Annotated in this window: 61 protein-coding genes, 1 pseudogene and 1 riboswitch (1 of these 63 running past the window's edge); of the genes and pseudogenes, 32 read left to right on the top strand and 30 right to left on the bottom strand. The window is 40.6% G+C overall.

Going from position 1 to position 57,671, the window contains the following annotated elements; genetic code table 11:
* Window positions 1–33: the 3' end of an exodeoxyribonuclease III gene (gene xthA, locus PR833_RS14570; protein ID WP_004920298.1), read on the top strand. The gene continues 783 nt to the left of window position 1, outside the view; the window shows 33 of its 816 coding nt (coding positions 784–816); the start codon falls outside the window, past its left edge; its stop codon occupies window positions 31–33.
* Window positions 34–114: 81 nt separating this feature from the next.
* Here xthA and PR833_RS14565 read toward each other — a convergent pair whose 3' ends face one another.
* Genes PR833_RS14565 through PR833_RS14555 form a run of 3 tightly spaced genes read right to left on the bottom strand, consistent with a single transcriptional unit; the run spans window position 115 to window position 3,660 of the window.
* Complete coding sequence (locus tag PR833_RS14565) at window positions 115–2,046, bottom strand: DNA topoisomerase III (protein WP_272526271.1); 1,932 nt, start codon at window positions 2,044–2,046, stop codon at window positions 115–117.
* A 3-nt stretch (window positions 2,047–2,049) separates the two neighbouring features.
* A complete protein-coding gene (selD, locus tag PR833_RS14560; RefSeq protein WP_272526270.1) occupies window positions 2,050–3,090 on the bottom strand; it encodes a selenide, water dikinase SelD in 1,041 nt (346 codons plus the stop codon).
* An 18-nt stretch (window positions 3,091–3,108) separates the two neighbouring features.
* Window positions 3,109–3,660, bottom strand: coding sequence for an NAD(P)H nitroreductase (locus PR833_RS14555; protein ID WP_014656072.1), 552 nt, complete (start codon window positions 3,658–3,660; stop codon window positions 3,109–3,111).
* 321 nt (window positions 3,661–3,981) lie between these two features.
* On the opposite strand from PR833_RS14555, the gene sppA reads away from it, so the two are divergent.
* The 3 genes from sppA to pncA all read left to right on the top strand — a co-directional run bounded on the left by sppA (window position 3,982) and on the right by pncA (window position 7,706).
* Window positions 3,982–5,850: a signal peptide peptidase SppA gene (sppA, locus tag PR833_RS14550; RefSeq protein WP_036940414.1), complete on the top strand. Its 1,869-nt coding sequence runs from the start codon at window positions 3,982–3,984 to the stop codon at window positions 5,848–5,850.
* A 193-nt stretch (window positions 5,851–6,043) separates the two neighbouring features.
* Window positions 6,044–7,063: an asparaginase gene (gene ansA, locus PR833_RS14545; RefSeq protein WP_272526269.1), complete on the top strand. Its 1,020-nt coding sequence runs from the start codon at window positions 6,044–6,046 to the stop codon at window positions 7,061–7,063.
* On the top strand, window positions 7,050–7,706 hold the full coding sequence (gene pncA, locus PR833_RS14540; RefSeq protein WP_014656074.1) for a bifunctional nicotinamidase/pyrazinamidase: 657 nt from the start codon (window positions 7,050–7,052) through the stop codon (window positions 7,704–7,706). The genes ansA and pncA overlap by 14 nt, the downstream gene beginning before the upstream one ends.
* A gap of 231 nt (window positions 7,707–7,937) precedes the next feature.
* Here the strand turns inward: pncA and PR833_RS14535 are convergent, their stop codons facing one another.
* Together PR833_RS14535 and msrB are read right to left on the bottom strand one after the other, a co-directional pair.
* Window positions 7,938–8,243 (bottom strand): YeaC family protein, encoded by a 306-nt coding sequence (locus PR833_RS14535; protein ID WP_004920326.1) that lies wholly within the window; start codon window positions 8,241–8,243, stop codon window positions 7,938–7,940.
* 115 nt (window positions 8,244–8,358) lie between these two features.
* Window positions 8,359–8,772, bottom strand: a complete 414-nt coding sequence (msrB, locus tag PR833_RS14530) for a peptide-methionine (R)-S-oxide reductase MsrB (RefSeq protein WP_004920330.1) — start codon at window positions 8,770–8,772, stop codon at window positions 8,359–8,361.
* 355 nt (window positions 8,773–9,127) lie between these two features.
* On the opposite strand from msrB, the gene gapA reads away from it, so the two are divergent.
* The 3 genes from gapA to PR833_RS14515 all read left to right on the top strand — a co-directional run bounded on the left by gapA (window position 9,128) and on the right by PR833_RS14515 (window position 11,999).
* Entirely contained in the window at window positions 9,128–10,123 is a 996-nt protein-coding gene (gapA, locus tag PR833_RS14525) for a glyceraldehyde-3-phosphate dehydrogenase (RefSeq protein WP_004920333.1), read from the top strand.
* Between the two features lie 172 nt (window positions 10,124–10,295).
* On the top strand, window positions 10,296–11,177 hold the full coding sequence (locus tag PR833_RS14520; RefSeq protein WP_004920336.1) for a D-hexose-6-phosphate mutarotase: 882 nt from the start codon (window positions 10,296–10,298) through the stop codon (window positions 11,175–11,177).
* Window positions 11,178–11,381: 204 nt separating this feature from the next.
* A complete protein-coding gene (locus PR833_RS14515; RefSeq protein WP_272526268.1) occupies window positions 11,382–11,999 on the top strand; it encodes a tetratricopeptide repeat protein in 618 nt (205 codons plus the stop codon).
* Window positions 12,000–12,134: 135 nt separating this feature from the next.
* On the opposite strand, the gene PR833_RS14510 is transcribed toward PR833_RS14515, so the two are convergent.
* The 4 genes from PR833_RS14510 to fadR form a co-directional block, all read right to left on the bottom strand.
* Window positions 12,135–12,887 (bottom strand): MipA/OmpV family protein, encoded by a 753-nt coding sequence (locus tag PR833_RS14510; RefSeq protein ID WP_004920345.1) that lies wholly within the window; start codon window positions 12,885–12,887, stop codon window positions 12,135–12,137.
* 136 nt (window positions 12,888–13,023) lie between these two features.
* Entirely contained in the window at window positions 13,024–14,094 is a 1,071-nt protein-coding gene (gene alr / locus PR833_RS14505; RefSeq protein WP_004920349.1) for an alanine racemase, read from the bottom strand.
* A 47-nt stretch (window positions 14,095–14,141) separates the two neighbouring features.
* Window positions 14,142–15,443, bottom strand: coding sequence for a D-amino acid dehydrogenase (locus PR833_RS14500; RefSeq protein ID WP_004920353.1), 1,302 nt, complete (start codon window positions 15,441–15,443; stop codon window positions 14,142–14,144).
* A gap of 1,120 nt (window positions 15,444–16,563) precedes the next feature.
* Entirely contained in the window at window positions 16,564–17,280 is a 717-nt protein-coding gene (fadR, locus tag PR833_RS14495; RefSeq protein ID WP_004920358.1) for a fatty acid metabolism transcriptional regulator FadR, read from the bottom strand.
* A 221-nt stretch (window positions 17,281–17,501) separates the two neighbouring features.
* Between fadR and nhaB the strand changes: the two genes are divergently transcribed.
* Window positions 17,502–19,049: a sodium/proton antiporter NhaB gene (nhaB, locus tag PR833_RS14490; RefSeq protein WP_004920360.1), complete on the top strand. Its 1,548-nt coding sequence runs from the start codon at window positions 17,502–17,504 to the stop codon at window positions 19,047–19,049.
* Between the two features lie 239 nt (window positions 19,050–19,288).
* Complete coding sequence (gene dsbB / locus PR833_RS14485; RefSeq protein WP_036940423.1) at window positions 19,289–19,810, top strand: disulfide bond formation protein DsbB; 522 nt, start codon at window positions 19,289–19,291, stop codon at window positions 19,808–19,810.
* A 372-nt stretch (window positions 19,811–20,182) separates the two neighbouring features.
* On the opposite strand, the gene PR833_RS14480 is transcribed toward dsbB, so the two are convergent.
* The 3 genes from PR833_RS14480 to PR833_RS14470 form a co-directional block, all read right to left on the bottom strand.
* Window positions 20,183–20,491: a DUF333 domain-containing protein gene (locus PR833_RS14480; RefSeq protein ID WP_014656080.1), complete on the bottom strand. Its 309-nt coding sequence runs from the start codon at window positions 20,489–20,491 to the stop codon at window positions 20,183–20,185.
* Window positions 20,492–20,527: 36 nt separating this feature from the next.
* Window positions 20,528–20,860, bottom strand: a complete 333-nt coding sequence (locus PR833_RS14475; RefSeq protein ID WP_004920375.1) for an SMR family transporter — start codon at window positions 20,858–20,860, stop codon at window positions 20,528–20,530.
* 144 nt (window positions 20,861–21,004) lie between these two features.
* Complete coding sequence (locus PR833_RS14470) at window positions 21,005–22,168, bottom strand: sugar transporter (protein WP_230494553.1); 1,164 nt, start codon at window positions 22,166–22,168, stop codon at window positions 21,005–21,007.
* Between PR833_RS14470 and PR833_RS14465 the strand changes: the two genes are divergently transcribed.
* Window positions 22,080–22,301 (top strand): hypothetical protein, encoded by a 222-nt coding sequence (locus tag PR833_RS14465; protein ID WP_223854892.1) that lies wholly within the window; start codon window positions 22,080–22,082, stop codon window positions 22,299–22,301. The two genes, PR833_RS14470 and PR833_RS14465, sit on opposite strands and share 89 nt — an antisense overlap.
* Before the next feature lie 100 nt (window positions 22,302–22,401).
* On the opposite strand, the gene PR833_RS14460 is transcribed toward PR833_RS14465, so the two are convergent.
* The gene (locus tag PR833_RS14460) at window positions 22,402–23,259 is read right to left on the bottom strand and encodes an NAD(P)H-hydrate dehydratase (RefSeq protein ID WP_004920381.1); all 858 of its coding nucleotides are present in this window, start codon (window positions 23,257–23,259) and stop codon (window positions 22,402–22,404) included.
* A gap of 143 nt (window positions 23,260–23,402) precedes the next feature.
* Here PR833_RS14460 and PR833_RS14455 point away from each other — a divergent pair, with 143 nt between their 5' ends.
* Entirely contained in the window at window positions 23,403–23,624 is a 222-nt protein-coding gene (locus PR833_RS14455) for a DUF2594 family protein (protein WP_014656083.1), read from the top strand.
* A 6-nt stretch (window positions 23,625–23,630) separates the two neighbouring features.
* On the opposite strand, the gene PR833_RS14450 is transcribed toward PR833_RS14455, so the two are convergent.
* The 6 genes from PR833_RS14450 to PR833_RS14425 form a co-directional block, all read right to left on the bottom strand.
* Window positions 23,631–23,753, bottom strand: a complete 123-nt coding sequence (locus tag PR833_RS14450) for a hypothetical protein (protein ID WP_004920387.1) — start codon at window positions 23,751–23,753, stop codon at window positions 23,631–23,633.
* A gap of 48 nt (window positions 23,754–23,801) precedes the next feature.
* Entirely contained in the window at window positions 23,802–24,083 is a 282-nt protein-coding gene (locus PR833_RS14445; RefSeq protein WP_004920390.1) for a hypothetical protein, read from the bottom strand.
* A 229-nt stretch (window positions 24,084–24,312) separates the two neighbouring features.
* A complete protein-coding gene (htpX, locus tag PR833_RS14440) occupies window positions 24,313–25,194 on the bottom strand; it encodes a protease HtpX (protein WP_004920393.1) in 882 nt (293 codons plus the stop codon).
* A gap of 177 nt (window positions 25,195–25,371) precedes the next feature.
* Window positions 25,372–27,414, bottom strand: a complete 2,043-nt coding sequence (prc, locus tag PR833_RS14435) for a carboxy terminal-processing peptidase (protein WP_004920397.1) — start codon at window positions 27,412–27,414, stop codon at window positions 25,372–25,374.
* A gap of 19 nt (window positions 27,415–27,433) precedes the next feature.
* Window positions 27,434–28,126, bottom strand: a complete 693-nt coding sequence (proQ, locus tag PR833_RS14430; protein ID WP_004920399.1) for an RNA chaperone ProQ — start codon at window positions 28,124–28,126, stop codon at window positions 27,434–27,436.
* 111 nt (window positions 28,127–28,237) lie between these two features.
* The gene (locus PR833_RS14425) at window positions 28,238–28,720 is read right to left on the bottom strand and encodes a GAF domain-containing protein (protein ID WP_004920404.1); all 483 of its coding nucleotides are present in this window, start codon (window positions 28,718–28,720) and stop codon (window positions 28,238–28,240) included.
* Window positions 28,721–28,856: 136 nt separating this feature from the next.
* On the opposite strand from PR833_RS14425, the gene yebS reads away from it, so the two are divergent.
* From yebS to PR833_RS14410, 3 genes are all read left to right on the top strand, one after another.
* A complete protein-coding gene (gene yebS, locus PR833_RS14420; RefSeq protein WP_014656085.1) occupies window positions 28,857–30,083 on the top strand; it encodes a membrane integrity lipid transport subunit YebS in 1,227 nt (408 codons plus the stop codon).
* The gene (locus PR833_RS14415; RefSeq protein WP_052038369.1) at window positions 30,058–32,397 is read left to right on the top strand and encodes an MlaD family protein; all 2,340 of its coding nucleotides are present in this window, start codon (window positions 30,058–30,060) and stop codon (window positions 32,395–32,397) included. Before yebS ends, PR833_RS14415 begins: the two co-directional genes overlap by 26 nt.
* Window positions 32,398–32,544: 147 nt before the next feature.
* Window positions 32,545–32,778 (top strand): DUF1480 family protein, encoded by a 234-nt coding sequence (locus PR833_RS14410; RefSeq protein ID WP_004920410.1) that lies wholly within the window; start codon window positions 32,545–32,547, stop codon window positions 32,776–32,778.
* 372 nt (window positions 32,779–33,150) lie between these two features.
* On the opposite strand, the gene PR833_RS14405 is transcribed toward PR833_RS14410, so the two are convergent.
* From PR833_RS14405 to ftnA, 4 genes are all read right to left on the bottom strand, one after another.
* Window positions 33,151–33,498 (bottom strand): DUF2511 domain-containing protein, encoded by a 348-nt coding sequence (locus tag PR833_RS14405; RefSeq protein ID WP_040133206.1) that lies wholly within the window; start codon window positions 33,496–33,498, stop codon window positions 33,151–33,153.
* 41 nt (window positions 33,499–33,539) lie between these two features.
* A complete protein-coding gene (gene copD, locus PR833_RS14400) occupies window positions 33,540–34,436 on the bottom strand; it encodes a copper homeostasis membrane protein CopD (protein ID WP_004920413.1) in 897 nt (298 codons plus the stop codon).
* Between the two features lie 2 nt (window positions 34,437–34,438).
* On the bottom strand, window positions 34,439–34,825 hold the full coding sequence (copC, locus tag PR833_RS14395; protein ID WP_004920415.1) for a copper homeostasis periplasmic binding protein CopC: 387 nt from the start codon (window positions 34,823–34,825) through the stop codon (window positions 34,439–34,441).
* A gap of 190 nt (window positions 34,826–35,015) precedes the next feature.
* The gene (gene ftnA / locus PR833_RS14390; protein WP_004920416.1) at window positions 35,016–35,519 is read right to left on the bottom strand and encodes a non-heme ferritin; all 504 of its coding nucleotides are present in this window, start codon (window positions 35,517–35,519) and stop codon (window positions 35,016–35,018) included.
* Between the two features lie 393 nt (window positions 35,520–35,912).
* Between ftnA and PR833_RS14385 the strand changes: the two genes are divergently transcribed.
* Window positions 35,913–36,143, top strand: coding sequence for a DNA polymerase III subunit theta (locus PR833_RS14385; RefSeq protein ID WP_014656087.1), 231 nt, complete (start codon window positions 35,913–35,915; stop codon window positions 36,141–36,143).
* A gap of 80 nt (window positions 36,144–36,223) precedes the next feature.
* On the opposite strand, the gene yebF is transcribed toward PR833_RS14385, so the two are convergent.
* Together yebF and PR833_RS14375 are read right to left on the bottom strand one after the other, a co-directional pair.
* Entirely contained in the window at window positions 36,224–36,589 is a 366-nt protein-coding gene (yebF, locus tag PR833_RS14380; protein WP_004920419.1) for a protein YebF, read from the bottom strand.
* Window positions 36,590–36,766: 177 nt separating this feature from the next.
* Window positions 36,767–36,952 carry a YoaH family protein gene (locus PR833_RS14375; RefSeq protein WP_004920422.1) on the bottom strand — a complete coding sequence of 62 codons (186 nt, stop codon included), beginning with the start codon at window positions 36,950–36,952 and terminating at the stop codon, window positions 36,767–36,769.
* A 155-nt stretch (window positions 36,953–37,107) separates the two neighbouring features.
* Between PR833_RS14375 and pabB the strand changes: the two genes are divergently transcribed.
* From pabB to mntP, 8 genes are all read left to right on the top strand, one after another.
* Window positions 37,108–38,475: an aminodeoxychorismate synthase component 1 gene (pabB, locus tag PR833_RS14370; RefSeq protein ID WP_104873517.1), complete on the top strand. Its 1,368-nt coding sequence runs from the start codon at window positions 37,108–37,110 to the stop codon at window positions 38,473–38,475.
* On the top strand, window positions 38,468–39,028 hold the full coding sequence (locus PR833_RS14365; RefSeq protein ID WP_104873518.1) for a CoA pyrophosphatase: 561 nt from the start codon (window positions 38,468–38,470) through the stop codon (window positions 39,026–39,028). Before pabB ends, PR833_RS14365 begins: the two co-directional genes overlap by 8 nt.
* Before the next feature lie 173 nt (window positions 39,029–39,201).
* Window positions 39,202–40,566, top strand: coding sequence for an L-serine ammonia-lyase (locus PR833_RS14360; RefSeq protein ID WP_014656089.1), 1,365 nt, complete (start codon window positions 39,202–39,204; stop codon window positions 40,564–40,566).
* A 655-nt stretch (window positions 40,567–41,221) separates the two neighbouring features.
* The gene (gene manX / locus PR833_RS14355; RefSeq protein ID WP_272526266.1) at window positions 41,222–42,193 is read left to right on the top strand and encodes a PTS mannose transporter subunit IIAB; all 972 of its coding nucleotides are present in this window, start codon (window positions 41,222–41,224) and stop codon (window positions 42,191–42,193) included.
* Between the two features lie 87 nt (window positions 42,194–42,280).
* A complete protein-coding gene (locus PR833_RS14350) occupies window positions 42,281–43,081 on the top strand; it encodes a PTS mannose/fructose/sorbose transporter subunit IIC (RefSeq protein ID WP_004920443.1) in 801 nt (266 codons plus the stop codon).
* Between the two features lie 13 nt (window positions 43,082–43,094).
* Entirely contained in the window at window positions 43,095–43,946 is an 852-nt protein-coding gene (locus PR833_RS14345; RefSeq protein ID WP_004920447.1) for a PTS mannose transporter subunit IID, read from the top strand.
* Between the two features lie 90 nt (window positions 43,947–44,036).
* A complete protein-coding gene (locus PR833_RS14340) occupies window positions 44,037–44,495 on the top strand; it encodes a DUF986 family protein (protein WP_004920450.1) in 459 nt (152 codons plus the stop codon).
* A 151-nt stretch (window positions 44,496–44,646) separates the two neighbouring features.
* A riboswitch (yybP-ykoY riboswitch) is annotated at window positions 44,647–44,825 on the top strand.
* A gap of 6 nt (window positions 44,826–44,831) precedes the next feature.
* Entirely contained in the window at window positions 44,832–45,416 is a 585-nt protein-coding gene (mntP, locus tag PR833_RS14335; RefSeq protein ID WP_014656091.1) for a manganese efflux pump MntP, read from the top strand.
* Between the two features lie 45 nt (window positions 45,417–45,461).
* On the opposite strand, the gene rlmA is transcribed toward mntP, so the two are convergent.
* From rlmA to PR833_RS14315, 3 genes and pseudogenes are all read right to left on the bottom strand, one after another.
* Entirely contained in the window at window positions 45,462–46,283 is an 822-nt protein-coding gene (gene rlmA / locus PR833_RS14330) for a 23S rRNA (guanine(745)-N(1))-methyltransferase (RefSeq protein WP_040133482.1), read from the bottom strand.
* Between the two features lie 107 nt (window positions 46,284–46,390).
* Complete coding sequence (locus PR833_RS14325; protein ID WP_004920458.1) at window positions 46,391–46,588, bottom strand: hypothetical protein; 198 nt, start codon at window positions 46,586–46,588, stop codon at window positions 46,391–46,393.
* 586 nt (window positions 46,589–47,174) lie between these two features.
* Window positions 47,175–48,481: pseudogene (locus tag PR833_RS14315) on the bottom strand (serine hydrolase domain-containing protein).
* A gap of 215 nt (window positions 48,482–48,696) precedes the next feature.
* Between PR833_RS14315 and PR833_RS14310 the strand changes: the two are divergent.
* Window positions 48,697–49,167 (top strand): GNAT family N-acetyltransferase, encoded by a 471-nt coding sequence (locus PR833_RS14310; RefSeq protein ID WP_272526262.1) that lies wholly within the window; start codon window positions 48,697–48,699, stop codon window positions 49,165–49,167.
* A 44-nt stretch (window positions 49,168–49,211) separates the two neighbouring features.
* On the opposite strand, the gene PR833_RS14305 is transcribed toward PR833_RS14310, so the two are convergent.
* The gene (locus tag PR833_RS14305; RefSeq protein ID WP_036940444.1) at window positions 49,212–49,949 is read right to left on the bottom strand and encodes a phosphatase; all 738 of its coding nucleotides are present in this window, start codon (window positions 49,947–49,949) and stop codon (window positions 49,212–49,214) included.
* A 207-nt stretch (window positions 49,950–50,156) separates the two neighbouring features.
* Window positions 50,157–51,380 carry an alanine racemase gene (gene alr / locus PR833_RS14300; protein WP_004920471.1) on the bottom strand — a complete coding sequence of 408 codons (1,224 nt, stop codon included), beginning with the start codon at window positions 51,378–51,380 and terminating at the stop codon, window positions 50,157–50,159.
* A gap of 475 nt (window positions 51,381–51,855) precedes the next feature.
* Here alr (PR833_RS14300) and PR833_RS14295 point away from each other — a divergent pair, with 475 nt between their 5' ends.
* From PR833_RS14295 to PR833_RS14260, 8 genes are all read left to right on the top strand, one after another.
* Window positions 51,856–52,410, top strand: coding sequence for a TetR/AcrR family transcriptional regulator (locus PR833_RS14295; protein ID WP_272526260.1), 555 nt, complete (start codon window positions 51,856–51,858; stop codon window positions 52,408–52,410).
* A 95-nt stretch (window positions 52,411–52,505) separates the two neighbouring features.
* On the top strand, window positions 52,506–53,492 hold the full coding sequence (locus PR833_RS14290) for an SDR family NAD(P)-dependent oxidoreductase (protein ID WP_272526258.1): 987 nt from the start codon (window positions 52,506–52,508) through the stop codon (window positions 53,490–53,492).
* Window positions 53,493–53,760: 268 nt separating this feature from the next.
* Window positions 53,761–54,087, top strand: a complete 327-nt coding sequence (locus tag PR833_RS14285) for a helix-turn-helix transcriptional regulator (RefSeq protein WP_272526257.1) — start codon at window positions 53,761–53,763, stop codon at window positions 54,085–54,087.
* The gene (locus tag PR833_RS14280) at window positions 54,081–54,440 is read left to right on the top strand and encodes a HipA N-terminal domain-containing protein (protein WP_036940456.1); all 360 of its coding nucleotides are present in this window, start codon (window positions 54,081–54,083) and stop codon (window positions 54,438–54,440) included. Before PR833_RS14285 ends, PR833_RS14280 begins: the two co-directional genes overlap by 7 nt.
* A gap of 213 nt (window positions 54,441–54,653) precedes the next feature.
* Entirely contained in the window at window positions 54,654–55,397 is a 744-nt protein-coding gene (locus PR833_RS14275; protein ID WP_150375571.1) for a GntR family transcriptional regulator, read from the top strand.
* A 15-nt stretch (window positions 55,398–55,412) separates the two neighbouring features.
* Window positions 55,413–56,258 (top strand): sulfite exporter TauE/SafE family protein, encoded by an 846-nt coding sequence (locus PR833_RS14270; RefSeq protein WP_060561059.1) that lies wholly within the window; start codon window positions 55,413–55,415, stop codon window positions 56,256–56,258.
* A gap of 1 nt (window position 56,259) precedes the next feature.
* A complete protein-coding gene (locus PR833_RS14265) occupies window positions 56,260–56,577 on the top strand; it encodes a DUF1634 domain-containing protein (RefSeq protein WP_004920497.1) in 318 nt (105 codons plus the stop codon).
* 215 nt (window positions 56,578–56,792) lie between these two features.
* On the top strand, window positions 56,793–57,671 hold an 879-nt coding region (locus PR833_RS14260), incomplete at its 3' end, for a hypothetical protein (RefSeq protein WP_272526254.1).

Here is a 57,671-nt window from a genome sequence, read left to right as displayed (position 1 = left end):
GTTTGGGCCGAGTTTGATTTAACCAAAGGCTAACTGCTCTTTTTTGTTCGATAGGGAAGATTTTCCCTATCGACCTCTCCGATAACCATCAAATGACTCACACTCACTAGTAGACTACTCTTGCTCACTTTTTTTCGGTTTTTTCGTCGATTTTGCGGCCTTTTTAGTCGTTTTATTCTTTGTGACAGGCGGTAACTCTCGAAATGCTCGTAAGTTAGTAAACTGACGGGCGTGATGAATAAGCTGCGTTAATGTCGCACTAAGCGGATTCATAAAATCAATATAACGTGTTTGTTTTTCACTGATTTGCGTCAAAATAGATTCCCAATGCGCCGTCATATCTGGCAATGTGGCCATATCAGGCAATACATGAATTAACGCTCTACCCGCTGGGGTTGAGTGAATATAGCGACCTTTTTTATATAAAAACTGACGCTTAAATAGCAGATCAATAATACCTGCTCGCGTCGCTTCAGTACCTAACCCATCAGTTTCACGCAATACCTTTTTTAAGGCTTTATCTTGAACAAAACGCGCAATCCCCGTCATCGCGGATAATAGTGTCGCATCCGTAAAAGGCCTTGGGGGTTGCGTTTGTTTTTCAAGCACTTCGCCTTTTTCACACAGTAACTCATCCCCCTTAGCTACAACCGGTAATGGGCTACCGTCATTTTCAGCATCGCGCTCTTTACTGCCTAATACGACTCGCCAACCCGCTTCCGCTAAAAAACGCGCTTTCGCAATAAACTTGCCCTTTTCAATGTCAAGCTCAATCGTACATTTACGGTAAACGGCATCTGACATAAATTGAATGATATATTGACGGGCGATCAGTTGATAAATATTGGCTTCATGCTCCGTTAGTTTTACTGATACGGCTTTTGCGGTTGGAATAATAGCATGGTGAGCATCCACTTTTTTATCGTCCCAGCAGCGATTTTTTTTATCTAATTCAGGTAATTCAAACTGGGTTAATTCAGGTTGATGTACTGAAATCGCATTCAACACAGAATGACGTCCAGCAAAATGCTCATCCGGTAAATAACGGCTATCTGAACGTGGATACGTGATCAATTTATGAGTTTCGTATAAACGCTGGCAGATATCTAAAACTTCTTGAGCGCTTAGCCCAAACTTTTTAGCAGCTTCAATTTGTAGTGCAGAAAGGGAGAATGGTAATGGCGCAATTTCAGATTCGCGTTTGTCCTGATACTGCGTAACAAAAGCAGGCTTCCCTGTAATACGCGACACCACATGTTCAGCAAGAGGACGATGAAATAAACGCCCTTCTTCATCTTGATAATCAATACAAGATTCACTTGGTTGCCAAGTAGCCACAAAACGTTCATTTTCTGGCGTCACAATATGGGCGCGTACCTCAAAATAATCTTTAGGTACAAAGTTTTCAATATCTTCATCACGGCGAACAACAAGGCCTAATACAGGGGTCTGTACTCTCCCTACTGATAATACGCCTTGATACCCGCCACGTTGCCCCAACAATGTGTAGGCACGCGTCATGTTAATACCGTATAGCCAATCCGCTCTTGCTCTTGCTAATGCCGAAACGCATAAAGGAATAAACTCTCGGTTTTCACGTAACCGTTCGATGGCTCTTTCAACGGCTTGAGGGTTAAGGTCATTGATTAAACAACGTTTGACTTGCTTTCTTTTCTCATCAGAAAGCTTCAAAAAATCTAATACCTCATCCACCAGCAGTTGCCCTTCTCTATCAGGGTCTCCGGCATGAACGACTTCCGTTGCCTGTTTGAGAAGGGAATCAATCGTTTTAAGCTGCTTTGTCACTGCGGAACGTGGTTTTAACAACCACTTTTCAGGAATGATCGGCAGATCTTGCAGATTCCAGCGAGCATACCGAGGCTCATACGCATCTGGCTCAGCTTGTTCCAATAAGTGGCCTATACACCATGTCACTATTTGGTCATCACCGCACTGGATAAAACCATCCCCTCTCTTATGAGGTTTTGGCAACACATCCGCTATTGCCCTAGCGAGGCTGGGCTTTTCCGCAATAAACAAACGCATGAATTAATCTATCACTTCAATTAAAGGTACATTTTCCCGATGGGGTAATAATTTGCCGATAGACTGTAACAAAACACCTTGCTGCTGTGCAATGTCTTTAATTTTAGCGACCTCAGAAGGTTCTACTGCTATCAGTAAACCACCCGATGTTTGTGGATCGCATAATAATTTGCGTTGAGCCTCTGTCATCGGCCCAATAAGGTGCCCATAACTTTCAAAGTTGCGTTGGGTTCCCCCAGGCACACAACCGGCATCGATATAATGTTCAACATTTGCAAGTTTCGGTACTCGGCTAAAGGATATTTCTGCTCGTACCTTTGAGCCTTGACAAATTTCACTCAAATGCCCAAGTAGACCAAAACCCGTCACATCAGTCATTGCAGTCACGCCCGGTAACGGTGCAACAACAGCTCCCAGTTTATTCAACTGACACATTGTTTGTGCCGCAAGATTTTGGTGCTCTTCGGCTAATAACCCTTTTTTCTCTGCGGTCGTTAATACGCCAATGCCCAGCGGCTTAGTCAGAAAAAGTTCACAATCTGCTGTTGCTGCACTATTTTTCTTCACATACTCTGTATTTACCACCCCAGTTACCGCTAAACCAAAAATCGGTTCTGGTGCGTCAATAGAGTGACCACCTGCAAGCGTAATCCCTGCATCGGCACAAGCCGCTCTCCCTCCTTCAATGACTTCTCTTGCCACTTCGGGAGATAGTTTCGCAATAGGCCACCCTAAAATAGCAATTGCCATAATGGGTTTACCGCCCATAGCAAACACATCACTAATCGCATTAGTCGCCGCGATACGACCAAATTCATATGGTGAATCAACAATGGGCATAAAAAAATCTGTCGTACTGATAATCCCTATGCCATTGCCTAAATCATAAACAGCCGCATCATCTTTTGTTTCGTTACCTACAAGCAGATGAGGATCATGAAATTTGGCCTGCTCTGTATGAAGGATTTGTTCCAAAACTTTTGGGGCAATTTTGCAACCACAACCTGCACCATGGCTATACTGTGTTAATCTAATTTTTTCCATTACGCTCGGCCTTATCAATTAAAAGTAAGAAACAAATTCTTGCATATCAGGGATCTGTACTTTTGCAGGTGCTTTCAGTTCAGGCGTACCTAAATATAAAAAGCCCACAATGCGATCTGTCGGTGCACAACCTAATCCTTCACGCACAACCGCATCTTCCGTCCAAGAACCTGAACGCCAAATTCCCCCAAACCCTTGGGCAACCGCCGCCATTTGCATCGCTTGTACCGTACAACCAGCAGCAACAACTTGTTCCCACTCAGGTACTTTAGGGTGTGCTTGAGTCTTCGCGATAACTGTAATAATCAAAGGTGCTCTAAACGGGGCATTACGCGCTTTCTCTTCCACTTCCGGCCCTAAGTTGCCCTCTTTCGCTGCTTTTTCAAGTAATTGGCTAAAGCGATTTAACCCTTCGCCTTGCATCACAATAAAATGCCAAGGCCGTAAAGCACCATGATCAGGAGCACGCATACCTGCCGCTAAAATATTTTGCAATTCATCGCCTTGTGGTGCTGGGGTTGTTAGCCGTGAAGCTGAACGGCGGTTCAATAAAAGGGTTAAAGCATCCATATTCCTCTCCGATTCAGAGTAAACTGATATAATAGTCATTCAAACAAGCAATCATTATTGCGCTGATTAATGATTAAATACCCCAACCAGGGTTAGGTACTCAGCTTAAAAACTTATCATTCATCTTATTCGCTAACGAGTACCATGGTGTTATATTGATTAATTGATTGAATTATATCATTTGTGTATGTTGAAAAATATCATCACGACATTGTACAACGCTCCAAAGCGTATTGTTATGAATAAAAATATTATTCATTTGCAGACAACTGTTTTTATTTCGTTAAGATAACAAGTGCAAATTCGTGTGTCGGAGAAATTATGCGTCAAACATGGAAAATCATCGCCACTGTATTTAAATTCAGTTGGCGAATACTAAATTTTATTCGGGAATTGGTTTTCAACACTATTTTTCTTATATTGTGTTTTTTAGTTATTGGTTCGATAGCGCTATATCAATCCGATTCTAAACCTGACCAGAACTATTTTGGTGCACTTTATGTTGACTTACAGGGTATTGTCGTTGATCAGGTATCAACCCCCGATCCTTTTGGCCGCATGAGTCGTGAGTTATTGGGAACCCCTAACAACCGCATGCAAGAAAACTCACTATTTGACATTGTCGATACCATTCGTAGTGCAGCAACCGATGATCGTATTACTGGCATGGTATTACGTTTAGATAACCTCGTTAGTGCAGATCAGCCTTCCCTAAACTTTATCGGGAAAGCGATTACTGAATTCAAAGAGTCTGGAAAACCTATCTATGCTGTTGGCGATAGTTTTAGTCAGTCTCAATATTATTTAGCCAGTTACGCTGATCATATTTTTCTATCCCCTCAAGGTATGGTGGGGATCCAAGGCTTTTCAACAAACACCCTTTACTACAAATCCTTGTTAGAAAAATTAAAAGTCAGTAGCCATATTTTCCGTGTGGGGACTTATAAATCTGCTGTTGAACCGCTAATGCGAGACAATATGTCACCAGAAGCACGCCAAGCGACTAAACAGTGGCTAGATGCGTTATGGAATAACTATCTTGATACACTAGCCAAAAACCGCCAAACCACTGCGAAAGGTATCTTCCCTGGGGCAGATGTGTTACTTAGTAAGTTACGTGCCTCCGGTGGTGATAACGCAAAATACGCATTAAATCAAAAATTAGTTGATAAGATTTATACGCGTGAGCAAGCAGAAAATGTGCTTAAGAATCAATTTGGCTGGAATAAACAAGAGAAGCATTTCAATTACATCAGTATTTATGATTATTCAGGTAAGCTGACCAGCACAACTAGCTCTGAAACATCAGCCACAGCGGGTAATATTGCCGTTATCATCGTTCAGGGCGCTATCATGGATGGCCCTCAATCTCCGGGTATTGCAAGTGGTGATTTAATTAGCTCACAAATTCGCGAAGCCCGTTTGAACGAAAATATTAAAGCAATCATCTTACGCGTTAATAGCCCTGGAGGTAGCGTAACGGCTTCTGATCTTATCCGCAACGAACTCGCGTCTGCACGTGCTGCGGGTAAACCCGTCGTCGTTTCAATGGGCGGCATGGCTGCATCTGGCGGCTATTGGGTTTCAACCCCTGCGAACTATATTGTGGCAAGCCCGAATACGATTACGGGTTCGATAGGCATCTTTGGCGTAATCAATACCTTTGAAAATGCCTTAGATTCTGTCGGAGTGTATACTGACGGTGTATCAACCACCCCACTTGCCGATATCTCTGCAACCAAAGGAATTAGCCCTGAATTTTCCGATATGATGCAAATTACTATCGAAAATGGTTATAAAACCTTTATAGGTTTAGTCGCGAAGTCACGTAATAAAACGCCAGAAGAAATTGATAAAATCGCCCAAGGCCGTGTTTGGATTGGCAGTGACGCGAAAAAAATTGGCTTAGTCGACCAATTAGGGGATTTCGATGATGCCGTGACTAAAGCGGCTGAATTAGCCAAACTCAATGACGTCTCATTAGATTGGATGCAACCTGAGTTGTCATTTATGGATCAGTTAATTTTAGAACTCAGTAGCACTGCCCAAGCAGTGATGCCTGACGTTCTACAGGTCTTCTTACCAGAAGCTGTTGCTACCGACATTCGTCAACAGGCACAATTCTTCTTAAAAATGAACGATCCTCAAAATCGTTACGCATTCTGTTTAAATTGCGCCGAAATTAACTAACTTCCCTGATCCCCTTTAGCACACCTAAAGGGGATCCCTCTATTTATCTTGCCTCTCCTCTCGCAAATCCCACTTAAACAGTAGATAACAATAATTAAATGAGTCAAAATTGTTATATCTTCATATAAAACAAAGGATAGTAATAGCTGCTTATATTGTTATTCATGCTATTCGTCGAACATTAGGTAACTCAATGCAGAAGAAATCGATTTATGTTGTGTATACTGGCGGAACCATTGGTATGCGCCACTCCCCACAAGGTTATATTCCAGTTTCAGGGCACCTTCAGGCCCAATTAGCTAAAATGCCCGAGTTCCATCGCCCTGAAATGCCTGAATTTACCATCAAAGAGCACCAGCCTTTAATCGACTCCTCTGATATTACGCCAGAAGATTGGCAAATCATTGCCGATGATATCAGTGAAAACTATGCGCTGTATGATGGCTTCGTTATCTTACATGGCACTGACACAATGGCTTATACGGCATCAGCATTATCATTTATGCTAGAGAACCTACGTAAGCCTGTAATTGTGACAGGGTCACAAATTCCCTTAGAGGCATTGCGTTCAGACGGCCAAACTAATCTACTTAATGCCTTATATCTCGCTGCGAATTACCCCATTAATGAGGTCGGTTTGTTCTTTAACAATAAACTGTATCGAGGAAACCGCACCGTAAAATCGCATGCCGATGGTTTCGATGCGTTCACTTCCCCCAACTGTCCACCATTAATGGAAGCAGGTATTCATATTCGTACTTTTAATACCTGCCCAGCCCCAATCGGTGTTGGCCCATTAATCTGCCACCGGATCACACCACAACCGATTGGTGTCGTTATGCTCTATCCCGGACTGACTATTGAAATTGTACGTAACATACTCCAACAACCTGTAAAAGCTCTGATTTTACGCTCCTATGGTGTCGGAAATGCCCCACAACGCCCTGAATTACTGAAAATTCTCCATGATGCTACAAACCGAGGCATTATTGTGGTAAATCTGACACAGTGCATTTCAGGTCGAGTCAATATGGAAGGCTATGCGACAGGACATGCACTTGCCGAGGCAGGCGTTATCAGTGGATTTGATATGACATTTGAAGCTGCATTGAGTAAGTTACATTACTTACTTAGTCAAGAATATACACCGGCACATGTTCGGGAATTAATGCAACATAATCTTAGAGGTGAACTCAGCTATGCCGATGAATAAGCCAAATGAGGATTTAGTTAAATCCGCTTTACTGTTAGTTGATCTACAAAATGATTTTTGTACAGGTGGTGCCCTTGCTGTCGCCGATAGTGAAACGGTAATAAAAACAGCGAATAAGGCGATAGAGCTATGCCAACGACAAAATATTCCGATTATCGCTAGTCAAGACTGGCACCCCGCTAATCACCTGAGCTTTGCTGTTAATTCAGGAACACAAGTTGGTGACATTGGTACGCTTAATGGCATTCCCCAAGTGTGGTGGCCCGTTCATTGCGTTCAAGGGGAAGTTGGCGCTGAGTTTCATCCGGAACTCAACCGAGATGCCATTTGTGAAGTTTTTACGAAGGGTGAAAATCCGCAAGTAGACAGCTACAGTGCTTTTTTCGACAATGATAAAGTAAGCCAGACGCGATTACACGCTTGGTTACAAGAGCAACAAATTACCCAATTATTCATTATGGGGATAGCGACCGATTATTGTGTCAAATTCACGGTACTTGATGCGTTAAAGCTGGGATATAACGTTGATGTACTTACCGATGGTTGCCGAGGCGTAAATTTATCCGCAATGGATAGTGAACTCGCATTAGCCGAGATGTCACAAAAAGGGGCGACCCTACTCACCACCGATTCTCTGCAATAATTAACAACGACGTACCTTGCCCTTTTAAGGCAAGGTATTGGCTAGTCGCTAACACTATTGGTTGTTTGACATAGATTGAATAAAAAGCACACGCGAGTACCTCTCCCCCATATCCATGTTTTATCAACGCTGATTGCGCCATTTTCAACCACGGCGACAAGGCACACTGTTCATTTCGTTTTTCTGTATGCCTAGCGTGTTATTTCGCCTGTCGCCTGCCTCTAATTGCGATTATTCGTCTTTATTTTGTGGCTTCAAGGTTGCCAACATTTCCCCTTGAAACATCGATTTAAGTTCCTGCTTACTTTTCATCGTGATCTGCCCATCCGTACCAATGGTCATATGTTCAGGATCATGATTATGACGAGACTGCCATAACATCACCATCTGTAAGCTATGCTCTTTTTGCTCAGGGGTTAATGCGACACCATCAGGCCATTTTCCTAATTCAACGGCTGTCACCAAACGCTGATAAATTTCAGGGGTCATCACTGATAACAGTTGCTCTAATTGCTCTGGCTCTAAATTTACACTCACTTCACAACTCCTTCAAAGAGACCCAGTCAGTAGTTCATTTGACATATTATCTATTTCAACTTAGCTGAATCGATATTGCTTAATTTAGTTTTCAGCGTCAGCTAGCTTCAGCACCCTATCCACGGGTCTTTTCGCCAGTTTTCTCATCGATAAAACTTAATGATGCTGAATTAATGCAGTAACGTTGCCCCGTTGGTTGTGGACCATCAGGAAACACATGTCCTAAGTGGGCATTACAATTTTGACAACGCACTTCAATCCGATGCATTCCATGGGAGAAATCTTCGATATACTTAATCGCATCTTCAGTCATTGGTTGATAAAAACTCGGCCACCCGCACCCTGCATCAAATTTAGTGTCTGATAGAAAAAGTGGTGTACCACAACACAGGCATTCATACACCCCATCTTTACGATTATGCAATAACACACCAGTGAACGGACGCTCGGTCCCTGCCTGCTGAGTGACATATTGCTGAATATCATTTAGCTCCGAGATATCAATCGGTTGCTTACTTTTATCTGTCATATCAAACCCAAATATTGAAATAACTGAGTGGTATTAAGCTAAGAATACCCCCATTTGGTGCAACAAAAAATTAACAACACGTTTTATAAAGATATTCTAAACTAATTAACATAGTGCTTTGTGTTTTGATTTGTGACGAGTTTCACATATATCACTGATAGCAGGTTTCATTATCCCGCACAATCCCGATAATACGTGCGGATGTATTTGCCTCTAAAGTGGCTGACAAGTAAGCAATTAGTGCGAGTTGTTTTGATTTTTTTCAATAATTGACACGATTCCGCTTGACGGCTGGCAAGGTTTTGGTAACTTTAACTACAACTTAATTCACGAATAAATAGCTGGTGGAAATACTATGACTATCAAAGTAGGTATTAATGGTTTTGGTCGTATTGGCCGTATCGTTTTCCGTGCTGCACAAGAGCGTTCTGATATCGAAATCGTTGCTATCAACGACCTGCTCGATGCAGACTATATGGCATACATGCTGAAATATGACTCTACTCACGGTCGTTTCAACGGTACTGTTGAAGTTAAAGATGGTCACCTAGTTGTAAATGGCAAAAAAATTCGCGTCACTGCAGAGAAAGATCCTGCAAACCTGAAGTGGAACGAAGTTGGTGTTGACGTTGTTGCAGAAGCAACAGGTATCTTCTTAACTGATGAAACTGCACGTAAACACATCCAAGCAGGCGCGAAAAAAGTTGTTCTGACTGGCCCTTCAAAAGACGACACGCCAATGTTCGTTATGGGTGTTAACCATAAGAGCTATGCAGGTCAAGAAATCGTTTCTAACGCTTCTTGTACAACTAACTGCTTGGCACCTCTGGCTAAAGTTATCAATGACAAATTCGGCATTATCGAAGGTCTGATGACGACTGTTCACGCAACAACAGCAACTCAAAAAACTGTTGATGGTCCTTCTCACAAAGACTGGCGTGGTGGTCGTGGTGCTTCTCAAAACATCATCCCATCTTCAACTGGTGCTGCTAAAGCGGTAGGTAAAGTTATTCCTGAGTTGAATGGCAAACTGACTGGTATGTCTTTCCGTGTTCCTACTCCAAACGTTTCAGTTGTTGACTTAACTGTACGTATGGAAAAACCAGCCACTTACGCTCAAATCTGTGACGCTATCAAAGAAGCGGCTGCGGGCGAGCTGAAAGGTGTTCTGGGTTACACTGAAGATGACGTTGTATCAACTGACTTCAACGGTGAAAAACTGACTTCAGTATTCGATGCTAAAGCAGGTATCGCACTGAACGACAACTTTGTAAAACTGGTTTCTTGGTATGACAACGAAACAGGTTATTCAAACAAAGTTCTAGACCTGATCGCTCACATCTCTAAATAAGAGTTATTAGCGTTTTATGGTTAATTTGAGCCGCCTTTAGGCGGCTCTTTTGCTTTTATTCGCTCCTAAATTGTCAGGAGCCCCTCACTTACCTCTTAGAGTGAATGACGGTTTTCCTAAGTTCTGCTAACCTATTTGTATTCACTGTTTCTCTATTCACAGGCAAATAATTATGCACGATAAACTCTTTGCTTTACCGGTGATTAAGCAACTTTCAGCCTACATTAGCCAACGCCAATTGGGTGAATTACCCTTAATTATTGTTTCGCATCCTAAAGTGCGTGGTGCCGTTAGTATTCAAGGTGCACAATTAATCGATTGGCAACCTTGTGGTCAAAAACCGTGCATCTGGCTAAGCAGTGAAAGTGCTTTCAAAGCAGGTACAGCCATTCGTGGGGGTATCCCTATTTGCTGGCCTTGGTTTGGCCCCGCGGGTAGCCCAAGTCATGGTTTCGCCCGCATTTTACCGTGGCAATTTACTGCACATAATGAACATGAAGATGGCGTGATCCTCACCTTCACTCTGACAGATAACGAATATACACGCAAACTATGGCCACATGAGTTTACATTGATATTGCGAATGAAACTCGGTGAGACCTGTGAGTTAGAATTAGAAAGCTATGGTGATTTTGAAACCACAGCCGCAATGCACACTTACCTCAATATTGGTGATATCCAAAAAACCACGGTGTACGGTTTAGGTGGCCACTACTTTGATAAAGTCAGTGACCGTGAAGTTTATGAAGACAAGCCGCTAAAAATTAATAGCCATACCGACAGAATTTACTCTGAGCCAGAGGAATATAGTTTGATCCGTGATGATAGCTGGTCACGAACCATTGAAATACACCATTACCATAACTCTGACGTTGTATGTTGGAACCCATGGGCTGAATTGTCATGTAGCATGCAAGATATGCCAAACAATGGCTACAAACAGATGGTTTGTGTTGAAACGGCGCGCATTAATCAACCGATGAAAAGTGAAAATCAGCACCCCGCTCGCCTTTCTCTCGTTATGATGACACGCGATAATAAGCCACAAGACTGATAGTGACCTCCGCGATGAGGCGGGCTCTTTTCTCGCCTCATCATGCTGTTACGTCACTAAGGATGGCGCAAGCAGCACTTCTTCATATACCTTTTCTCTCCAACGAAATAGTACGTGATATAAAAAACCGTCTACACATTGTAAAGTATCAATAATTAAATTTAAGATAAGTATTGATTTCTATCCCACTAAAAAATGAACTCAATGAATAAGTACACCTTGTTATTATTATTGTCTGCCCCTATTGCCGTCTCTGCCAACTACTGTGACGACTTATATAAAAAATATAGTAATAGTTGGATGAGAGATATGCCAAAACAGGTATGCGAAGATGCGGTTAATGGTGATGCCGAAGCACAATTTAGCGTCGCGTCATGGAACACACGGTATCTAAGGCAACCTAAAGAAACTTATCGCTGGATAAAGATGTCAGCAAAACAAGGTTGTGCTAAATCACAGTATGTTTTAGGACTGCACTATTATGACGGAAAAGTTGTTGATACAGATTGGCTTAAAGCGTTTGCTTGGATTAAAAAAGCGGCTGATAATGGGATTCCCGATGCTCAGGCTATGCTTGGTTTCATGTATCAACATGGTCATGCAATTGGTCAAAATTATACAATAGCTCTAGAGCTGTATCATAAAGCGGCTGCACAACATAACGAAGATGCCTATCTCTATTTAGGCCGAATGTACGAAAATGGCATGGGGGTTACCAAAGATTATGCAAAAGCTTATGAGTATTTTGCAAAAGCCAAGATCGCTCACGTCTTATCCTACCTCCCCGATTATCCTTGCGATATTTATAAAGATCCTGACTAAAATAGCCATCTACCACCAGCAAGTTCGCCATAATCAACCATGTCAGCAACTATTCGTGCCCTGTTCAAATACCAATAAAAAATCCCAAAAGCACAAAGCGCATTTTGGGATTTTTTGTCAAGTCGTGGTTAGCAATTAGAAGGTATAAGTTACCCCACTCCAAACAATTGCAGAAACTGATTTATTAACCATTGGACTATCTTTCACTTCATTTGGCAGACGGTCAATACGCCCCATTGCAAAGGCACTCCAATTATCATTGAACTTATAGTTACCTGATAATTCAACATATGGAGTCCAGCTATCACCCGGACGATAGCGAGCTAAACCACTATTACGCGACTCTTTTGAAGAGACACCATACTCATAGCGGTTTTGATTTTTGCTATCCCACTTGATACCTACACCTGGAACTAACGACCAATTGTCGCCATAGAAACCATAAAGGTAAGCAACTTCTGCACGCAAACCATTACTGATCCCTAACATATCCCCCGACGCAACGGTACGGATTGTTCCCCAATCGGCTTTGTGTTTGTACGTCAAGCCCCCCATTACCGTATCGCGGCGACGATCAAGCTCACGCATATCACGGTCGTCGTTATCTTTCGGTTTGAAGAATTGAGGGTAATAATAAGCATCAAGCGAAAGTTGATCCTCTTGGTCATTCCACAAGTAGTAACCTACTGCTAACGTACGAAAATAGAAGTTTTCACCTTCATAGTTAACAATCGGTACTGGCGTAACATAGTCTTTCGATTTTATACCTTTATAAGGTGTTGATTGCGCCAAAACCGAACCCCCTACAGACCAAGTTCCAGCCATAGCTGCGGAGGATAATAAACCTAATGCGACAGCAAGTGATGTTAATTTGATTGTTTTACGCATATTAACCTGAAATATTAGAAGATTGAACAATAGTGCGCATCATACCTTGATGTGCTCTTTAGCCAAAACACTCCCACGACTGATCACATTTTTAGTTAAATTTATAACCATGTCTAATACTGTTTACACAATCATTCTAATTTTCATATACGACTGGTACTCTTTTCGCCAACGCGCACATCAATTCATAACCAATAGTGCCTGCCGCCTGAGCAACGTCGTCTATCGGTAAGTTTTTACCCCATAGCTCAACGCGATCACCAATCTTAGCAGTTGGACATTCGCTAACATCTATTGTTAGCATATCCATTGAAACAGTTCCTAATAGAGGACAACGCGTTCCATTTAACCAAATGGGGGTGCCTGTTGGCGCATGACGTGGATAGCCATCCGCATAACCACAGGCGACTGTGGCTATCTTCATTGGGTAAGGTGCTGTAAATTTACTGCCATAACCAATAGATTCCCCAGCCGCAATCTCATGTGTTGCAATAATTTGTGATTGCAATGTCATTGTCGCACGTAAATCTTTATCCGCAATGTCTTGCCAACGACCACTTGGTGATGCGCCATATAAGATCACACCAGAGCGAACCCAATCATAATGGGTCTTTGGGTGCCATAACGTCGCCCCTGAATTGGCAATACAGACAGGAAACTGACCATCGATAAACTGTTTAATTATCGCATGAGGTTTATCTGTGCCTGTCGATAAATCCGAATTCGCAAAATGTGTCATTAAGGTGACCGTCTCTACATTTTCCATTGCAGACAATCTATGCACCACTTGAGCATATTCCGGCGGCTCAAAACCTAAGCGATTCATTCCGCTATTTAGTTTGACATACACGGAGATGGGATTTTGAAAGTGCCTATTTTCAATCGCATCCAATTGCCAATAACTGTGCACCGCCGTAGTCAATTGGTATTGATCTATGACTTTTAAATCATCAGGCTGGAAAAAGCCCTCCAATAACAAAATAGGCCCCTTCCAACCTTGTTCACGCAATAAAATGGCTTCATTTAGATCTAAAATCGCGAAGCCATCCGATGCCGCCAGTGCTTTCCACACATGTTTAATACTGTGACCATAAGCGTCTGCCTTCATGACAGACCATATTTTTGCATGCCCAACGTGCTGACGAACTACGGACAAATTATGAGTAAAATTTTGCAGATGAATTACCGCACTGATTGGGCGAGGCATATCTCTTCCTTCTTTTTATACTATCCGAATATTTTTCAGCCAATTGCTCAACGCGCAGGCGATAAATCACCACTATGGGTTAATTTTGTATTAAAGCCATCAATATATCTAAATACCGATAAATCGTCGGATGCAATGTCAGGCTTATTCCCTGAAATCAGATCAGCTAATAACTTACCTGAACCACATGCCATCGTCCAACCTAGCGTTCCATGTCCCGTATTTAAATATAAATTGCTATAAGCCGTTGGGCCGACTATCGGCGTTCCATCTGGCGTCATAGGTCTAAGCCCCGTCCAAAACGTCGCTTGAGAAATATCACCGCCACCTTGATAGAGATCTTGTACTACCATCTTCAATGTTTCGCAGCGTTTTTTCAGCACATCCAAATTAAAGCCAACCACTTCTGCCATGCCCCCAACACGAATGCGGTCATCAAAGCGCGTTACTGCGATCTTATAAGTTTCATCCAAAACTGTTGATGTCGGTGCGCGCTCAGCATTAATAATTGGCATTGTTAATGAATACCCTTTTAATGGATAAACGGGTATTTTCACTAAATTATGCAGTAATGATGTGGAATATGAGCCCATCGCAACTACATAGCGATCCGCTTGTAATATTTCACCATCACAACGAATACCACTCACTTTATTGCCATCCGTCAGGATCTGTTCAACATGACGACCAAACTGGAATTTAACCCCCGCATCTTGGGCCATTTTCGCCAGTTTCTTAGTAAACTGTTGGCAATCACCCGTTTCGTCATTGGGTAAACGTAAGCCCCCCGTCAATTTATCCTTCACATATTCAAGCGCAGGCTCCGCTTTCGCTAACTCATTGGCGGTCAACAGCTCGTATGGTACGCCTTCTTTCTGTAAGACAGCGATATCATTGGCGGCATTATCAAACTGCTTTTCGGTCCTAAACAGTTGCAATGTTCCACCTTGACGGCCTTCATAACTAATCCCTGTATCTGCACGTAATTGGCGAATACAATCACGGCTATACTCCGCTATCCGCACCATACGGCTCTTATTCATCGCATAATGTTGAATATCGCAATTTTTAAGCATTTGCCACATCCAACGTAATTGGAATAATGTGCCGTCAGGCCTGATGGCTAATGGAGCGTGCTTTTCGAACATCCATTTAACCGCTTTTAATGGGATCCCTGGGGCACCCCATGGAGTCGCATAGCCCGGGGAAATTTGTCCAGCATTACCCGCACTCGTCTCTTCAGCAACATCCATTTGCCTATCTAATACGGTCACTTCATGCCCTTCTTGTGCTAAATACCAAGCTGTAGTAACACCGATGACCCCCGCACCTAAGACCAAAACTTTCATCACTCCCCCTGCTGCTTAGCACGAATATTTTCATTAGAATAATATTCTAGTATTCATTTTCCAATATGGTTAATTAACACTTTTAACAATTCGGACAATTAATTCAAAAACAGTTACAATTACTTTACACCTCAGATTTAAATGCTAGTGCCCATTTCTAATTGAATAGTTAAAAACAGAATAAAAACAGTCAATTAATAGAAAATTAATTTCGATTGAATTATTTTTCCATACGTTAATTTAGAGTTTTATACTATCTTGTTGGTATATTATTTTGATGACCTGTTTTTTAATATATGTTATTTCCATGCAATAACATAGAAAATAAATTCACAAATTTACCTTAAGATGAATTATAGTCTTGTTGATTTTTTTATTTCAGAATTGTAGATAATTTAGTGATTTCAAGCACAAAAACAATTACCCATTTTTATCGCAAAAATGGTTTTTGCTCTTTTCTCGTATTGGATGAATCAGATTTACAAAGTATAAGCCTTCTGGGTCTCAGTCTGCTGAAAACGCCTCTTTCTCTATCTTATTGAATCCACAATGTATAAAACAATATAGAAACGAACGTTAATAAACGTTAATTATTACTATAAATCAAAATGTTACCACGTGAAATTAGCTGCTAAAGTCAGCAATCAATTAATAAAATCTGACGGAGGGAGCATGATAAAAAAACGACCATTTCTTATTTTAATCGTAATGTCCTGTTTAATGACCAATCGCAGTGTAGCAGATTCAGATTGCATATCATTTAAACATTTTAAAGTGGAGCACGAGGGGAAAGTTTGTTTTAGCATTCGCCCTCTGCTCACTTGCCATACTGAATGTGAGGCTGTCGAAACAATCCATAGCAAAGTACTATTTCAATGTTATTATCCTGATATAAAGCCACAATCACCCAAAATGATCACTCAAGCAGAAAATATTGCTCTCAATATTGAATACCCCATATCATGTGCACCCAAAAAAGCGTCAGGCAATATTCAGTAGCTGACCAAGTCACTTGCAATTTCTGGTTTTCTGACAGCCAGAAGGCCAGTTGGTTAATAGCACCAAACTGGCTTCAGACATCATACAGTAACGTGAGTTAAAATTAGGATGCGCGGAATGGTTAGCGCGCATTTGCGAGGTCGTTAGGCATATTCCCTTGCATACTATGCCAAATCGTACCACTTTCTTTACCGTAATTTCTAACGGATTCCATAATACGATCGTACGCTTGTTCGCGGCATAAGTTTGACAATTGTTGATAGAAATTGAGCGCAAGGCGTCGTGCTTCCGGGTTAGAGAAATAGTAACGACCAACACGGGTATAAAGCCCTTTTAAGCCATTAATAATCAAGCCATAAATAGGGTTACCCGACGCGAAAGCCAACCCGCGGAATATATTGTAATCTAAGGCACTAAACGCATCTGCGTTATCTTCGACCTTCTCACGCTCAGACAAAACTTCCAATGATTTTTCAGGGTTTTGACGAAAAGCAGTACGGATAAAAATAGCAGCGATATTGGTTCTCACCGCTAGCAAATTATCAATCAGTTGTGGCACACGGTCATGATCTAACCTTGCTAAGGTCTCAAGAATATTCAGGCCTGAAGTCTCCCAATAATTGTTCACTTTGGTTGGTTTGCCATGTTGTATCGTCAACCAACCATCACGCGCTAAACGCTGTAATACTTCACGAAGCGTCGTACGTGTTACACCAATTAACTCCGAGAGTTCCCGTTCAGCAGGTAAAATCGACCCTGGTGGAAAGCGATTGTTCCAGATGCTCTCAATAATATACTCTTCCGCAAACCCTGCAGGACTTTGAGCTTTTATGACCATATTTTTATTATTCCAAACATTTTCAGACGGATTATTATAGAAATCATACCAGATTGTCGTAAATTGAGATAGTTAGACCCCACATAAACAACAAAACCAATCATAAACTCCCATATAATGAATATATTATCTATTACTGATCAGACTTAATTTATGTAAAAGATAAGAGTAGTATGTGAATTTACTGTACAATACATCAAGTAAGAGGAAAACAATTCATAATGGATTTTAGTGTAAAAAGAGCTTTTTTAAAAAATTTTCTAGGGAATTCTCCAGATTGGTATAAGCTCGCAATAATAATATTTCTAATTATCAATCCACTGGTATTTTATTTTGTCAGCCCGTTCATCGCCGGGTGGTTACTTGTAGTAGAATTTATCTTTACCCTCGCCATGGCACTCAAATGCTATCCACTGCAACCCGGTGGGCTTTTAGCCATTGAAGCCGTCATCATTGGCATGACAACCCCAAAACAGATCTCTCATGAGATCAGTAACAATTTGGAAGTCATACTGCTGCTGATCTTTATGGTCGCCGGTATCTATTTTATGAAACAACTGTTGTTGTTCGTCTTCACCAAACTGTTACTGAATGTTCGTTCTAAACGTACGTTGTCATTAGCTTTCTGCTTAGCAAGTGCCTTCTTATCTGCGTTTTTAGATGCACTCACTGTTATCGCCGTTGTGATTAGCGTCTCCATCGGTTTCTATTCTATCTATCATCAATACGCTTCTAGCCAACACAGCAATACTGATCTACAAAATGACAGTTATATCGATACGGCTGAGAAGAAACAAACACTTGAGCAATTTAGAGCTTTCTTGCGCAGCCTCATGATGCATGCCGGTATCGGTACAGCATTAGGGGGAGTCATGACGATGGTTGGTGAACCCCAAAACCTGATTATTGCTAAGCATGTCGATTGGGATTTCGTGACTTTCTTTATACGTATGGCCCCCATTACATTACCTGTTTTTGCGTGTGGTTTAATTGTGTGTTTTTTGGTCGAAAAATTTAAATTATTTGGATATGGGGCGGAATTACCTGCAACCGTTCGCCAAGTCCTGACTGATCATGACCAAAAAAATAGCACTAAACGTACCCAAAAAGAGAAAGCACAACTTATTGTGCAAGGCTTGATTGGTATTTGGTTAATCGTCGCCCTTGCCTTCCACCTCGCTGAGGTCGGGCTTATCGGTTTATCCGTCATCGTATTAACCACCGCCTTCTGTGGCATTACAGAAGAGCATGCCTTAGGTAAGGCGTTTGAGGAAGCATTGCCCTTTACCGCACTACTGACCGTCTTTTTCTCCGTCGTAGCGGTGATCATCGACCAGCAGCTATTTACACCATTTATTCAATTTGTATTGCAATCGTCTGAATCATCACAGCTCTCCTTGTTCTATCTATTCAACGGTCTTCTTTCCGCTGTTTCAGATAACGTCTTCGTCGGTACTGTCTATATTACCGAGGCATTAAAGGCATCAAGTGAAGGGCTAATTTCACACCATCAGTACGAGTTACTCGCCGTTGCCATCAATACGGGAACCAACCTTCCGTCGGTTGCCACGCCAAATGGGCAAGCGGCTTTCCTATTCCTGCTGACGTCTGCATTATCGCCATTAATTCGCCTCTCCTATGGCCGCATGGTATGGATGGCTTTACCTTATACCGTCGTCATGACTGTGGTTGGGTTAATCGGTGTTGAGTTTTGGTTAATACCTGTCACACACTGGTTAGAAAGCTTAGGTTGGATTAGCCTACCTTAAGTTTAATCACCACCAACTCACCTATATTCAAAGCTACTCACATCGTCAGATGGAGTAGCTTTTGTTTACTCTATCCCCCTAATTCGGCATTACTCCTTATTTGAAATTACAAATAAAATGGTTTAGTTTGTAATGTTAGGTAAAGGCTTATTTAAAATCGCATAATTATTCTCTGGCACCTTTTTTTGTCTTACCAATAGGGGCAAAATGTGCGTACCATTAATTTAGGGAAGTAAAGTATGTTCAGATTCTTTAACTACTGCTCACAAGGACGAGGCGCTTGGCTGTTAATGGCCTTTATTGCGTTTATGCTTGAATGTGCAGCGCTCTATTTTCAGCACATTATGAAATTGCAGCCTTGTGTCATGTGCATCTATGAACGTGTTGCACTGTTTGGCATTATGATTGCAGGGTTAATTGGCGCAATAGCGCCACGCAAAATCGCTTTACGTTGGGTTGCCATCATTATTTGGGGTTACGCTGCATGGCGCGGTTTAGATCTTGCTTGGGAGCATACCATGCTGCAACTCAACCCTTCACCATTTGCATCATGTGATTTCTTCGTCAATTTCCCCGAGTGGTTACCATTAGATAAATGGGCGCCTGCTGTCTTTGAAGCAACGGGTGACTGTACGGTTAGGCAATGGGATTTCTTAGGGTTAGATATGCCACAATGGCTAATTGGTATTTATGCAGCTTATCTTTTAGTGGCTATCATTGTCGCTATCAGCCAATTTTTTCCATCACACAAAAAAGCATAGCGTAAATAGTACAACTCGCGTCCTATAAAGCGCATTGGCAGGCGGTAATGCGATGGCTCCCGATGAATGCCATTGGGAGCCACTTCTTATCATGGCTTCTAGATTAAAAAAATAAAAACTCATTCTGTTTTATCCACTCATGCGCTGCATTCATCCCCCTAGCTATAAATAGCCGACCTACTGCCAACGATTTTTAAATAAATAACAGCCGAAATTACCCGCATTATTTAGATAATTGCGTGCGCTTTATCATTTAAATGAAAAGCAAGGGAGCGAAACGTGGAAATAAACTCAACAAATGGGTTAACTGCAAAATTGATATAAAAAAGCCCAACATGATGCGTGATGGACTTTTTATCTGAGGGAATTTAACTAAATACAACTGCCTGTAAGTATGACATCAGCGGCACAACGTTTACCATTAGCAAATTGACAAACGGCGGTTTGGGCGCCATTCAATTCTAGGTTTAATGAAGGTAATCCACCCGCAGAAACACACGCTTCTTGCGCTTGAGGCCCTAAATTAACCACCTGTTGCGCATATTGGGAAGCTGAGCGATCGACATGATGTGCCGTATTTATGGTTTCTGAACTCCCACAACCTGCTAAAACAAACAGACTACCAACGAATAGGCTATTCCAAAAAGTAAACTTAAGCAGACTGCTTTTTTTTCGATTCATCCTAATCCCCATCCATAACTGTTTCTGTTCCCTGAATCAGTGAACACTGCTTTTAGAAAACAGATTGATGACCAAAACACCGACTATGATTAATAGCATACCAATAATTGCAGGTAAATCGAGTTTCTGTTGATAAATAAATATTGCAGCGACCGAAACGAGTACAATGCCTAAACCGGACCAAATTGCATAAGCTATCCCTAAAGGGATCAATTTAACCACTTGGGATAATCCCCAAAAAGAGACCGCATACCCAATGACGACAATCAACGATGGCCAAAAACGACTAAAACCATCTGATGCCTTTAATGTCGTTGTAGCAATCACTTCTGCGACTATAGACATCAATAAAAAACCTAGCCCCTTCATCAAGTCACCTTTTTATTATCTAACTTTATCAAAATGCTAAGAAATTTAGCATAGTTATCAATTGCTGTAATGAGCAAATATAAAAAAATACCCTGCAATAGAATCATTACTATTACAGGGGATTAAACATGTTAAGTAGTTTATTTAGTGTGCCATTGGCGCTGTTTTAACTTGTTCGCGAAATGACGCGCTATAGCGTCTAAATATAAAAGTACACCAAATTAATGAGATCAAGCCAAATATCGCCCCCACATAACCGATACTTGCCATCCCCATATGCACAATCACTTGGTTACCGAGCAAAGCACCACCACCGATACCAATATTGAAGATCCCCGAATAGATTGCCATTGCAAGGTCAGTGGCATCCGGTGCAAGATCAATCACCTTCACCTGCATACCCAAGCCCACGCACATGATGGCGATCCCCCAGAATATGCTTAAGATAACCAGCCAGCTTACATGACCACTGATTGGCATTAACAATAATAAACATATCGTCAAAACAGCAATCGCCACAGGTAGAAATGATAGTGTATATTTACCACTATAACGGCTAAAGATCATACTTCCCGCAATCCCCGCCACACCAAAAATCAGCAATAATAGGGTTGCAAAATTTTGGCTCTGTAGCGCGATATCGCGAACAAAAGGTTCGATATAGCTGTAGGCGGCAAAATGCGCTGTGACGACCACGACCGTCAGAACAAACAATCCGACTAACGCTTGGCGTTTAAAAAGTACTGGCAAGCTTTTTAATGAACCTGAATGCTCACTCGGCAATTTAGGTAAAAAGCGAATCAATGCAATCATGGTTAATAATGCGATAGCACCAATACATAAGAAAGTGACACGCCACCCTAATAACTGACCAATAACACGCCCTATTGGTAAACCTAACACCGTTGCTAACGCAGTACCTGTCGCTAATAAACCTAACGCTTGAGCCTTTTTACCCGCAGGTGCAACGCGGATAGCTAACGAGGCGGTGATCGACCAAAATATCGCATGCGACAATGCAACCCCTACTCTCGCCACAATCAAAACTTCAAAATTCCATGCAAAACCAGAAAGGATATGGCTTAAAACAAAGACAATAAATAGTAATGCTAATAACTTACGCCGTTCAATTTTGCTCGTAAGTAGCATCAGCGGCAATGACATAATGGCCACTACCCACGCATAAATGGTGATCATCAACCCGGTATGGGCTACTGTCATGTTAAAACTCGCCGCAATATCACTCAGTAATGCAACGGGAACGAATTCGGTGGTATTGAAAACAAATGCGGCGACCGCTAGTGCCACAACTCGGATCCAAGCTGTTTTTCTAGAAACCTGTGTCATTGTCTTTGCTTGCGCCTTTGTTGATATCAGCAAAAACCCATCCCCCAATCAAAAGCTGATCGGTATAGAAGCCACGTTATTGGATTTAAGCTGAGGTTTGATATTGCTTCGTTTCAAGGATTGAAAAGCAATCTAATTTATGTGAATGGTATCACATTTTTCTCAGGTATTTAAAGTGAGTCAATGCGAGAACATCAATAAAAAGTTGCTCTATTTCTGATAGCTCGCGCCTCATCAATGATTTCATGAGCCGTTAACCCAATAGGGCCTATACCTTTTTCTATTAGTAAGTCTGCCGCTTTACCATGCAACCAAACGCCGGCTCTCACCGCTTCTTCAATGGGTAATGATTGCGCCAATAAACTGCCGATAATCCCTGATAACACATCCCCACTCCCCGCTGTAGCTAACCCACTATTACCCGTTTCATTGCGCCAAGTTTGGCCATTCGGGGCAGAAATTATTGTATGGTGACCTTTTAACACTGCCCAGCAACCAAACCGCTGGCTGAGATGTTGCGCGGCACTCAACCTATCCGCTTGTATCGCCGTGACTGTTGTTTGTAACAACCTTGCGGCTTCTTTAGGGTGCGGCGTGAGTACTGTTTGTGATGATAAGGTTTGAGATAGGGGCATCTGAGCAAGTAGATTCAGGCCATCAGCATCAATTAACACGCTTTGCTGCTGTTCAACAAATGATAATGCTCTATCTATCAATAATTGCGCATCTGAAGATATACCTAAACCACAACCAATAACCCATGCTGTTGGTGTTTCACCATTTATCACTTCATTGGCTTGGCGCAACATTAATTCGGGGGCATGCTCTATAAGTTGCAATGTGAGTGGCGATTGATTAAACCCAATAATCACTTTGCCACAGCCACTTTTGAGCGCGGCAACGCCAGCAAGTACGCAAGAGCCGGTCATTCCTGCACTACCACCAATAATATTTAGCGTTCCAAACGTGCCTTTGTGACTCTGCTCTGGTCGAGGCTTAACAAATAAAGGGAATTGCTCTGCTAGCCACTGTTTTTCTATTAAAGTTAACATCACTAATCCTTTTGATATTGCATTGCGACCTTTTAATTCCTATCTGAATTCTTCATCTTAATTCATCATGTTATGGCGCAATCTATAACCTTTCTATGATACAATATTAGCAAACTCACGAATTTTTAAAGGATACTTTATTAATGAAAGCACATTTTCCAACTCAACCTGATGTGAATGAATTAGCAGCAGAAGTGACCTGTATAAAAAACCTGCTTGCACATATGCTCAAAGCAATTGGTCAAGCTGATGCAGGTAAAATTCTGATTAAAATGGAGCGTGAAATTGCATCGATGGAAGATGAAAAACAAGCTGAGACTTATCGTAATACGCTTGAACAGATCAAAGCAGGTTTTCGCCAATAGATTATTTTAACGATAAGTGCTATTTAAGGGGCTTTGTTGTTCAATTACACTTAAAACTGCACAAATAACTAAATATCCTTTATCGAAATAATTTATCTTTGCTCTCGAATTAAACCATTCTTTATTCATTTAGCTCCCCCTTCAAATCTCTATGAAGGGGGCTTTTTTTATTCTAGATTAATCTTTGACTTTTCCGTTATAAATATCTTGGCAATGTTGGATATATTTTTCCAACGTTATTTCGCCAGATGGGTCACGGTGCGCTTTTTGTTCTTCAAAAGCCCATACAGTAAAAGCCTGACCTAAATTAGCACCGGACATTCCTACTTCTTTATACATGCGGTGATAAAAACCCGTTGGAGATTGGTAAATTTCAAATTTAAAGGGAACTAAGCGCGCTGGATTTTCTACCGTCATAAACTCATTGCCAAAAACCAACGTTTTTACAAGTATGTCCATTTTATATCCTTAATATTATCTAATTCTGTTAAGGCTCATTTTCATCATTTCTTCGTTCATCATAGACCCTTCATCTACCTGACCCCAAAGAAAATCTACGAAATTCCACTTAAAGAATACACTAATTTGATCTGCATTAAATTAATTTTTGCCCATAATAAAAAACCCATGATAGATTTTTCACTACCATGGGTTTTCATCAATTTTTATGGCTAATTAGCCAACTTAACTATTTCAAATATTCGCCAGAACGTAGCGCTTCAATACGTTTATCTAATGGCGGGTGTGACAAGAAAAGTTCACTAAATGCTTTGCCACGACCATTGATACAAAACGCCATTAAACGGCCTTCTTCTTGTGGTTCATAACTGGTTTTCAAACGTTGCAGCGCAGCAATCATTTTTTCTTTACCGACCAACTTCGCTGAACCAGCATCTGCATGGAATTCACGATAACGAGAGAACCACATGGTAATAATGCTCGCTAAGATACCGAATACAATTTCTAATACCATTGAAACGGCAAAGTAAACCATTGGGTTACCGTTACTGCTTTCGCTTTCTTCATCATTGCTCGACATAAAGCCAGAAACGAATTGAGCGATGATACGGGAAATAAAGATCACAAACGTGTTCACAACACCCTGTAATAGCGTCATTGTCACCATATCGCCATTTGCGATATGACTGATCTCATGGGCAATAACCGCTTCTGCTTCATCACGGCTCATATTTTCTAGTAAACCCGTGCTAACCGCTACTAATGATGCGTCACGACGTGCTCCTGTAGCAAATGCGTTAATATCCGGCGCGTGATAAATCGCAACCTGTGGCATTTGAATACCCACTTGCTGAGCTTGGCGGCTTACCGTATTGATTAACCATTGCTCAGTTTCATTGCGGGGCGATTCAATCACTTCTCCACCAACCGATTTAAGTGCCATCCATTTTGACATTAACAGCGAAATAAACGCACCACCAAAACCAAATAGGCCAGCCATAATCATCAGGCCTTGAACACTGCTCCCTTTAACACCTGTTAAGCTTAAAATTATCCCAAACACAAACATAACGGCTAAGTTTGTGAGTAAGAATAAGGCAATTCGCATCATCTTTTTTTGATTCCTTGGTAAAAATAAATATCACGAAGAATTTAGGGTATAAATAAGGTTTTTTCATACTTTTTCAAGTGTTTTAACACGAAAAAACCAAAAATTAACATAACTTTACACAGGCTATGAAAAAGGCCAGCGATTGCTGGCCCTAATTTAATTTACTGTTTAACCAAATTATTTTTTATTTGGCAATAAATGGGTATCAGGATTAGCAAGATCAATAGCAATTTTAACTGTTTCGTCCAAATACGGGTCAGGCCCTTCGTAATCCTTAGGTAAATCATCAATTGACTTCAATAGAGGCTTACCTTCTTTTGCATTACGCTCATTGATACGTTTTAGTTTCGTTGCTTCAATTTCATTATCTTCCTTCAGACGTTGTGCATAATTTAACGAAATAAGATTTTTACTCTCTTTATTCGCTTTATAATGTGCAATGTCCTCATCGATATACTTAAACTCTGTATCTTGGCTAATACGTGCTAAGTGTTTAGTTTTTAAGTCTGATAAATCGGAAGTCACATCCCCGACCTTACTATAATTGGCAGGCGGAATACTATCCCATGGCAATGCGTTATCTTCAAAGCTTTCCCCCGTTTCAGCAGGATCTTGCCCTGTAGGCATAACAATATCCGGTGTTACCCCTTTACGCTGAGTACTGCCACCATTAACACGGTAGAATTTTTGAATGGTGTATTGCACTGAGCCTAATGCAGGCCAATCAGGCTTCAGCATTTGGTCATAAACACGACTCAAACTTCTATGTTGTTGAACAGTCCCTTTACCAAAAGTTGGTTCGCCGACAATCAGCGCCCGACCATAATCTTGCATTGCCGCCGCAAAAATTTCAGAGGCGGAAGCACTAAAGCGGTCAACAAGAACAACTAACGGCCCTTTGTAGTAAATGACATCGTCATCGTCTGCATCCTGACGCACTTGCCCATTATTGTCACGGACTTGCACAATTGGCCCTTTAGGAATAAACAAACCGGATAATGAAACGGCCTCTGTCAATGCACCACCGCCATTACCTCGCAGGTCAATAACTAGGGCAGAAACGTTATCTTTCGCGATTTTCTGTAGTTGCGTTTTAACGTCATTGGTTAAACCAACATAGAAACCCGGAATATCTAGTACGGCGACTTTTTCATTCCCGACTTTTTTAATGTTCAGTTTAACGGCACGATCTTCTAAACGAATTTGTTCACGAACGATAGTGACTACATGGGGCTTAGCCCCTTTTGTGTCAGATACCACTTCCAAACGGACCTTACTTCCTTTAGGCCCTTTGATCAGTGCGACCACATCATCGAGTCGCCAACCAACCACATCAACCATCGGCTTACCAGTTTGGCCTACACCGATAATTTTATCGCCTACTTTTAATTCTTTACTTTTTGCTGCCGGCCCACCCGCAACCAATGAATTAATCACTGTATTTTCATCGTCTTGCTGCAAGACTGCACCAATCCCTTCTAACGACAAACTCATTTCAGAATTAAACTGTTCAGTATTGCGCGGAGAAAGGTAGCTGGTATGAGGGTCGATTTCGCGAGCAAAAGCATTCATGATTAATTGGAAAACATCTTCACTTTGCCCTTGCGTCAAACGTCTTAAAGCAAAGTTATAACGCTTAGTGAGTTTTTCCTTAATCTCTTTATCATCTTTGCCTGATAGCTTCAGGTTCAGCCAATCATACCTGACCTTTTGATCCCAAAGCTTATCTAATTCTTGCTTATCTTTTGGCCAAGGCATTTTACTACGATCGACTTCAATAAAGTCATTCGCATCAAAATTCATTGGTTGCTCAAGACGAGCTAATGCATATTGGAAGCGTTCAAAGCGTCTTTTCTGAGAAAGGTTGTACAGGTCATAGAACGTATCTAGTTTTCCATTTTCCAGCCATTCACCGACTTTAGCTTTATCTTTTGCATACTCATCAACATCTGACTGAAGCAAAACGTTATGACCGTAATCCAACATATTCAGATAACGATCAAAAATTTTACCGGAAAACGCTTTATCCAAATCAAATTGGCGATAATGAGAGCGGGTAAACCTAGATGTTACCCTTTCACTTACTGTGCCATGCTGAGTATCCTGTTTTAATACAGGTAACTGAGCAGCAGTGAACTGTGTCACTGCTTGAGGATTCGCAATTGCACTACCAAAAGTGGCAACACTAACGACTAATGCAATCTTTAAAAGTTTGTTCATGCCCTGATTGACCTCCGTATCAGAACTTTAAATGTTCCGCGCGCACAATCATTGCCATTCCTGTTGGCAACTGAACTCTGACACCATCTTTAGCAATTTCCAGCACAGACGCATCCATCAGACTTGTACCAACTTTCACTTTCAGAGTCTGGCCGACCTGAAGTGCGTTAATATCAGTCACTGATTTCAATTTTTGCTCTGGAGATGCTGCACCACTACGGCGCTGAGGTTTAGTCGAAGAGTTTTGTGGGCGTTCTTTATTTTCTGACTGGCGATGGCGCGGCGCTTTGTCTTTTGCTGCTGCCGGATTGCGGGTGTTTTTATCACCTGATTTTTTAGCTGCTGGTCGTTTCTGCGCTTTTTGCTCTGCACGTTGCGCTTGAACTCGAGCTTTTGCCTCAGTCAATTGTTGACGAGCATGCGTAATATGCTCCGCCTCTAATTCACCACAATCATTACCATCTAAGTCAACGCGCTTAGCGCCTTCTTTAACACCGTAGAGATAACGCCAGCTAGAGGTATACATACGCAATGCCGAACGCAATTGCGTTTTGCTAATACCATCTTCTTCGGTCAAACGCCCTACGATATCTTGAAAAATTCCGACTTTTAACGGACGTGCTTCGCCTTCAGCGATAAAACAGCGTGGAAAACGCTCAGCCAAAAACGCGATAACTTCTTTACTACTATTCAACTTAGGTTGATTTTCCATGAAATTTCCTGATAACAACGATTTTGCCAACCAGCACGGGCATGAACAAGCCGACATTATAATAGCGTTGCAGACAATTGCCACGTTCCTATTAAGTTAACATACCAATATTTAATGATAATTTGGCATCGAACACATTGCCAGATGTTGACACAACTGGCTTACAAGATGTTTTAAACCAATTTCATCATTTTGATCAAAGTGATTGAAATTTGGACTATCAATATCCAGCACGCCTAAAACCTGACCATTAACTTCCAATGGAAGCACGATTTCGGCATTACTTGCCGAATCACAGGCTATATGACCAGAGAAAGCATGCACATCATCAACACGCTGAATTTTATTTTGGCTATATGCCGTACCGCAGACACCTTTGCCAAACGGTATTCTGACACAGGCTATCTTTCCTTGAAAAGGACCAAGCACTAACTCTTGTCCACTTCTTAAGTAAAAACCCACCCAGTTAATACCTTCTAGGCGCTCATACAACAACGCGCTTGTATTCGCCAAACTTGCAATTAAATCATATTCTCCTGCCAATAGTGCAGACAAACTATCTGAAAGTTCGTGATAATACTTGTTTTTATCCATAAAATTTTCTTGTAATAATTAAATGATGCAATAGAGTAAACAATTTGTGCACCCTGTAGGTTAGCAAGTTGTCACTAAGCCGTAAATTTTTTTACACTAGATTACACGCGCGGCTAACAACTCCATGAGTAAAACAATGAATCACATTAATCATAGTGACATAATTTCGCAACACTGCTGCTATTGCAATCTTAAATTATCTATTCCTTCACATGATACTCAACAGGTTGTGATATGCCCGCGTTGCCACAGTCAGCTTGACGATGGCCGTTCTTGGTCACTAAACCGCTTATTTATTCTTTCTATTACATTATTAATGTTGGCACCTATCGCATTTTGGCAGCCATTGATTTCAATCCATTTATTGGGGACACAAATCTATGCCAACGTGATCGAAGGTATTAGGCTCATCAATTCTCAAGGTGACCCATTCACTGCGAGCATTATCGCCTTCTGTGCCATCGGCGCACCTCTGCTTTTGCCGATTTCTATCGTTTATCTCTATATAGGAAGGCGTGTTCGTCTAAATCTACGCCCCGTCTTACTGATACTAAGTCGTTTAAAAGAATGGGTTATGTTGGATGTCTATCTTATTGGATTGGGGATTGCTGCAATCAAAATGCAAGATTACGCCAGCGTATTTTTGGGAAATGGTTTAATCGCTTTTATTACCATGACAGTAATTAGTCTGTTAATATTAATCCACCTAAATGTCGAACAACTTTGGCAGCTCTTCTACCCTAAAAAAGAGCAAGCTAATGACCCTCATGCTTTAACATGCCAAGCTTGCCACTATACCGGGCCTGCAAATTCACGAGGAGTCTGCCAACGCTGCCATCGCCCCTTACACTACCGCGAGCCATATAGCCTACAAAAAACATGGGCCGCACTGATTGCAGCGATGATCTTGCTTTTTCCTGCTAACTTAATGCCAATTTCCGTTGTCTATCTTAACGGGCAACGCATGGAAGACACCATTTACTCTGGTGTCGTTTCATTAATTGAATCAGGTAATTGGCCCATTGCTATCATTGTTTTTATCGCCAGTATTTTAGTGCCTTTTATTAAGATCCTGATCATGATTTTACTGTTATGCTCCATTCAACGTTGCAGTCAGACGGATCCGGTATTGAGGATGAAGTTATTAAAATTTGTGACATGGATTGGCCGTTGGTCAATGCTGGATTTATTTGTTATCGCACTCATGATGACGCTGATTAACCGTGATCAGCTAATGTCTTTTACTATGGGCCCTGCCGCATTGTTTTTCGGTATCGCTGTAATTTTAACCATACTCGCTGTCGAGTGGCTTGATAGTCGTTTAATTTGGGATTCTTATGGAAAATCAAAATCAACAAAATGAACCTGTAGAGCAAGAACAAGAGGCGATTTTACGTAAACGAGCACGTATATCACCCTTTTGGCTATTGCCTCTTGTCGCTGTGTTTATCGCAGGTTGGTTACTTTTCCAACATTGGTTGGAACAAGGTACTGAGGTGACAATTGAATTTTCCTCTGCTCCCGGTGTAGTTTCAGGTAGAACACCGATCCGCTACCAAGGTGTCGAAGTTGGATTGGTGCAATCTGTCACCGTTAGCCAAGATATGAAGAAAATTATTGTTAAGGCCAGTATCAATAAAGATATGAAGCCCGCACTCACCTCTGGCACCAAATTTTGGCTCGTCACACCTAAAGCCTCATTAGCCGGTGTTTCTGGCTTAGATGCACTTGTTGGCGGTAACTACATCGGTATGCAACCTGGGGCTGGTGAAGAGCAACACAACTTTATCGCTCAAGACTCCCCGCCACAACTACAAACCGAAGAGGGGCAATTACTCATCTATCTCACGGCTAAAGACTTAGGCTCATTGCATGAAAACTCACCGATTTATTATCGCAAAGTGCCCGTTGGTTATATTTCTGACTACACGATTTTGCCTAATGACCAAGGGGTTTCTATCGCCGCCATAATAGAAAAACGGTATACCCGATTAGTGAGAGAAAACAGTCAATTTTGGAATGTTTCAGGCTTCCAAGGCGGTTTTGATTTAAAATCTGGTGTGAATGTCAAAATGGAAAGCCTTTCTGCTGTAATCAATGGTGCTGTTGCATTTGATTCACCGACTAATAGTGCCCCAGCACAGGAAGGGCAACAATTTGTTTTGCATCCAAACAGGCATGATATTGGACAGGATGAACAGCAAAATAAAAATAGTTTAGTGGTTTCATTATGGTCTCCTGACACCTATGGCGTCGATGCCGGACAACCTATCGTTTATCGTGGAATAAAAATAGGTGAAGTGTTACAGCGTAACTTACTTGATGATAAAGTTACCTTCCAAGTCGCGATTTTGGATGAGTACCGCCATCTTATCCGTAACGATACCAAGTTTGTTGCCAATAGCCGCGTTGATGTCCAACTTGGCTTAACGGGGATCCAGTTTCAAGGTGCAACGCCGCAAGAGTGGTTAGATGGTGGAGTTCATTTATTGGTTGGAAAAGGTAAAGAGCCATTGCCTGAAACGTTCCCATTATATCGAAGTGATGATAATGCTAAGGCGGGTATAACAGGTTCATCACCCACCACCACAATTACATTAAACACTAACACCCTTCCTGATATTCAGGCAGGTTCAGTAGTACTTTACCGCCAATTTACTGTCGGTGAAATAGTCTCAATTAACCCAACCAAAGACGGTTTCGCGGTTAATATTCATATTTCTAGTCAATACCGTCATCTACTAACAGATAAAAGCGTCTTTTGGGCAGAAGGCGGCGCTAAAGTCAAACTCAATAGCAGTGGATTAACCGTTCAGGCCGCTCCTCTTACACGAGCAATTAGAGGTGCCATTAGTTTTGATAATATTCCAACGGCCAAACTTGATAGTGCAAGGCAACATACCCTCTATCCAAACGAAACTGCGGCAAAAGCCATTGGGAGTGTCGTGACTTTAACCACTTTTGATGCGTCTAAATTGTCAGAAGGGATGCCAATTCGCTATTTAGGTATCGATATTGGACAAATCGATTCATTGAAATTATCGCCAAATAACCGCGAAGTGAATGCACGCGCGATCCTTTATCCAGAGTATGTGCAAGCTTTCACGAAGAGTGGCAGTCGCTTTGCTATTGTCACACCAGAGCTTTCTCCTTCTGGCGTCAATAACCTCGATACCTTGATCCAACCTTATATCAGTGCCGAGCCAGGACGAGGAAATAGAAATCGTTACCAATTTGAACTACAAACGGCCAATATTACAGACTCGCGTTACTTAGATGGCTTAACAATTATATTAGATGCCACCGAAGTTGGCTCTATTCAGGTTGGAACCCCTCTTCTCTTTAGGGGAATGGAAATTGGTACAGTTACTGGTTTATATTTGGGAGAGCTTTCCGACCGCGTATATGTTGCGACTCGAATTGGTAAAGAGTTCCAATACCTGATCCGCGACAATACCCAATTTTGGATCTCTTCAGGTTATAACCTCTCCTTTGGCCTCACAGGCGGCATGATCAAGAGTGGCACCTTCAAGCAGTTTGTTCGGGGAGGTATCTCCTTGGCGACCCCACCAACGGTGCCTCTCGCGCCGAAAGCGAAGCCAGATCAGCATTTCATTCTAAAATTAGAACCTCCTAAAGACTGGTTAGAATGGGGAACATCTATCCCTAAACAGTAATCACTAGAAAGGTGCATATTTTAACAATATTGCACCTTTCTTTTAACTCGCCCTTAAAAAACATTTTGGAAATCGATTCCATTTGTACTATGCTTAATTTTGTTGAGTCGTAACGCCACAGCTACACATTAATCGAGAGGTAACATTATGCGCATAGTTAATTTGAAAATATCTTCCTATGAAATCAATGACGCCATCATGTCAGATCATAAAAGTGATACCCTCAGTATACCTTGTGACTCTGATACTGAGTTTTGTATGCAATTAGATGGCTGGGATGAAAATACCAGTATTCCTGCACTCATCAATGAGAAACCCGTTCTGTTATACCGTCATCGTTATGACAAAGATAATCATCATTGGGTGATGAGAGTGGCTTAATTGATGAAATCACTATTAGGTGGGCTACAAACAACAGGCAAAAAAAGAGGCCTGGTAGATTCCGATTACCGGGCCTTGGGAAATGGCTCTGGCAGAGCCGTGCGCTAAAAATTGCCATTGAGACGTAACAAAGTACAATTTAATACTAGCTTGCTAAACGCACTCTTACCATACTAATTATCAATTATTTTACATATTATTAACACAATTTATTTCTTAATATTCCAATATCGAGCTATTTGATTGATAGGTACACCCTATATCGATGATAAGTACAACCTTTCAACTTTTTGTTGATAATAAAAAATGCCACAAGTTATAAGCATAATCGCCTATAACCTATGGCATTGTTCTTCTTTAATAAAGATGAGGTTACGAGTTGTTACACAGCTTCTTTGCCGCTAATTTGAGTGGTTCTACGCGCTCTTCCGCGCTTTTTTCCGTCTCAATTGGCTTTAATAAAATATCGATCGGCTGTGCTTTGATCTCTTTTTTCTCCATTTGAGCCTGTGCCACATCATTGAGTGGGTACTGCATGAGTGTGGCAGGGTTGATAACAATCAGTGCACCATTACTTCTACATTCCAGCATCACTTCTTCTCGGGTAAATGGCCAATCATCACCAAACTGCTTTTTACTTACTGTCTCAATGGGTGCCGCAGCCACCGTAAAGCTAGTACTTGCCAGTAATAAAGAACACAGCGCTAATTTCAGTTTCATACAACTTACCTTGTTAAAACATCAAGTTCACTATCAGGTGATTATACAGGTTGATAGGTCGCAAAAATAGCAACGGCTAAAATTGCCGTAGTACCTAACAGTAGCTCAATCCAACTATTGATAATCAAATACTGTAACCGCCCTTTTCTTTTAATATTCGGGACCAGTATATAGCGGTTCACTAAGGCTAAAATGACCATTAGTGCAACTAAGCTGATTTTTAACCAAAGCCACGATTGGTATTCTGAACCGGTATAATTAAACGGCCAGTTTGGCAGTAATGTCATCGAGCTGATTATGCCTGTCACCACAACAATAACGACAGCAACGTGCCCTACACGAGAAAAACGGATCAAACTAGCAAAAATTTGCTTATCTAAGCCTGGCGCTAATTCTTTTTTATCTCGCAAGAACTGAATGCAAATCAAAAACGGCCATAATCCGCCAAACCAATAGGCTGAACTTATAAGATGAAGAAATTGATTTAAACGGTTTAACGCCCCAATGACACCACCATACATCGCGGCATGGCCAATCAAGGCATGTAAACCGAGGAGCACAATAGAAAGTAGTAATAACAGATAAAGCCGGATATTTTGTGAACGGATAAAAATCACACCTAATGTGATGACAGCAAACACCAATTCCCAACGCCAAACCAGCCCAAACGTTGTGCCAAATACACTTGACCAAATATCAAAGTCTAGTGCTTCTTCCCAGCCATCCCCCATCAGCCCAGCTTGGGCAGCCATCCAGCCAAAGGCTGTAACCACAGTGACTACTGCACTAAAGATAATCGCTCGATTAAGATAGCGACGAAGGATTTGACTAAAAGCACCCACACTTAATATCGCTGCGAATATTGACATTCCACACATCAACATCGCAGCAATAAAATGGGAAAAGCGTATAACTGTATAAAATGCCTCTAAAGACATGATTATTTCACAGTAAAGCTATATTCGCCTTTCGTTTTATGACCATCAACGGATACCACACTCCAATTTACATCATACTTTCCTGCTTCTAATTTGCTTTCAATTGGAATGATAACCTTGGTGTCATTGTTTGAATCTAACGCAGGCTTGCCTGTTTTCACGACGCTGTCATTAGGCCCCGTCACTTTCACTTTTGCAAAATTAATCTCAATACCTTCAGAGAAATTAAGGGTGATTGATTCAGGAGCCTTTTCAACCGCCGCACCTTCTGCTGGTAGTTGATCTTTTAAGTGCGCATGAGCGAATGCCTGTTGAAATGACATACCTAAAAATAGGACTGCAACAGCACTCAATTTACGCCAAGATGATTTGATTTGATAGATTGCCATAATTAGTAACCCCTTAATTTGCAGGTGAATTTGGATTATTTAGCAATCATTATACGAAAGAAACAAGCTTTCGCTGCCAAAAAATGAATTTGGCTGTTGAAGATGTGATTATCAACACAAAATGAAAAGAAAAAGGCTCATGAGCATTGAAATTAATCACTACAAATCATGAACCTATTGATGTTTTATATTAAACGTGGGCGGATGTAGACATATTTTTTAAATCTTTATCCAATAGGAATAGCGCTTTGCCACTTTCACCGACCATATCCAATTTGTCTAAGATTGATTTGAACAATTTCTCTTCTTCGTGTTGTTCAGCAACATACCACTGTAAGAAGTTAAATGTGGAATAATCTTGGGTAGTGATGGCTAAATGAGCCAGTTTATTAATTTCCGCAGTAATTTGTTGCTCGTGCTGATAAGTCAGCGTAAATACATCACCGATTGATTTAAAATCAACAGGAGGCGCGGCGATTTGACCTAATTTTGGCAGTGCACCAGTATCGCTAAGATAGTCAAATAAACGCTGCATATGCTCCATTTCTTCTTGAGAATGTGCTTTTAAAAATGCCGCAGCACCTTCAAAACCTTTATCGCTACACCATGCGCTCATCTGTAAATATAAATTCGCAGAATAAAACTCGAGGTTTAACTGCTCATTTAATTTATTGATCATGTCATTCGTTAACATATTTTCTTTCCTTAGTTATCAAGATTAATGCTTTTATTATGCACATTCTAAAAATAATTAAAACCCTAAAACAATAATAAAACAAAAAAATACAATTTACTGATAATTAATAACTTTTTGTAAAATTAATAATAATCAATCTCATTATCCTTAGTGGTATTTACTTGTGTTTTAATGAAAAAAATTATCATTGTTATTTAATAAAATAATACATTCTCATTATAATCAATAGTTGAGTTATTAAATATAATCTTACGTGAAAATAATTATTTCTCTCAATCAATTCAAAATATTATTTCCCTATATTTACGCCATAAGTAACGAGGCAGCTAGTGATTTTTTCCGATAAATTGCTACACTACCCCCTCTACATTGAAGTGATTGAGAGTGGATATGAGTCATAACCTTGCATTGTTACCCAAAGACGAAATGGATAAAGTCAATGTTGACCTACAAGCCTCGGGGGTTGCCTTTAAAGAGCGCTATAATGTTGCCGTGATCGCAGAAGCTGTCGAGCAGGAGCAACCTGAGCACCTTAGAGCCTATTTTCGTGAACGGTTAGCCCACTACCGCCAGCTTTCACAACATTTTTCTCGTCTACCCTACGAGCCCAAAAATCGCTAAATATGATTTTTAGGCACGAATAACTAAAAAGGAGAAGCATCACTTCTCCTTTTTAGGACATCGCTACAAATCGAGATAGATTATTTTACAGAGTGATATGTAATAGTGGATTTTTCACAATCAACAGTCACATTATATTGCAGATCTTGCTTAGAGCCTCTGACTGTTAATGGCACTTGGTAACCCGTCTCTGTTTTCGTCACATCTTGATTATTAACCCATGCGACGGCTTTTTTACCAACTAATGCCTTTTCTTCTGCCCAACGTGGCAAACGATTATTCATAAAATCGTTTTTAACTTGTGCAGCAATTTGAGGCTCTGCCAATTTTCCACAACTAATAAACGGAGCCGCTTTACCTTCTTCTTGGTTGGCGCTGAATGCAATCGAACTAAATAACAGTGCACAGCCACCTAAAGCAAAACCAATTTTCTTACCAGCCTTCATGCTTCCTCCGATCCCTATAAAAATGTTGGGTAACAAATTATATCAGTGACCATAGTTAATTTTATACGACATTTATCTAATATAACTAAAATAGTAGAAATAATTATAAACTGCCAGAATGGTATGACTTAACTAATATGTATCAGATTTTAGCATAAATGTTAATAGTTTGTTTTGTTAACGTTCATTTTCTTCATCAAAACGTACTTGGATCTGCTCTTTATCTTTGTATCTTTCACGGATTTCCTGTGCAACGAGCGCAATCGCTTCTCCGCTACTCATCCCATCAGCCATTAATTGGTGGATACGTTCAACCGCTTCTTGCTGTTGTTGATGATTAAGCGCTGGCATACCTGAAAACATGTCAAAACCCCTTCTTAACTGGTTAGTTTTAAATCGTGCGGAGAGAAAATAAAAAATTTTAGCTTAATTTTAACAGCTCTTGGCTTCTTAAGATAAGATATATGCTAATCTGGTTATCAGTTCTTTTTTATCGACTTAGCGTTTAGTATATACAAATGGTTATCAATAAAATACAACTCCCCTATTATCCTGATGTTGCTATTGACTATTTTACGCCACTAGCCCATCAACCTTGGTCAATGCTGCTCCATTCAGGCAATGCCGAGCATTCGCATAACAGATACGATATTGTTGTGGCTGATCCTATTGCAACGCTAACTACTATTGGCGATAAAACGACGATCACCCACCCGCACTCGGTTGAGAGTTCAGACGCAGACCCATTTAACCTCCTTCAACAAACTATTGAACACTACGCCCCTGACCATGCTAGTGATGATACGCTTCCTTTCACTGGCGGTGCTCTCGGCATTTGGAGCTACGATTTAGGTCGTCGTATCGAAAAAATGCCACACATAGCGACTACGGATTTATCGTTTCCAGATATGGCCGTTGGGATATATCAATGGGCGTTGATTGTCGATAATCAAGAAAAAACGGTCACCTTATTCAGTTATTCTGATACCAATAAACGCCTTGATTGGTTGAAGAAACAAAAAGCTTCACGTAAAACCAAGTTCGCCCTTACCAGTTCATGGCATTCAAATATGTCACAAGAGCAGTATCACGAGAAAATCGGCCAAATACATGAATACTTGCGTAGCGGTGATTGCTATCAAATAAATCTAGCGCAGCGTTTTCAAGCAAAATATAAGGGTAATGAATGGGATGCATTTTTATTATTAACCCGAGCAAATCGCGCCCCTTTCTCTTCTTTCATTCGTCTTCCTAATAATGCGGTGATCAGCATCTCGCCTGAACGCTTTATTCAGTTACAAGATGGTGAGATACAAACACGTCCAATCAAAGGCACACTACCTCGTTTAGAGGATGAACACGCCGATGCCATGCAAGTCGAAAAATTGGCGAATTCCCCTAAAGATCGTGCTGAAAACTTGATGATTGTCGATTTACTCCGTAATGATATTGGTCGAGTTGCACAACCAGGAACAGTCAAGGTCCCTGAATTATTCGCTGTCGAAGCCTTCCCAGCGGTTTATCACTTAGTTAGCACAATTACTGCAACACTTGATAAACCCTATACGGCAACAGATCTTCTGCGTGCAAGTTTCCCGGGAGGCTCAATTACTGGTGCCCCTAAAATTCGGGCGATGCAAATCATTGAAGAGCTTGAACCTCATCGTCGTCATGGCTATTGTGGCGCTATAGGCTATATTAGTTTTTGTGGCAAAATGGATACCAACATTACCATCCGTACACTGTTAACAGATAAAAAACGGATTTTTTGCTGGGCTGGCGGTGGTATTGTGGCAGATAGCCAAGCGGATAAAGAGTATCAAGAAACCTTTGATAAGTTACGGCTGATATTACCCGTGTTAGGAGAAGTAGAGCACGATGACTGAACTGAATGAGTTTATAAACCGCTTTCAGTTTACCCTGCCAGTGACTCGCCGAACTCAACGGACGGCGAGCAAATCTGCTGCCGTTCTTCTGCCTATTATCAATAAAACCACTCCCACATTATTATTAACGCAGCGTTCCCCTTTTTTGCGTTCACATGCTGGACAAGTGGCTTTCCCAGGAGGGGCACGTGACCCTGAAGATGGCTCTCTAGTGACTACCGCGCTGCGAGAAGCCTATGAAGAAGTGGCTATTCCCCCAGAGAAAGTCCAAGTACTTGGGCAACTCTCGCCACAACAAAGTATTGGCGGTTACGAAGTCACCCCAATCGTCGGCCTGCTCCCCGAAGGCATTAATTATCGCCCTAATCCTAGTGAAGTCGCCTCTGTATTCGAGGTTCCGCTATTTGATGCGCTGTCACTGAATCAACATAAATATGTTGATATCAAACGTGCTGGTCAAAGTAACCGTATTTTCTTCTATTGGCATAACGGACATCTCGTTTGGGGTCTCACTGCTGCCATCCTTCATCAGCTAGCTCTGCAACTCAAGTAGTCATTTTGTGCCGTAATTGAATACATTTTGTGCTATTCTGTAGCAATTGGCCTTTTGTTACTACCTTATTTTAAAAAATAATTTAAACTTACTGGTTAACACTACTAAATAACAGTAAAGTAGCGCCCTTTAAAATAAATCACTAAATATCTACTTTTTTTAAGGAGTCCTGCGTGATAAGCGTATTCGACATGTTTAAAGTGGGCATAGGTCCTTCAAGCTCTCATACCGTCGGCCCAATGAAGGCGGGAAAAGAATTTGTCGATGATTTGGTAAGCAAACAATTATTACCAAGCGTCACACGCATTGCGGTCGACGTTTATGGCTCTCTTTCACTCACTGGAAAAGGCCACCATACTGATATTGCAATCATTATGGGCCTTGCTGGCAATTTACCTGCTACTGTTGATATCGAATCTATTCCTGGCTTTATTGAAAACGTTGAAAAGACTGAAAAGCTACCCTTAGCTAACGGCACTCACACGGTAGATTTCCCACGGGAAGGTGGAATGAACTTCCGCCTAGATAATCTGCCTTTACATGAAAATGGTATGACTATCCATGCCTTTGCAGGCGAAGAAGAAATTTATACCAAAACTTACTACTCAATTGGTGGCGGTTTTATTGTTGATGAGGAACATTTTGGTCAATCTGTTCTGGATAGTAAACCCGTTTCCTACCCATTTAACTCAGCAGAAGAACTTTTGCTTCACTGCAAAAAAACGGGGTTATCCATCTCTAGCTTGATGATGAAGAATGAGCTTGACCTTCACACGAAAGAAGAGATCGATGCCTATTTTGCCGATGTGTGGAAAACCATGCAGGCTTGTATTGAACGCGGGTTAAATACCGAGGGAGTTCTACCGGGGCCACTGCGCGTACCTCGTCGTGCGCCAGCATTGAACCGTCTTGTCACATCATCAAGCAAACTGTCCAATGACCCGATGAATGTCGTTGATCTCATTAATATGTTTGCATTAGCGGTTAACGAAGAAAATGCGGCAGGTGGTCGCGTTGTTACTGCCCCAACCAACGGTGCCTGTGGTATCGTTCCTGCGGTTTTGGCTTATTACGACCACTGCATTGAGCCTGTTACGCCGGAATTATACACACGTTATTTCCTTGCATCGGGGGCTATTGGTATTCTTTATAAAATGAATGCGTCTATCTCTGGTGCGGAAGTGGGTTGCCAAGGCGAAGTTGGTGTTGCTTGCTCAATGGCAGCGGCAGGTCTTGCTGAATTGTTTGGTGGAAGCCCTGAACAAGTTTGTGTTGCCGCTGAAATCGGTATGGAACACAACCTTGGTTTAACCTGTGACCCTGTTGCAGGACAAGTTCAAGTACCTTGTATTGAGCGTAATGCGATTGCATCCGTCAAAGCCGTCAACGCAACGCGTATGGCACTCCGCCGTACGAGTGAGCCACGTGTTTCTCTCGATAAAGTGATTGAAACGATGTACGAGACGGGCAAAGACATGAATGCCAAATACCGCGAAACTTCTCGCGGAGGTTTAGCAATAAAAGTCCAATGTGACTAGGGTCTTTATTCACTAGTCATTAATTGAATCACTTCACCGATGCCGCGTATTTTACTTTGATTAAACACGCGGCATTTTTTATCAAGTATTGTTGATTATTATCTGACTTAATTGTTTAGGGTGATCTTTAATACGTCATTTTTCGCCTACTTGGCTTTTCTATTTTTAATTTGTAACAAAAACTTAATTAGATCGTTACTTAAATCCCTTGTTTACAAAACAAACGTTTTTCAGAACTTCCTACTGCTGAAACGTGTCATTTTTCGTCTATTTTTTGCTCAACATTTTAAATCCCTTACTCTTTTTGCTATTTTTTTGTTACCGATAACAGTCACATACACTGTTTTTGTCATATATATAGTTTATTTATTTAATAAAACCAATATACTCAGACAATATATGTATTTTATTTAAAATAAAATACATGTTTTTAATTTTCTGACGCAAAACAAGTTTTTACACTAATGCGAAATGTTATGCTACGGATATTGACTCTAATGGTTAGCAAATTAACAGTTTTCTAACTGAATAAAATAGAGTGAATTTATTCAGCTAAAATTATCAATATCATTTTCTATTAGGAGGTTTAATTAAGCTGATTCAATTTTGACCTGATTTACAAATTCCGTTCTATATCTGTTAAGAGGGAAATCAAGTGAGTATAGCTATTATGATTGGTACACACGGTGTGGCGGCAGAGCAGCTTCTACGAACCACCGAAATGTTGATAGGCGAGCAAGAAAATGTCTCGTTTATTGACTTTGTACCAGGGGAAAACGCAGACACCCTATTTGATAAGTACACCGCAAAACTAGCTGATTTAGATACCTCCCAGGGGGTAATATTTTTAGTTGATACATGGGGAGGTAGTCCCTTTAACGCAGCTAGCCGTATCGTAAACGAGCATGAAAACTATGAAATAGTCACTGGCGTTAATGTGCCTATGTTAGTTGAAACTTTTATGTGTCGTGACGATAACCCTTCAATAGACGAATTAATCTCCGTTGCTTTAGAAACAGGCCGTGGTGGTATTCGGGCACTGAAATTTAAAGAGCCAGAAGCCGCTGCTACTCCATCCCCAGCCCCCGTTCAACAACCTGCTCCAGTACAAACAGTCACTGCTGGCCCTGGCGAACATATGGTGATTGCACTTGCGCGTATTGATGACCGATTAATCCATGGTCAAGTAGCTACACGCTGTACAAAAGAAACTCGCGTTAAACGCATTATTGTCGTCAGCGATGAGGTGGCAAAAGATCAGGTACGTTCAACATTACTAAAACAAGTTGCTCCTCCTGGCGTAACAGCACATGTCGTTGATATTGCTAAGTGTATTCGTGTTTATAACAACCCAAAATACGCAGGCGAACGCGTCATGTTATTGTTCACAAACCCAACGGATGTACAACGTTTGGTTGAAGCTGGTGTTGATATCACCTCTGTCAATATCGGTGGTATGGCGTTCCATGAAGGAAAAACTCAAGTTACGAATGCGGTTTCTATCAACCAAAAAGATATTGAAGCGTTCAACTATCTGAATGATAAAAATATTGAATTAGAAGTACGAAAAGTCGCTTCTGACAGCAAAGTTCAGATGATGGATTTGATTAAAAAATTTAAAAATTAGTCTTAGTTAAACCGTTAATATTATTTAATTTTAACCATTACTCGAAAACAGATTTACCAAACTTGTTTGGTTACAGGAGATTAAACAATGGAACTCACCGTTGTTCAAATAGTACTGGTTTTCATCGTGGCCTGTATCGCTGGTATGGGTTCTATTCTCGATGAATTCCAGTTCCATCGCCCACTCGTTGCCTGTACGCTTGTCGGTATCGTTTTGGGAGATATGAAAACCGGTATCATCATCGGTGGTACGCTGGAAATGATCGCATTAGGTTGGATGAACATTGGGGCTGCTGTCGCACCTGATGCCGCACTTGCATCAATTATTTCAACCATTCTGGTCATTGCTGGTGGACAAAATATCGGAGCTGGTATCGCCATCGCAATTCCACTGGCGGCGGCTGGACAAGTCCTTACCATTATTGTGCGTACCGTTACCGTTGCATTCCAACATGCTGCTGACCGTGCTGCCGTCAGTGGTAATTTAACTGCTATCAGTTGGATCCATGTTTCTGCATTATTACTTCAAGCAATGCGTATTGCGATCCCAGCGCTTATCGTTGCAGTTTCTGTTGGTACCTCTGAGGTAAGAGAACTACTGGATTCAATTCCACAGGTCGTTACTGATGGCCTGAACATTGCTGGTGGTATGATCGTTGTTGTCGGTTATGCAATGGTTATCAATATGATGCGTGCAGGCTATCTAATGCCATTCTTCTACTTAGGCTTTGTTACTGCGGCATTTACCGAATTTAACCTTGTTGCGCTGGGTGTGATCGGTGCGGTTATGGCTATCCTGTATATCCAACTCAGCCCGAAATACAATAAATCTCAAGTTGTTGTCGCACAAAATAATAGCAACAACAACCTTGATAATGAATTAGACTAGGAGGAGCGCAACCATGGTAGATACAACAAATCCAACAGCGAAAAAGCTTACACAAAGCGATATTCGCGGCGTCTTCTTGCGTTCTAACTTGTTACAAGGTTCTTGGAACTTTGAACGTATGCAAGCGCTGGGCTTCTGTTATTCAATGGTTCCGGTGATCCGTCGCCTGTATCCTGAAAATAACGATGAGCGTAAACAAGCAATCAAACGCCATCTTGAGTTCTTTAACACCCACCCTTACGTTGCTGCGCCTGTTTTAGGTGTCACCATGGCAATGGAAGAGCAACGAGCGAATGGTGCAGATATTGATGATGGTGCCATCAACGGTATTAAGGTGGGTTTAATGGGACCTCTTGCCGGGGTTGGTGACCCAATCTTCTGGGGTACTGTTCGTCCTGTATTTGCAGCCCTAGGCGCCGGTATTGCAATGACTGGTAACCTACTCGGCCCAATCCTCTTCTTTGTTCTATTCAACCTTGTTCGCCTATTAACGCTCTACTATGGCGTTGCGTATGGCTATAAAAAAGGGGTTGATATTGTTCAAGATATCGGTGGCGGATTCTTACAAAAACTGACTGAAGGTGCATCAATACTGGGGCTATTTGTTATGGGTGCCTTGGTGAATAAATGGACCAAGGTCAACATTCCCGTCGTTGTTTCCAATATTGAGAACCCAACTACAAAAGTTATGGAAATCAAAACCATTCAAGATATTTTGAATGATTTGATGCCTGGTTTAGTTCCATTATTACTAACTTTTGCATGTATGTGGCTACTTCGCCGTAAAGTTAACCCACTGTGGATCATCATTGGCTTCTTTGGCCTTGGTATCTTAGGTGCTTGGTTGAAGTTCTTAGCACCATAATTTGCTGTAATAAACTGAAATGGGAGGTTGCAGCCTCCCATTTTTACTTTTAAGCTCTCTAGCACGTTTACTTAGCCAAGGGCACTGAAAATGACCTTAAATGATTTCATACTAGCCATTATTATTTTACTGATGCTGCTGTATGCAATTTACGATGAGTTTATTCAACATTTACTTAAGGGAAAAACCCTACTCAAAATTAACCTCAGACGTAAACATCGTGTCGATGCAATTATCTTTATTGTCTTAATCTGTATCGTTATTTATACCAATATTTCACGACACGGTAGTATGTTAACCACTTATTTATTAATGGTTACAATTTTAATGTCAGTCTATTTGGCTTTTATTCGAGCACCAAAGCTATTTTTTAAACAAACAGGTTTTTATTTTGCAAACACATTTATATTGTACGACAGAATAAAAACAATGAATTTATCAGAAGACGGAATTCTAATTATCGGATTAGAGCATAAGAAAATCCACATTCAAGTTTCTCAACTTGATGATTTACAAAGAATATATGAATTTTTCATTAATCATAAATAATGGTTATATATATTCACATTAAGATTGAGGTTAATAACAAATTTAATTAACCTCAACTTTTTTATTTCTGCAAATGAAAATTATTCTCAATAAATTTTAATATCCACATAAAATTAAGTGTTGCCTTTCAATTAATTTATGATATCTTTCGAACCACGTCATTGGGGAGTAGCCTGTTCTGGAAATATATCCAGAATGTCCGTATCAACATACTCGTTTGTTTTTTAAACGTGGTGCGGACGCCATCTTGGTTGGCAAGACCATAGACACATGAATAAGCCTTTTGGTTGGGGGTAATTCATGTGTATATGGATGCACCCAACCGAGGTTTATATTATGAGCTTTTACGCTACGCTTATTTTAGCACTCGCCCTTTCCATGGACGCATTTGCTGTCGCTATCTGTAAAGGTGCTGTTCTGCACAAACCCCGCTTTAAAGAGATCCTCCGCACTGGTTTTATTTTCGGTATTATTGAAGCACTCACCCCAATTATAGGCTGGGGAATTGGTATTCTCGCAAGCCAATATGTTATTCGTTGGGATCATTGGATTGCTTTTGGCCTGCTCTTCATTCTTGGCTCTCGTATGATTTGGCAAGGTATTAAAGCCAAAAGCGATGATGACTGCTGCACACCGCCTTCACGCAACAGCTCTCTTAGCTTAGTACTTTCTGCTATTGCCACTAGTCTTGATGCAATGGCTATCGGACTTGGTCTTGCATTTTTACAAGTTGATATTGTGCATACCGCAATGACAATTGGCCTCATGACCATGATCATGGCCACGGTAGGTATGATGATTGGTCGTTATGTGGGGCCACTATTAGGAAAAAAAGCAGAAATTATCGGTGGGATAGTATTAATCGCTATTGGCTTTAATATCCTCTTCGAACATCTCGAAGTATTTATGTACAGCGCATAATTTATACCCCCCTACTGAACTGGTAGGGGGAGTAATCTCATTTTGTTAATCAATAAGTTGATACACCCGTATCAGAAAATCAGCCGTATAATCTTTTGGTTCTGACTGTTGTAATGTATTTTTAACATCCACAGAAGCTCGCCATGCAAAAGGGGTCATTTGTAATAATGCAAATGCTTCATCCCCTGTTAAGTGCATTGAGTACTTTAAATTGGTTTCATCCACTAATTTAAATTGCGGCAAGGCTTCTTCTTTAATTGGATGTAATTTAACCTCACTATAAATCAACTGTTTCAATTCCTGTAAGTGTTCAGGAGCTGGTGTTACAGTAATCAATATTCCCGAACGTTGCAGAACTCTAGCTAATTCTTCCGCTTTGCAAGGTGCATAAATACGAACAATTGCATCAATACTTTGTTCAGGGAAAGGCAAACGGTGACTAGAGGCAACACAAAAATTGACTGATGGATAGCGTTTTGCTGCATAACGAATAGCGGCTTTTGATACATCTAACCCAAAAACAGCTTTAATTGCCCGCTGTTTTATTAAGCTTTGCATAAAATAGTCAGTGTAATACCCTTCTCCACAACCAATATCTAATACATTTTCACTCTGCTCAGAAAGGTATTGCGCTAATTTCTCAGTCACACATTGACGCATTGGATCATAATGACCTGCATTTAAAAATTGCCGCCGAGACTGCATCATTTCGGCACTGTCACCAGGATCCTTAGAACGCTTATGTTGTACTGGCAGTAAGTTCACATAACCTTCTTTTGCACGATCAAATTGATGGTTATTGGAACACTGCCAACTATTATTATTCAACTTTAAAGGACTAAAACACAGGGGGCATTGATAGCTCATAACAGGTATATCTTGATAAATAAAAAGCAGTATACCATATAGATTCAGCGCCACGGGCTGTATATTTCCCATGGCACTGAGACTGGATTGACATTAGTGGTGGCTCATTAACCTTTAGTAGAGTCTGGAGTCTTTTTCTTTACTGGTTGATTATGAGCTTTGCTGTTGCTCGATGAATGCGATTGGCTACTTTGCTGTGTTTTCACCGTAGGCGATGTTTTCCCCTCTTTTGCTGTACCTGCAGCGAGTGCCGAACCCGAAATGGCTAATGACAATACCGTCGCAATTGCTAATAACTTTTTCATTCTAAATACCTTCAAATTTATGTATACAAGGATGTTCTTGCGATATCAATAAATCATACTTTTTAAATACACTACAATAGGAAAAACTTAAAGATTTATAAATTTTTTATAGGTTATTTATGAGGTAATATTTATGCGATTTGTTGATGTTCTATTTACTTTATTAACAATGAGTCTAATGATAGAAAATTCCTTTTAGTGATAACTTTATTTTCTTTACCTATTCATTTTTATTAAAAAATAACATCAATTACTCATTGATTTATTTATCAAACAAAAACAATAAGATAACAAAAGGCGAGACACTCATAAAAACCAATTGAATTTATTTATTGAGTAATATCATGATAAAGAAGCCATTTTAACGCTTCAAAGTAAATATAAAAAACCACATAACACAAATTACAACATTTTAAATTATCCGATAGGCAAAAAATCAAAAAAAATCGTCATCTATTGGCTGTGAAATATCAATGAAAGCTCAACAAGGAGTCAATCTATTTTTTATTTTCCAAATTAGCTCTTTTTACATATAAAAACGATCGCTTGTTTTAATTGAGCGATCGTTTCATATTTATTAAGTATATTATTTGTTTAGATAGTTATTAATTGCATTAAAAACTAATGAGGCTTCTAACGGCTGCCCATCTTCTGCTGGATGAGCAACTGGCCATGTGGACCACTGAACAATGACTAGCTGCTCTTTTGGATTGACCACAATAATTTGCCCAAAAATTCCCAATGCCCACAATGTATTGTTCCCATCTAGGCCCTCTTTAGGTTGTGCATTTTTTGCGGAACGCTATTGTTCCACCATTCAAAGCCATAGATCCCTTCTGGGTAACTTGGATTCACCGAGTTTTTCGCTTGTACCCAGCTTTTAGACTCATTCACCCAATTATCCGGTAATGATTTGTGACCATCTGGCAAGACTCCATTCCCTGCAAAAAATAGCCCAAACTTACCCCAATCCTCTAACGTGGCATTAAAACCATGTGCCCCTGTATTATGTTTATTTAATTCATAGCTTTGCCATACCCCGTCACTCGTCATACCAAAAGGTTGCCATATCTTATTTTCGAGATATTGTGCTATCGATACACCCGTTGCTTTTTCAAGTGTATCCCCTAATAACCACGCACCGCCTGAATTGTATTGCCACACTTCCCCAGCTTTTGCATAGGATTTTCGTTTAGGATTGATAACTAACTGTTGCACACACTCATAGATTTTCGGGTTTGCTTCACACTCGGTCATTTTGGCAAAATCTGAGTTTAGGTTTTCATAATCTTCCCCCCACTCAACCCCAGAGGTGTGTTGTAACAACTGCCTTATTGTCACATCTTCCCAAGCGGTTCCTTTAACACTTGGATTGTATTTAACGATGGCATCGTCTAATGAGGCTATTTTACCTTCCTGTAGTGCTATCCCAACTAGAGTTGAAACAACTGATTTTCCGACCGAGCGCGAGGTCCATAACGTTTTTGGCGTGTTTCCTTTACCATAATATTCAAAGACGACTTTTCCCTGTTTTATCACCATTAACGCGGTAACATCATTACGCTTAATATAGTCATCAAGGTTATATGTCATCCCTTTCAATTGGTAAGTGACATCAACTAAGTTTTGAATTTCTCTTTCTAGCGGTTTGGGATTAATTGCATGGAATACATCTCCGGGGTAAGAGCGGTAATCATTACGAAAACCAAGCAATCGTTCATTTTGATCCCATGTCAGCATGTCTTTAACATTTGGGTAGTGACTATCAACAGGCTGAGGGCATTGCGATAAAGCAGGCACATGACATTCGTTGTCAGTTTGATTTGCATAACCATAGAGCGATGTAAAGAATAAAGCCGAGAATAAACATACATTTACTTTGTATTTTTTCATAGGGTGACCTTTTATAATAATAACAACTAGCTCTTTTTATTGTCATTAATATCTTAGCGTTGGATTTTATTATCGCTATCGACCAAAAAGACGAAGGGATACGGCTCTTTTATGGGATTACTTTTAATCTTCAGCAGTACTTTGGTGATTAAGTTGTTTATTAATCTGATTTCTGATTTGATAACACAGAAATTTATTATGTAACTGGGGGCTTAATGGAAATTAGACTCGCTGTACCATCTGAAGCCGAACAACTTTGGTTTATCAGAAATAACGCGATTCGTCACTCTTGTAAACAAAGCGTTAGCCATAGTGTGATTATGGCGTGGACGCCAGACAAAATGCCAGAAAGCTATCGAACTATGGTGGAAGAAAATCCATTTTTTGTGGTTGTTAATGAGCTTAGTATTCCAATCGCCACAGGTTTCTTAAACCTTAAACAGCACAGTGTTGATGCTATTTTTACTTTACCTGAATATTCAGGTTTAGGCGCAGCCCGTTTAATTATGGACAGGATCAAACAAGAAGCTAAATCCCGTCATATCAAACAACTCACTTTAGAATCGACACCTAATGCCAAACGGTTTTATCAAAAACAAGGGTTTATTTCTCAAAACAAAGGCCAATATTATTCTGCATTAGCTCAAAGCTATCTTCCTTGTATTAATATGACCTTATCGCTTTAGCAACCTATTTCAGCCGTTTAATGATGACTAAACGGCTTTATAATTTAAAAATCAGCAAATTCAGGAATGGCTTTTCTTCCATGTGATTCAAGAAAATCCAATACCCTGCGGGGAGTGACATTTAAGATCTGCTCTTGGGGAAAATCAATCGCGGTTAACATCTCAACCACTTTATCAAAATTACCTAAATATCCCGCATAATGTGAATCAGAGCCCAATGAAACCCAGCCACCCGCTTCTTTCACTGCTTTAGCTATTGCCAGACAATTTGATTCACTGCCAACGCGAGAATGCAAAAATGATGAGTTATTCATTTCCAATGCGACATTACACTCTTTTGCTGCTTGAGCAACCGCACGAATATCAATCGGGTATTTAGGGTTCCCCGGATGCGTAATAATGTGTACTTTGCCGCTTTGAATTGTGGCAATCATCGCTTCTGTATTATCTGCCTGACTTTGTGGTGCAAGAACTGGTTCATGAAAGCCCGCTAAGATAATATCTAATTGCCTGTTCATTTTTTCATTACAGTCGATTTCACCTTGCTTATTTTTAATATTCGCTTCAATACCGTAGAGCAAACCAACGCCATTCACAATACGTGGCAAAATAGGCATATTGGCAAAATGCCACTGATGTGGAGCATCGTCCATTTCAGGGCCATGATCTGTAATGGCAAACAGTTTTATCCCTCTACGTGCTGCCTCGGAAAAATACTCATTAACCGTGCTATAGGCATGTGTGCTGGCAATAGTATGCGCATGCAAATCAACTTGATACATATGCTACCCTTCTAATTCTATTGTGTGCCTTCCGACACTATCAAATAATCAAATGATCATTCAAGCTAACATATCAAGATGTTATTACGATAGCGATGCCATAACTCATATTTTAATGGATACGCCAATATCAGCAGTGACACGCCTAAATAACAAATAAAAAGAGCGAATATCTACTCGCTCTCTTTTCCTACTGCAATGCTATCTTTAATCGACAAGAATACGTTTGTTGGTCGCTCCCCAAAGAATTGACATTTCAGTAAATAATGCTCCACTGATATCTTCAACCTCTTCGGCAGTGATTTCACCATTACCTTGTTTACCAAAGAAAACAACTTCATCTCCGGGTTGGACTTGCTTTAAGTCAGTCACATCGACCATCACGGTATTCATTGATGTTTTTCCTAATACAGGCACCGTCTGCCCATTAATTAATGCGTGCCCCGCATTGCTGAATACTCGGCGGTAGCCGTCAGCATAACCGACAGGAATATTAGCCAATACAGAGTCACGTTTTAGCGTATAGGTTCTGTCATAACCGACCGTGTTTCCTTTAGGGTAATGATTCACCGAGGCAATATTCGATTTTAATGTCATGACACGCTTATAGTCTTTCGTTGCTACCGTGTCACCATAGAAAATACCGCCAACACGCACCATATCAAGCCATGACTCAGGTACAGTGATGGTTGCATAGGTATTCGCCACATGCAAAATGACATCTTCACGCTTCAATCCAGTTACATCAAGGACTTGTTGTGACTGCTTTTTAAACTTCGCTAAATCTTTGCGGATTTGAGCCTCATCTTCTTCAGGGTAATGCGACATGATGCCAACAACTTTTAGCTGAGGTAATTGAGCAATCATTTTTGCGTCATTGAGGCCTTGCGCATGACTCACTTCTAGCCCATTACGTGACATTCCCGCTGAATTCAACGCTAAATGGATTGGTATTACTTTATTTTGCTTTTTACCAATATCATTTAAACGCTGTGCCATATCGAGATTACCGATAAGCTCTTCAACGTCATAGGCTGTTGCTTGTGCCATTTCTTGTTCAGTGGCATTACGCACTCTCATCAAACGGCCTTTGAAACCTAACTCTCTGACTTGTTTAAATTCTTGATTATTTGTTAAGCCAATACATTGCACATTATTTTCAATCATCAGAGGCGTTACCAGCGTCAAATCATGACCATACGCATCCCCTTTCAATACAGCACAAAGCGATGACTTATCCCCCAGCAACGCCTGCACTTTTTTAATATTGAAATCGAGTGCACTACGAGAAATTTCTATCCAAGAATTATTCACAATAATGGGTTGGACTTGTGCGTCAGGGATCGCTTTGGTGTTGGTGTTTGCAGGTTGCTGGCAAGCTGTTGCGACCAATAGAGGAAGTAAAGCAAGATATCTCAACCGAAATGACATCTTTTATATCCTTAGTAATCAATGAAATAGATTCTCCAATAAATTATTTTTATAATTATGGAGAGTGAAAATATACATTTGATGCATATAGGATAGAAATAATATCAAGTTGAATATTTTGAACAAGCAATTAATGCAGTAAAAGTGAATAATTAATTATTTTGATTAAGGGTAAATAATAACCAAGACATTCAACAAAACAAACATAACCATTTGATAAATTTACATTAAAAAAGGTTTTCCTATCGGCATTAGCTAAAAGTACGTTTCTATGACGCGCATACAAACCCGATTAATCATGCTATTTATCAACGTTATTTAGCCCATCATGGAAGTAACGTATTTAGTCACTTCCATAAAGCGAGCTTTACATCTAGTTATTTTGACGAATTGACAATATTAGTTAACTTTGTCAACATCCAAATAAGATTATCTAATAGTGTCAAATTTGCATTAGCCTATATGGAGCGTGGATGTGCCAATAAAGATGCACCAAGAAGAAATTAATCAACGACAAACGCATATTTTACAATCTGCTCGTTGGTGCTTCTTAAATTTTGGATTTAAAAAAACCTCACTTGAGGATATTGCGAACAGAGCCCATCTTTCTCGTACACTGTTATACAAACATTTTAAAGATAAAGAGCAAATTTTTATCAACGTATTTGTTGAATGGTTGGTATCAAGGCAACCTAGCGCCAAAAAAGTGGCTCACTCACAACGCTCCTCACAAGAGCGTTTAATGCAAGTTAGCCAATTACTGATCCTCGAACCTTGGGCTGACAGGATAGGCGCACCGATGGGTGCAGAATTTTATGATATCTGTGAGCAGCTTGCCCCTAGTATTGTGCAGCAGCACCAGCAATTTATCCTGCAATGTGTTGCAGTCATTTTACAAGATGAGATGTCAGCAAAGGTCTTTTTATTGGCATTAAATGGTCAACTTGCAGATAACCCAACCACCACCGAATTATTTCAACGCACAAAAATACTCGTTGACTGTTTTACAGCTCCCGTTTCGATTTGTTAAAAAATCAGTCAATCACCATCATGTAGTAAGTTGTTTTCCATATTGAAATTAAGAGCGCGGGGCTTTTTTAGTGCTCATATATTAAGGAGAATTACATGAAAAAGAACCTATTCGGTGCCACCTCCACCGCTGATGACGTTTTAAATAACATCGATTTAAGTCATAAACGTATTCTCGTTACAGGAACTTCTTCTGGTCTTGGCGTTGAAATTGCTAGAGCATTAACCGCACGTGGCGCTCATGTTATTGGTACCGTTCGCCATACTGCTAAAAGTGAAAAGCAAGCTCACGCTATTCGTGGCGCTAACCCACAAGGCAGTTTCGAGCTCGTTGAATTAGATCTTTCATCGCTTGCCTCTGTACGCACATGCTCTGACAACCTACTCGCAGCCGGAAAACCAATTGATATTATCATTAATAACGCTGGTGTGATGGCGACACCATTTGGTCATACTGCCGATGGTTTTGAAACTCAGTTTGGTATTAACCACTTAGGTCATTTTGTACTTGTTAATCGCCTAATACCTTTATTAAATTCAGGCTCTCGTGTTATTAGCGTTTCCTCAGCAGGACACCGTTTATTCGATTTTGATATTAACGATCTTAATTTCTCCTATACTGACTATCAGCCACAACTTGCCTATAGTCGTTCAAAGACTGCCAACATTTTATTTGCTGTTGAATTTGACCGCCGTTATCGCAATCTGGGTATTCGCGCTTGCGCTATTCACCCCGGTAATATTGCTACTAACTTGAGCCGCAATATGTCAGCTGAAGATCAAGCCGAAATTGGCACCATGATCAATTCACTTAACCAGCAAGCCGGTTTATCCAGTTTAGAAACTAAAACAATCCCACAAGGTGCAGCAACCACCGTATGGGCTGCTGCCATCGCTGATGCGGATGAAATTGGTGGTCAATATTGCGAAGATTGCCAAGTTGCACAAGTTAATGATGGACCGGGTTTTTTCGGTCTTCGCACTTATGCTATCGACCCACAACTTGCCAAAGCATTATGGCTAAAAAGCGAACAAATGGTTGGTGAAACATTTCCTCAGAATAGTTCACTGCCGATAACTTAATTACCCCTTTGCACGGTAAAAGTTATCTAGTCCATCCGCCCCTTTTCAATTAAGGGGCTTTCAAGCGTGTTTGCCTTTACGCGGTTTATCAACAACAAATAAACTAATCTTTATAAAGTTCCATTTTAGTTACTTTAAATGAGTATTTTTATGCTAAAGCTCTTTTTTGGTTACACTACCAGCAACCTTTACTTAATAAAAATAAAGTACCATAATAGTTACATTATCAGTTATTTTTGCATTTAAAGTCACCAAATAGGGTCTTTATATGAATAATAAAATAAATGCTATTGCACTTGCAGAGCAACTTGGAGAACGATTAAAACAGGCTCGCTTGAATCAAAACCTAATGCAATCTGAGGTCGCAGAATTTGCTGGTGTCGCACGTAAAACAGTTATCAATGCTGAGAAAGGTAAAGCGCAACTAGAAATTTTTATCGCTATCATGCAGGCTTTAAATTTAACGGAGCAACTTGATTTATTTTTACCTGCACAACCTATTTCACCTATACAACTAGCTAAATTACAAGGAAAAAAGCGCCAAAGAGCATCTGGTCAGCGACAAGAGAATGAAGAGGAGCACATTGAATGGTAATGGAAGTTATTAATGTCAATTATCATAATCAAACCATCGGTGCACTCAGTTTGGATACAGAGAGAAAGATTGGTGCTTTTGAATACGAACCCAGTTTTCTCAAAAAAGGGATTGAACTATCCCCTTTAAAAATGCCTTTGTCTTCAACAATATTTCGCTTCCCAGAATTAGACTTTAACACCTTTAAAGGCTTTTCTGGTTTAATCGCAGACTCCCTACCCGATGACTTCGGTAATGCAGTCATCGATGAAACGATTGAACATGTCTCGAAATGGCCAACGTTAGCGAAGGAATGGGATGTGCCAAAGTCATTAATCGACGAGGTAAACGCGAATTTAAGGTTGAACATTTAATAAGGCGGCAATCACTTTCCGACCATTCGATTAATACTTCTTCACGCGTAAAAACCATCTATCCATACTCTCTCTCTTAGCTAACGCTTTGTATTTTATCGCCTCTTTAATGATGCTTAGCCTTGTTCTTAATCACCTAATAAAAAATTCAATCTTCAATTATCTTACGCCTAGTAAATTGACATTACGACATCATGATGTCATGATTAACGAATGAAAATTGAACAAGAACACTCACCACTTTATGCTCAAGTCCAAGCGGCTTTAGCAGCTGACATCTCTACCGGTATTTTACCCCCCGGTAGTCAGCTCCCATCCGAAGAACAATTGGTCGAAAGGTTCAATGTCAGCCGAACGACTATCCGTAAGGCTATTGAAAACCTAGTTTCTCGTGGGCAAGTCGAAATCCGAAGAGGCAAAGGCACTTTCGTCACAGAGCCTAAAATCACACAAGAGTTGACCGAATTGACAGGCTTTGTTGAAGATATGTTGGCTCTAGGCCGTACACCAACGGCTCGTTTGCTCGGAACACAGGTCGTGCCCGCTAAAGCCGATGTCGCTAAGCAGCTTTCAGTTTCCACAGGCAGCTTGGTGATGCAAATTAAACGCGTCCGTCTAGCCGATGGTGTCGCAATGTCTTTTGATGAGACGTACCTACCACAGGAGATTGGTGAAAAGATCACTACGCATAACCTTGATGTTGAGCCAATTTTTTCTCTACTGGAAGATAAATATCACTTACCACTGACCGAAGCAGAATATCGACTTGAAGCGGTTACCGCTTCTGCTGAAGTCGCACAGGCTCTCAATATTCAGCCGGGGGGTGCTGTCTTTATGATTGAACGTACATCCTATACTCATGGGCATCGCCCTATTGATTACGAAAAACTCTATTACCGTGGCGATCTAATTCGTTTTGTGACTCGCTTGGTTCGACGTCCACGTGACCGTTCATGATAGGGAAATTAAGTCATGGGATCTTTATGGCTAGTTTTAGCTGCGTTTAGCGCAAGCGCCCTTGGCGGTGTATTAGGTATGGCAAGTGGTATCTTTATTGTACCCATCCTGATATTCATCTTTGGTATTGATATTCATATTGCGATCGGAGCAAGTCTTATTTCTGTGATTGCTTGCTCATGTGTGAGTGCTGCTCCCTTTCTTAAAAGACGCCTTGCAAATGTAAGATTGGCCATCGTTCTTGAAACGGCTACGACGATTGGAGCATTAACGGGTGTGTTTCTTATCGGAATAATTTCAACGCCAGTGTTATATGGGCTATTCGCTATTATTCTTGGGCTTTCTGCTAAACAAATGTTGACTCGAAGGCATCAAACACATCATGTCACTTCTCCACCTACAAGCTGGGCAAGTCGATTACAATTACACGCCAGCTACCCTGATCATGTCGGAAAAGAAGTCAGTTATCAAATAGGGCATTTACCACTCGGTATGTTACTTATGTACGGTGCAGGTTTACTTTCCGCACTACTCGGTATTGGTTCTGGTGTTCTTAAAATTCCTGCGATGGATTCTGCTTTACGACTCCCTCTTAAAGTTTCTTCTGCCACATCAAACTTTATGATCGGTGTTACTGCGACTGCCAGTGCCTGCGCTTATTTTGTTCGTGGTGATATCGATATTGATATTGCGGGGCCTATCACTTTAGGCTCGGTTATTGGTGCGCTCATTGGCGCGCGCTTACTGATGTGGTTACCAGCGGAAAAATTGCGGATCTTTTTCGTCATCATTCTCGCACTATTGGCAGTTCAAATGCTGTTAAGTGCTTTTGATATCCAACTTTTGGTTGAGTCTGTGTAGAATGAAGAAGCTCACAAGAAATATAGAAATACGGGATCAACTTATTGCGAATTTGCTCTGGTATGGTACATGGTTTGCGACAGTACTGATAGCCATCGGCGTTATTATCAATGCACTTGCTGCCTATTTCCCATTATCATTCGGCGGTTATCCCATCATAAAAATAGGTATTATTTTATTTATATTTCTTCCTGTTGCTCGAGTCATACTCATGCTAGTGCTATTTTTACGTGAGCACGATTATCTCTACGCTACGATTGCTTGTTTTGTTCTATGTACAATAGCGGCAGGTGTATTTATTGAAATAGACCTCCCCTAGCCTGACGTGTTGTCTATTCTTCTTGGATCACAAAAGTTTATACGTCTGTTTTAGAGCCTTCTCTGTAGAAAATAAGGAACATTATTCACCAGATGGAAAAACTAGCCCAGATGGGAGTTTAGCGTACTTTAGCAATAACTAATCATAATCCTAAAGCAAATTCATTATATGTTTGATAAAAAGGAAACTCTCTATCCTGAATTTCAAAGAATAAAATGAAACGGTTCTATTTATATTTTTTGTTATTATTTTCAATATCATTACATGCTAATGAGCAATGCGATCTTATCGCTTCTATATATGGTGCTGAAGCTGGATTTAATTACCAAACAATGGTAGTCAAAGACGGAAGTAGAGCTTATTTTTATTCTGCACCGGATAAGAATTGCCGATTAGCAACATTTATTATTTCAGGTGATCAAGTAGAAGTCTTCCGTGAAATTGGTGAAATAAAGGGTGTAGAGTATTTATATATTCGTTATCGAGATATAAATAATCAATTTGTCACAGGATGGGTACAAGCACAATTTTTTCAAAGTCTGAAAAGTAAAATCACAACCTCTAAAAAGTGTGCGAATATAAAAGAACAACAAATCGGTATTAGTTTTCCTGTAAAGAATAATCACTATCAAATTATCGGTAATAAAAAAGCGAATTTTTACTCAGCACCTGATGACTCATGCATCGTTGACGACGTATTTGTTATCCCTGGAGACCAAGTTTCAGGTCAAGAAGATGCTGAAGGTACATTTATTCTTGTTAATTATTATACATCAACGGGTGAAATTGTTAGAGGATGGATAAAAAAAGAGCGGTTATGGCAGTTAAATCATGGTGACAGTTATCGCAATGATATTAATCCATCCAGCCTTGATTTAGCGATTAGAGTTGTTTCGCTCTGGATGAATGTAGAATATTCCTGCCACTTTTATGAAGGTATAAATGATAATAATAGGTTTCGTTTATTAGTACGTGAAGATCACCAGTCGTCGCGCTGTCGAGGGGGAGGTGCTGATCCAGAAACCACTCCCGTTGTCGCTTATTTTGATATTGATAAAATAACAGGTGAAGTCGACTTTGATGGGCTAAACAAT

The sequence above is a fragment of the Providencia sp. PROV189 genome (assembly GCF_028480065.1).
GTDB classification, from domain to species: Bacteria; Pseudomonadota; Gammaproteobacteria; order Enterobacterales; family Enterobacteriaceae; genus Providencia; species Providencia stuartii.
This window is presented reverse-complemented; position numbering and strand designations above follow the sequence as displayed.

Excerpts from the sequence above, each read along its gene's own strand:
- PR833_RS14565 (WP_272526271.1), bottom strand. The coding sequence starts at position 2,046 with ATGCGTTTGTTTATTGCGGAAAAGCCCAGCCTCGCTAGGGCAATAGCG.
- selD (WP_272526270.1), bottom strand. The coding sequence starts at position 3,090 with ATGGAAAAAATTAGATTAACACAGTATAGCCATGGTGCAGGTTGTGGT.
- PR833_RS14555 (WP_014656072.1), bottom strand. The coding sequence starts at position 3,660 with ATGGATGCTTTAACCCTTTTATTGAACCGCCGTTCAGCTTCACGGCTA.
- sppA (WP_036940414.1), top strand. The coding sequence starts at position 3,982 with ATGCGTCAAACATGGAAAATCATCGCCACTGTATTTAAATTCAGTTGG.
- ansA (WP_272526269.1), top strand. The coding sequence starts at position 6,044 with ATGCAGAAGAAATCGATTTATGTTGTGTATACTGGCGGAACCATTGGT.
- pncA (WP_014656074.1), top strand. The coding sequence starts at position 7,050 with ATGCCGATGAATAAGCCAAATGAGGATTTAGTTAAATCCGCTTTACTG.
- msrB (WP_004920330.1), bottom strand. The coding sequence starts at position 8,772 with ATGACAGATAAAAGTAAGCAACCGATTGATATCTCGGAGCTAAATGAT.
- gapA (WP_004920333.1), top strand. The coding sequence starts at position 9,128 with ATGACTATCAAAGTAGGTATTAATGGTTTTGGTCGTATTGGCCGTATC.
- PR833_RS14520 (WP_004920336.1), top strand. The coding sequence starts at position 10,296 with ATGCACGATAAACTCTTTGCTTTACCGGTGATTAAGCAACTTTCAGCC.
- PR833_RS14515 (WP_272526268.1), top strand. The coding sequence starts at position 11,382 with ATGAATAAGTACACCTTGTTATTATTATTGTCTGCCCCTATTGCCGTC.
- PR833_RS14510 (WP_004920345.1), bottom strand. The coding sequence starts at position 12,887 with ATGCGTAAAACAATCAAATTAACATCACTTGCTGTCGCATTAGGTTTA.
- alr (WP_004920349.1), bottom strand. The coding sequence starts at position 14,094 with ATGCCTCGCCCAATCAGTGCGGTAATTCATCTGCAAAATTTTACTCAT.
- PR833_RS14500 (WP_004920353.1), bottom strand. The coding sequence starts at position 15,443 with ATGAAAGTTTTGGTCTTAGGTGCGGGGGTCATCGGTGTTACTACAGCT.
- fadR (WP_004920358.1), bottom strand. The coding sequence starts at position 17,280 with ATGGTCATAAAAGCTCAAAGTCCTGCAGGGTTTGCGGAAGAGTATATT.
- nhaB (WP_004920360.1), top strand. The coding sequence starts at position 17,502 with ATGGATTTTAGTGTAAAAAGAGCTTTTTTAAAAAATTTTCTAGGGAAT.
- dsbB (WP_036940423.1), top strand. The coding sequence starts at position 19,289 with ATGTTCAGATTCTTTAACTACTGCTCACAAGGACGAGGCGCTTGGCTG.
- PR833_RS14480 (WP_014656080.1), bottom strand. The coding sequence starts at position 20,491 with ATGAATCGAAAAAAAAGCAGTCTGCTTAAGTTTACTTTTTGGAATAGC.
- PR833_RS14475 (WP_004920375.1), bottom strand. The coding sequence starts at position 20,860 with ATGAAGGGGCTAGGTTTTTTATTGATGTCTATAGTCGCAGAAGTGATT.
- PR833_RS14465 (WP_223854892.1), top strand. The coding sequence starts at position 22,080 with ATGTTAAAACTCGCCGCAATATCACTCAGTAATGCAACGGGAACGAAT.
- PR833_RS14460 (WP_004920381.1), bottom strand. The coding sequence starts at position 23,259 with ATGTTAACTTTAATAGAAAAACAGTGGCTAGCAGAGCAATTCCCTTTA.
- PR833_RS14455 (WP_014656083.1), top strand. The coding sequence starts at position 23,403 with ATGAAAGCACATTTTCCAACTCAACCTGATGTGAATGAATTAGCAGCA.
- PR833_RS14450 (WP_004920387.1), bottom strand. The coding sequence starts at position 23,753 with ATGAATAAAGAATGGTTTAATTCGAGAGCAAAGATAAATTATTTCGAT.
- PR833_RS14445 (WP_004920390.1), bottom strand. The coding sequence starts at position 24,083 with ATGGACATACTTGTAAAAACGTTGGTTTTTGGCAATGAGTTTATGACG.
- htpX (WP_004920393.1), bottom strand. The coding sequence starts at position 25,194 with ATGATGCGAATTGCCTTATTCTTACTCACAAACTTAGCCGTTATGTTT.
- prc (WP_004920397.1), bottom strand. The coding sequence starts at position 27,414 with ATGAACAAACTTTTAAAGATTGCATTAGTCGTTAGTGTTGCCACTTTT.
- proQ (WP_004920399.1), bottom strand. The coding sequence starts at position 28,126 with ATGGAAAATCAACCTAAGTTGAATAGTAGTAAAGAAGTTATCGCGTTT.
- PR833_RS14425 (WP_004920404.1), bottom strand. The coding sequence starts at position 28,720 with ATGGATAAAAACAAGTATTATCACGAACTTTCAGATAGTTTGTCTGCA.
- yebS (WP_014656085.1), top strand. The coding sequence starts at position 28,857 with ATGAATCACATTAATCATAGTGACATAATTTCGCAACACTGCTGCTAT.
- PR833_RS14415 (WP_052038369.1), top strand. The coding sequence starts at position 30,058 with ATGGAAAATCAAAATCAACAAAATGAACCTGTAGAGCAAGAACAAGAG.
- PR833_RS14410 (WP_004920410.1), top strand. The coding sequence starts at position 32,545 with ATGCGCATAGTTAATTTGAAAATATCTTCCTATGAAATCAATGACGCC.
- PR833_RS14405 (WP_040133206.1), bottom strand. The coding sequence starts at position 33,498 with ATGAAACTGAAATTAGCGCTGTGTTCTTTATTACTGGCAAGTACTAGC.
- copD (WP_004920413.1), bottom strand. The coding sequence starts at position 34,436 with ATGTCTTTAGAGGCATTTTATACAGTTATACGCTTTTCCCATTTTATT.
- copC (WP_004920415.1), bottom strand. The coding sequence starts at position 34,825 with ATGGCAATCTATCAAATCAAATCATCTTGGCGTAAATTGAGTGCTGTT.
- ftnA (WP_004920416.1), bottom strand. The coding sequence starts at position 35,519 with ATGTTAACGAATGACATGATCAATAAATTAAATGAGCAGTTAAACCTC.
- PR833_RS14385 (WP_014656087.1), top strand. The coding sequence starts at position 35,913 with ATGAGTCATAACCTTGCATTGTTACCCAAAGACGAAATGGATAAAGTC.
- yebF (WP_004920419.1), bottom strand. The coding sequence starts at position 36,589 with ATGAAGGCTGGTAAGAAAATTGGTTTTGCTTTAGGTGGCTGTGCACTG.
- PR833_RS14375 (WP_004920422.1), bottom strand. The coding sequence starts at position 36,952 with ATGTTTTCAGGTATGCCAGCGCTTAATCATCAACAACAGCAAGAAGCG.
- pabB (WP_104873517.1), top strand. The coding sequence starts at position 37,108 with ATGGTTATCAATAAAATACAACTCCCCTATTATCCTGATGTTGCTATT.
- PR833_RS14365 (WP_104873518.1), top strand. The coding sequence starts at position 38,468 with ATGACTGAACTGAATGAGTTTATAAACCGCTTTCAGTTTACCCTGCCA.
- PR833_RS14350 (WP_004920443.1), top strand. The coding sequence starts at position 42,281 with ATGGAACTCACCGTTGTTCAAATAGTACTGGTTTTCATCGTGGCCTGT.
- PR833_RS14345 (WP_004920447.1), top strand. The coding sequence starts at position 43,095 with ATGGTAGATACAACAAATCCAACAGCGAAAAAGCTTACACAAAGCGAT.
- PR833_RS14340 (WP_004920450.1), top strand. The coding sequence starts at position 44,037 with ATGACCTTAAATGATTTCATACTAGCCATTATTATTTTACTGATGCTG.
- mntP (WP_014656091.1), top strand. The coding sequence starts at position 44,832 with ATGAGCTTTTACGCTACGCTTATTTTAGCACTCGCCCTTTCCATGGAC.
- rlmA (WP_040133482.1), bottom strand. The coding sequence starts at position 46,283 with ATGAGCTATCAATGCCCCCTGTGTTTTAGTCCTTTAAAGTTGAATAAT.
- PR833_RS14325 (WP_004920458.1), bottom strand. The coding sequence starts at position 46,588 with ATGAAAAAGTTATTAGCAATTGCGACGGTATTGTCATTAGCCATTTCG.
- PR833_RS14310 (WP_272526262.1), top strand. The coding sequence starts at position 48,697 with ATGGAAATTAGACTCGCTGTACCATCTGAAGCCGAACAACTTTGGTTT.
- PR833_RS14305 (WP_036940444.1), bottom strand. The coding sequence starts at position 49,949 with ATGTATCAAGTTGATTTGCATGCGCATACTATTGCCAGCACACATGCC.
- alr (WP_004920471.1), bottom strand. The coding sequence starts at position 51,380 with ATGTCATTTCGGTTGAGATATCTTGCTTTACTTCCTCTATTGGTCGCA.
- PR833_RS14290 (WP_272526258.1), top strand. The coding sequence starts at position 52,506 with ATGAAAAAGAACCTATTCGGTGCCACCTCCACCGCTGATGACGTTTTA.
- PR833_RS14285 (WP_272526257.1), top strand. The coding sequence starts at position 53,761 with ATGAATAATAAAATAAATGCTATTGCACTTGCAGAGCAACTTGGAGAA.
- PR833_RS14280 (WP_036940456.1), top strand. The coding sequence starts at position 54,081 with ATGGTAATGGAAGTTATTAATGTCAATTATCATAATCAAACCATCGGT.
- PR833_RS14275 (WP_150375571.1), top strand. The coding sequence starts at position 54,654 with ATGAAAATTGAACAAGAACACTCACCACTTTATGCTCAAGTCCAAGCG.
- PR833_RS14270 (WP_060561059.1), top strand. The coding sequence starts at position 55,413 with ATGGGATCTTTATGGCTAGTTTTAGCTGCGTTTAGCGCAAGCGCCCTT.
- PR833_RS14265 (WP_004920497.1), top strand. The coding sequence starts at position 56,260 with ATGAAGAAGCTCACAAGAAATATAGAAATACGGGATCAACTTATTGCG.